This window comes from Cellulomonas chitinilytica (assembly GCF_016862675.1).
Lineage (GTDB): Bacteria > Actinomycetota > Actinomycetes > Actinomycetales > Cellulomonadaceae > Cellulomonas > Cellulomonas chitinilytica.
On sequence record NZ_BONK01000008.1, the window covers coordinates 57,672 to 114,674 of the forward strand.

Genomic DNA, 57,003 nt, shown 5'->3' on the forward strand with positions numbered 1-57,003 from the left:
CGCGGTCGGCGTGTACTGCGTTCTGGTCGGCTCAAGCGTCGCCACGCCCGACGCGTGGCCTCACGACGTCGACCGCAGCGATTTCCTCACCGCCGCCGCCGCTCTGACGGCTGAGGTGGCTGCGGCTGCCACGTCCATCCACGGACTGGAAGCGAAGACCAGAACCGGTGGCCGCGCGACCAAACCACCGCGCAATCGGTCGCCGTCGCTCGTTCGCGGTTCGTCACTTGTTGAGAACGACGATGTCCGAACGGAGTACGTCGACATCGAGGATCGCTTCGCGCTTCTCACACTCACGTTCGAGGCCTACGTCCGTCGAGTGAAGGCATCACCTGAGATCACGACGCTGCCAGCAGATGGCACTCCGCTTCACGCGTTCCTCACGTACGGCGCTGCACTCTCAAATCTGGAGACGGTCTTCTCCACCTACGTTCAGCCTGGCGCTGGCGTCTTGAGTGTCTTCGCCGCCAGGGCACTGCTCGAAGAAGCGGCGCGCCTCCACTGGCGATACTCGGTTCAGGGAGACGAGGCGCTCATGGCGCGAGCCAAGCAGTACTTCGATGAGCACCGGTACAGACAACGCAAGACGATCCGAACGCTCGCCGGCCACGGCATCAAATCGGCCGACGCTGCGAGGCTGTTCAACCTGCCCTCTCACGTGGTCACGCCGCCTGGCGTAAACGACATCGCCAAGAACCGCTTGCCGGTCCCGAGCCTCGCCTCGATGCTGAGGTCCTTCAGCGCTGACGCAGAAAAGCCGGGCTGGCTTGAGGCTGCGTACGCGCTTCTGAGCCAGGTCACCCATGCGACGCCGCTCGGACACCTCCACTGTCTGCGCTACCGGGACGAGTGGGAGCCCAATGAGCTCAGTAGCGAGATGTTCGCTCTGGCACTCGATGTCACAGCTCTCGGTAGCGCCCACTTGGTCAGCACGATGGGCCTGATGCTCAACGACGTATCGCCCGCGGCCCAAGCGAATGTCGTCCCGCTCAGGGCAGGGGCCGTCGCAGTCCACCTTGCCGCACGACGAATCCACGGACTCGACATAGCCGACCGATGACCTTCACGTCTACAGGCGTAATCGCCGCCGGGGCACCGATCGCGCCGCCCTCTCCACGCCCCGAGAAGTTGGTGCACCAAGGCGCTCGTGCAACTTGGGCTGGCGCCGACGAAGCGGCGGCCGGCAACTGATCTACTGGTTCAGTTCGCGTCTTCGAGCAGTCTCTGGACGCATGTGTCTACAGGTGGGCGATCTGGAACTTCGCGTGGGGAGTTCCGATCGGCCAGAGGGACTCGTAGTAGACCTGGGCCATCGCGAATGACTCCTCGGCGCGGGCCAGCGTGGACTTCCCGCGACGTGTTGAGGAAAGCAATGCGGCATAGAAGGACATGTCGAACGCAACCAAGTTCGCGGGCGTCACCTCCTGAGGCGAGGCGATCAGGATCTTGACGCCGCACGCCTGGAGGGCGGCCTTCCAGTGTTCGTTGTAGAAAGTGCACGCCGTGCTGACAACTATCTGGGGAAGGATGCCCCCTTTCTGGCCCAACAGCGTGAAATCCGCTGACGTTGTGTTCGACTTCCCGTTTCCGGTCTGGATTCGGTCGCCCTGTCCATGAGCGATGACGTGGAGGACGTGTGCCGTCTGGGTCGTCATACCGAGAAGCTCTGTCTTGGTGAACGCACGGCTCACCGAGACGTTGGCCCTCGGCATCGCTCGTCCCTGCTGTGGGCTGTTTCGGTACAACCCGAGCGAACTGGCGAGGAACGACGCCTCCTGATCGCTCATCAAATCCCGCATGCCGCCGCAGGACACGACGTGAATCCTCAGCGTTTGAATTGACGGTTCGGACGTTGCGGACGCTGCCATGGGGTGACCGTACTCGGACGCCGAGCTCGCGGCGTACCTCCGATCGGCGCCCACCTGAACCCTCGGTGGGTGGCGGGTCCACTGCGCGAAGGCTGCTGCTACGCCCTGTCGTTCAGAACGGCGCGCCACCTGGCCGGCCACCACCCCGGCTAAACCGATCCCTCCGGGCTTCGGGCTCACTACTACCCGATGCCTCCACTCGAGGTGGTGGTCGTGCTGACGTATTGCTGCTGACCGTCGATGTAGACCGGGAGGCCGTCCTCGTCGACGGCGGGCACGTACTCGGTCTCCGTCACTTCGGGGTTCGCTGCGGACGCCGCGTTGTAGTCGTTCATGTAGTCCGTGACTTCGGCGTCCGTCGGGGCGCGCCCGAGGTTCTGTCGCCAGATGTCCCACATCTGGGCGCGCGCGACCGACTCACTGATCTCCGTGTGGGATTCATGACGTTCGGTGTGCGGCTGGACGAGGTGCGCGATGGAGGCGAGGTACTCGACCTGCCGTTCCTTGATGAACTGCGCGAGCGTCGCCGGTGCTGCGGCTCCGTCGGCCGTGCTGAATGCCCGAAGCGGCGCCTCGATGGCGTCGAGGGTGTTCTGGTCGGGGATGCCGTCGTTTCGGATTGTCTCGAGCATTCCGGCGCGCCGTAGGGCGTGCTGCAGCGTGGACAGCTTGGCGGGGTCTGTCGCGTACAGGGTCGCGAGTGCGGCGTTGGCGTGGTCGTCGGCGGTCGCGGCCGGCGGCTCTGCTTGCGCGACGTGACGGACGGTGTGCGGTGTGGCGTCGTAAGCCTGTTCGTATGCGGCTTCGCGGGTGTACGACGCGCCCCAGGCCGTTCCGGCCGCGAGGAAGCCGAGCATCAGGATGATCACGGCCGCGGCCCGCCATGGGTGGCGGCGGGCGTCGGGTGCAGGTGGGACCTGGACCGTGGCGACGGTCATGGCGCGGCTACCTCGTCGGCGACCTGGCTGAAGTACTCCGCGTAGTCGGGCAGTACCGGTTCGGTGGGGTCGGGGTGTGCTTGGTGCCATTGTTGTTCGGCGATCTGGGCTCGTTCGAGCTCGTGGTCGGCGTCCTCCTGGCCGGCTGCCCACCCGTTGGTCCAGGAGTTGAGGATGACGAACGCGCAGACGCCGAGGGCCGCAAGTCCCAGGACTGCGGCACCGACGAACAGCGCCCAGCGCGGCGTGCCGGTTCCGGCGGGCTCGTCGGCGGTGGTCATGGACCGAATCCTGCACTCGCCGCCCACCAAATAGGGTCAAAAGGGACAAACTTCGCCCAAGTGGGTCACGCGCATGCCCTCGCCGCGTGCGATGGCTCAGCCCAGCGCCGCGAGCGATGCGGGTGCCATCGCGGTGTACCACCGGGCGCACGGGTCGCTGGACTGTCGCGTCCACCGCGACGCGCGGGGGAGCAGGTGGGGCTCGAGCAGTGCGACGTACCCCGCGATCTCGTCACGCTCTCCCTCATACCGCTCCGGCTCGTCGAAGTCGCTCACCTCGGCGTAGCGGCGGAAGATCGTCGCGTAGAGGTCCGCGACCTGCACCAGGCCAACGTGGTGCGAGCGGACGGCGAACGGCGTGTCGACGATCTGGTCCATCTGCCGCTGCTTCCGCGCCCGCTCGTAGTAGCCGTCGGTCCACGCCGGCGGTGCGAACATGGACTCGACGAGCGCGGCGAGCTGGCGCTGGTTGTCGTCGAAGACCAGCACGGTCCGACCCTTGCCGCCCGGCTTCTTCTGGTGGGAGCGCTGAACCTGCAAGGCAATGTGCCACGCCGCGGCCTGCCAGGCGTCGCGGAGCTCGGCCGTGCCCGGTGGCGTGCCGAGGATGGCCGCGTGAGGAATCGCGGCCAGCGCGAGCTTGTGTCGACGCTCCCCGAGCCACTCACAGAGGGCCTGGGTCACGGCGATCCGCTCCGACGCCGGCACCCTGTTCCACGCGCCGTTGCCGCGCAGCAGGTCGTTGGCCTTGAGTTCCCTGAACGCTCCCGAAGCCGTTGCAGTCAGGTTCTTCGCGATCTCGCCGAACTCCTCTTGGGTGAGGCGAAGGCGCGTCGCGTCCACGACGATCCCGACCATCACGAGGACCGGGCTCTTGCCATCGATGCCAGTCTCGTCGACGTAGGTGAAGTACATGTGTCCGGCTTTCTGCTGCGGTGGTCACCGGCGCACCCACTGCATGCGACGGCGCAAAACGCGACTCGCTACTAAATTTTCCGCCACAACTTGCGACCATCCGCTACTGTAGCGGCATGGACCTGGCTCCCGGCTACACCATCGAGGACTCGCTCGCGGACGCTCTTCTGCACGCCGGCGACGTCGCGCACAGCATCGCCGTCGACAACCACGCGCTGCGGGGCTCGAACGGCTTCACGTTCGGCGCGGAGCGGTACCACCGCGCCCGGCAACTCGCACGCGGCCCTCTCGAGGACCACGGCTTCGACCTGATCCAGAACGGTGCCGGGCTCATGGGCCGACGCGGCAACCTCACCCTCGCCTTCGCGACTGCCCGGGGTCGCGTCTCCGACGGGCCCGTCACCTTCGACACCGAGAGCTCGCAGGTGCGTCGGGACGCATCGGTCGTCAACTCAATCGCGTTCCAGGACGGTCTCGACCTCGGTCTGAAGCTGCCGAGGGTGTTCCACTACGTCTGGTGCGGCACGCCGACGCAGGGCCTGACCGGTGTGTTCACGGGCTGCCTCGTCAAGCTCACCGGGGGGCGGGCGGAGTGGGCCGAGGTTCGAGTCGTCTACGACGCCGAGCCGGTGGGTCTCGGTGACGACCAGGACATCGTGGAGACGACGTACGCGTCGCAGCCCGAGCCGGAGCTCGACGTCAAGCCACGCCGTACTGCTACGGAGCGGTCTGAGGATGGCAAGTAGGGGAGTCGGCCCGTTCTCCGGCCAGCGTCTCCGGCTCGCGCGTTTCCGTGCGAGCCTGACGGCGCGCGAGCTGGCGGAGCGGGTCGGTGTCACGCCTTCGGCGATCTCTCAGTTCGAGACCGGTAGGGCAAAGCCCACCGCCGCCGTCGCTGCCGCACTCGCGTTGGCATGTGGAGTTCCGGTTGCCTACTTCGACGCCCTGGGCCGGCAGATCTCGCCCAACGGGATGGATGGCACCCACTTCCGAAGCCTGCGGTCCACAACGAAGCAGGCGCGCGGGCGCGCGTTCTACTGGGCCGAGGCCGCGCTTGATCTGTCGGAGGCTCTTGACGGTCACGTCGAGCTGCCGCGCCCGGACGTTCCGTCCTACCCGGTCTCCGGTGATGCGCGCACGTCCGAGATCGAGCGATCAGCACAGGCTCTGCGTGAGCATTGGAGTCTGCCCGAGGGGCCCGTGTCGAACGTGATCCGGTTGCTGGAGAGCCGCGGGGTCGTTGTCACGTTGCTCCCACTGGACGACCGGACGATCGACGGCTACTCCCACTTTCAGGGGTCGCGCCCAGTCGTCGTACTCACCTCGACAAAGGGTGATGCTGGCCGCGCCCGGTTCGATGCTGCACACGAGGTGGGTCACCTGGTGTGCCACCCCGATGCGGACCCCGGCGGCGCACAAGAGAAGCAAGCGAACACGTTTGCTGCTGAGTTCTTGATGCCCCGCGTGCTAATCGCCCGCGAACTGCCACGACGCTTCGACCTCGACGCCTACGCGCGGCTGAAGCACAAGTGGGGCGTCAGCATCCAAGCGCTGCTCTACCGCGCCCGCGAACTCGAAGTCATCACCGAGGCTGCATACCGGCGTTCGGTGATGACGATCAGTCGTGACTTCGGGCGAAGCGCCGAGCCATACCCGTTGCCAGGTCGGGAGCATCCTCGTCTTCTCGCGCTCGCGGTCGAGGTGGCTGCACAGTCGGGTGTCGAGCGCGAGACGTTGGCCAACGAGGCCGGACTCACCCTCGACGACCTGGACTCGCTCACAGCGGAGCTCGAACGTCGTCCCGTTGTCGACGCGTACGCAACCGATCAAGGTCGCTAAGCGACCGGCCCAGCGCCGGCAACGCGAGAGAGGCGGCCAATCAGGCCCAGCGTGGGAACTTACGGCGAGTAATCGGAGGCGACGGTGACGCTGTCGGGAGGGCACTGTCACAGAGCTTGAGTCGGACACCTTGCACGCGTGATGACCACGCAGACAGAGCCAGGCGACACGTCCGAGCCTCCCAAGGACAGTGTTGATGAACTGCATGCCAACGCGACGGGTGTGTGGGCCGTGCGCAGCACCTCAACCACGGTCTACTACTTGGACCTCGACCGACGCCGCCTGCTGCGGCTGCGGGGCGTGGGGAGCCCCGCCGGACCGTACGACGGGTGCTGGGTTCCACTCGTAAGCTTCGCGACCCTGGGTGGCGAACACGAGGTGGTCAGGGTCGGGGCGCGCAATGAGTTCTTGACCGACCCGGACGGGTGGGCAGCGTCCTACAGGTTCTGGATCCCGAGGATGTGCAGCCGCATCGACCGCGTCGACCGGGACGTCGCGGACGCGCTCTCGGAATCGGATTGAGGGCAGAGCCGACGCGCCCTGTGGCCAGTCTGGGGCTGCACACATCGAGGTCGGCGCTCGGTGTTGCAACCCTCCGGGCTGTCGCGCCTCCCAGGTGCTCGCCGCGCTCGAATGGCCTTCTTGGGCCTGACGACGAGCCGTTCCGACCCTTCGGGACGGTCGATCGTCGGACGCTGGCACTCCCCGTTGGTCCGGTGGGCATGGGTCGAACATCCGATGCAGAACTGGCAGTTCATCCGATGTGCTGCTCGCGCCGTCTCGCGCAGCCTTGAGTCGCGGCCCGCCGCCCGGCGGAACGAAATCCAGCACACATGGAGAACCAAGGGATGTCCACCATCCGCACATCGCGCCCCAAGCCCGTTAGCCGACGGACGCACGCCGACCGCCTCCTCGACCGGCCCACCGAAACCGGACCGGCAACCGCCTCCGAGGCCTCCCGCTCCGTGGCGGCCGAGAACGTACGCGGCGTCTCACTCATCGTGGGTGACGAGAGGGTTCAAGAGGACCTCTGCGTCCTCATCAATGCGCTCTTGGCCAGCTCGGTCCCGGCCCATGTGCGCACGAACCGGTCGCTCGCGGTGGATGGCACGGCCTGGGAAGTCTGCGGGGGGCTTGTGGCGCCGAACTGCCATGACGACGCGTCGCACGCCGCCGGCAAGGACGTTGGAGGGCGCCAGAAGAAGGAGGCGACGCTTCCCGAGTGGCGCGAGCGCCGGGAGCCGTGGCCGCCCGACAGCCGGCCCGTCTTTGCCACCGACCCGGACGTCCGGTCGGACCATCGCGGCTCGAACAGCCGCAGGGCGCCCGTGTACGTCGGCTACGAGTTGCACCTCGCCGTGCCGCGGCCGGACGCGCCAAGGAGCTGCGGCCTCGACCTCGAGGCCGCTGACGCACGGCCGGACACGATCATGTGGGACCGCGGCTTCTCGCGACGCTCGATCGTTCCGATGATCGACGGGTTGCCGTTCGGACTGTTCTACGACGCGCGCTCGCGCGTCGAGAGTTTCAGCGAGCCGTCCCGTGGGAAGTCCGTGTAGCTGTCACTACGCGGGTACGTTCCCGGAAGTGGGTTGATCGCAAGGTGGGTCGGGCGTGTTCGCCCGGCCCACCTCTCGTTCATTCTCTGTCTTGCAGGTGGCGTCGGACGGCACGGATGAGCGTCGTCGTCTCGAGCCATTCTGATGCGGAAAGGTCGACGATGGTCGGCAGTCCGAGGTCCGCCAGGAGTTCTTCGCGGCTTGCGTGGCCCTGCTCGTGGGCGATGCGCAGCCCGATGTAGGTGTCGATGAGCTCGCACCCGTACAACCACACCGCCTGCTTGCCGAGCCCGTCCACGATGCAGAGCAGGTCGGAGGTCGAGAGTTCGTCGAGCGCCTGCACCTCGCCGCGCACGCTGAGCCAGAACGTGTGCTGAAGGACGCGGCGGTCGAACGTCCCCGGCACGATGCGTCGGGCCCAGTCCGGGACGGTCTGCGGGGGCGGCGTGCCCTGTTCTTCGTTACTCATGAACGGAACGTGTTCGACGCAATCCAGGTGGCATTCGCACCCGGAGAACGTCCGGCCTTGTGACACCGACTGCCGCCGCGAGTGGTGATGTGTGAGCGCGTTCGCGCGCTTCGCACGACCGGCGGCAAGACCGCCGTCGGGGTGCCAAGCCCCTCGGAGGGCGCATGTCCACAACCAATCCCATCGTCGGCGACCCGGTCGCCGCCAAGCAGCTTCGACTGGCGGCGCTGCTCGACTGGCGTCAGATGGTCGGCTCGGCCTGGGCGGAGCGGATCTCGCACGACCTGTCCGGCGTCGAGGACCTGACCACCGAGCTCCTGCTGGTGGAGCTGGCAATCGCCGAGCAGTGGCCCGGCGACATCGAGGTGTGGATGCGTGAGTGGATCGTGGCTGACGCCACGAAGCTGCACGACCCGGCCCAGTGGCGCGGGGACTGCAGCGTCTGTGTCGCATTGGGTGGGCCGTTCGAGGCTGCCTAACCGTGACGCACGAGGAGGGCGGGATCGATGATCCCGCCCTCCTTCACGTCTCTCCAACGGCGCGACGCGTGCAACGCCGGGCGGCCGCTTGGTGCCCGCCGGGGGACGTCGCGGGCGGTCCGGCATCCCCCGAATGTCCGATGGCGTGGGTCGAACATCCCATGCCGAACTGGACGAACCTCCGATGTGCCGCGGCCGGTGCCTCACGCAGTCTGGTGTCAACGGCCCGCCGCCCGGCGGCCCACGAGAACCCCAGGAGAACGAGCAACATGACCATCACCCTCGACCCGCGCCGCCACCCCGTCACCCGCCCCAGCAACGGAACGGTGGATCACACCCGGGGCGCGTGGACTCTTCGCGTGTCAACCGAGCATGAGGAGGACGCTCTGCTGCCCTTCCCTGAGAACGACTTCATGCTCGAAGTCCTGACCGCCGAGCGAACCAATGGAGGTTGGATCGTGCGGGGCTGGACAGACTCTGACGAGGACCGGCCAGTCGGCGAACCCGAGTTCGCGCTCGCGCTGCCGGGCACTGACCGCGACTGGCGCGATGCCTGCGAGGCGGTCGTCGATGCTCTGGGGATGACCATCCCCATCGGCGGTATCGAGTTCGAGGATGGCACGCAGGTCTACGTCGTGACACACATCGCGTGGGTCCCGAGTGCGAGGTTCCACGAGCCCAAGTGGGCGTACGGACGACCGGCCAACTTCGACTGGTCCGACGACTATCTCAAGTGGTAGTTCCCGCTTCGGGCGCAGCGTTTGTGCTGCTCGGGCGGGCCGCCTGGGCCGGCCGTGATGGATGAGGAGGACGGGATCACGCAAATGATCCCATCCTTCGCTACGTCGGTCAGCCGGCCGGGGTGAACCCCGCGGGTCCCGGCCGTGCCGGCCCGCTGCCGTCACTACGATCGGACGGACGCGCGGCACGGCTTGCGTGGGGTCAGCGCCGCAGGCGCTGAGGTGCTTGACCAGCAAAGGAGCAGCATGTCGCAGCCGCAGGGCTTCCAGGACAAGGTCGCGTTCATCTGGAAGGTCGCCGACAAGCTGCGCGGCTCGTTCAAGCAGCACGAGTACGGCTCGATCATGCTGCCGCTGCTCGTCCTGCGACGCCTGGACGCCGTCCTGGAGCCGACCAAGTCAGCGGTGCTGCGCCAGGCGCAGTCCTACGGCGACAAGTCGCTCGGCCCGGGGGAGGACTTCGTCCTAAAGGGCATCGCCGGCGTGCCGTTCTACAACCTGTCGCCGCTGACGTTCCGCACGATGCTGGCCGACGACAAGAACGTCGCAGAGAACCTGCACGCCTACATCGGTGGGCTGTCCCCGGCCGCGTTCGAGATCATCGAGCGCTACGACTTCACCGGCAAGGTCGCCCGCATGGACGCCGCCGGGATCCTCTACGGGGTGCTGTCGGACTTCGCCGACCTGCACGTCGGCCCCGGTGAGGTCTCAAACGAGGCGATGGGGCACATCTTCGAGGAACTCCTGCGGAAGTTCTCCGAGATGAGCAACGAGACCGCAGGAGAGCACTACACCCCGCGAGAGGTCATCCGCCTGGTCGTCGATCTGCTGCTCTCCGGGCAGACGGCGCACGCGATCGAGGGAGCCACCGTGCCCGTTCGCACGGTGTACGACCCGGCTGCCGGCACCGGCGGCATGCTCACCGCAGCGCTGGAACGCATCCAAGACCTCAACAGCACCGCGAAGGTGCAGGTCTACGGGCAGGAGCTCAACCCTGAGACCTGGGCCATCGCCCGCTCGGACCTGCTCATCCAGGACGTCGGCGCGGACAACATGGCGTTCGGTAACTCCCTGACCCAGGACGCCTACCCGCACACCAAGTTCGACTACATGCTTGCAAACCCCCCGTATGGGGTGGACTGGAAGAGCTATGCCAAGCCCATCCAGGACGAGGCCGACACCCACGGGTTCGCCGGCCGGTTCGGCGCCGGCCTGCCCCGAGTCTCCGATGGATCGTTCCTGTTCCTTCAACACATGCTCTCGAAGATGAAGTCAGGCTCGCGGGTTGGGATCGTGCTGTCCGGGTCCCCGCTGTTCTCCGGTGCGGCCGGGTCGGGAGAGTCGGAGATCCGCCGCTGGATCATCGAGAACGATTGGCTGGAGGGCATCGTCGCCCTGCCCGACCAGATGTTCTACAACACCGGCATCTCCACCTACGTGTGGATCCTGACCAACACCAAACCTACCCACCGTGCAGGGCACGTCGCACTGGTCGACGGACGCGAGCTGTTCACCAAGATGCGGAAGTCCCTGGGAGACAAGCGCAAGTACGTCACCGACGACGCCATCGACCAGATCGTGCGACTGTACGACGACCTGCCCGACGACCCTCGGGTCAAGTTGCTGCCAAACGAGACGTTTGGGTTCCAGCGCATCACGGTCGAACGTCCCCTGCGTCGGCGGTGGGAGTTCACCGACGAGGTCCTCGACTTCCTGCCCGAGAAGGCGCGTGCCGTGTTCGCGCCTTCGGCGGGGACTGCCGTCGCGACCGAGCGTGAGTTCAAGGTGCTGGTGGACGGCATGGCCGCTGTCGCCGGCGGTCTGGACGCCAAGACCCAGCGAGCGATCCTGAAGGCCGCCGCGGTGTACGACGAGAACGCAGCCCCGGTCCTCAAAAAGGGAGCGCCCGAGCCCGACGCGGACCTGCGTGACTTCGAGAACATCCCACTGCCCGCGGGGTACATCGCCATGTCCGACGAGCAGCGTGCCAAGGCCCTGCACGAAGCGGCCGAGACCCACCTGCACGACGAGATCCATCCGTACGTCCCCGACGCCTGGATCGACCACGGCAAGGCGAAGATCGGCTACGAGGTCCCGTTAACGCGCCAGTTCTACGTCTACATGCCGCCCCGGCACGTAGAAGAGATCGCCAATGAGATTCGCGACCTCGAGGCTCAGATCCAGGAGTGGATGAAGGGACTCGGGTTGTGATCCATGAGCCGACAGCCCCGCTCGGGTGGCGTCGAGTTCCACTCTGGACATTTGCCCGCCGCGTCGAGCGATCAGGGTTTCCTGATGAGCAACTGCTTAGCGTCTACCGCGACTGGGGCGTCGTCAGGCGCGCCGACCGTGACGACAACTTCAATGTGGCGAGCGACGACCTCAGTTCGTACAAACTGGTCCGTCGAGGCGATCTTGTTCTCAACAAGATGAAGACGTGGCAAGGTTCTCTCGGTGTATCTGAGTACGACGGCATTGTGAGCCCGGCGTACTTCGTGTGTGAACTTTCGCCAGCCGTGCACGGCCGGTTTGTGCACCATCTCCTGCGCTCGAGCTACACGACCGCGAGATTCGCGGCCGCATCGAAGGGGATTCGCCCAAACCAATGGGATTTGCCGTTCGACGAACTCCGAGCAATGAACGTCGCGATTCCGCCGATTGACGAGCAGCGGCGGATCGCTGATTTCCTCGATGGCCAGGTCGCCGGCCTCGACGGCGCGATAGCAGCTCGTTCACGGCAACTTGCACTAATCACGGACTTGGAACTCGAGTACCGGCGGGTGATGACAACCACAGGCGGGTTCGGTGCGGCGACGCGACCCACTGGGATCGCGTGGATGCCGGAGATTCAGTCGAAGTGGGCCGTGCGGCGACTCGCCGGACTCTTTGCAACGGGGAGTGGGACAACCCCCCGCTCAGACCGACTGGAATACTACGGCGGCGGTCGCCGATGGGTAACGTCCGGAGATCTTCGCGACGGCCCCATCGCCATTGAAGGGGCGCAGGTGACAGCGGCCGCCCTCCGGGATCACTCGGCGCTGAAGTTGTACCCGGCCGGGACGCTCGTAGTGGCGATGTACGGGGCGACTGTTGGCCGCGCGGGCATTCTGCAGGCCGAGGCATGCACGAATCAGGCGTGCTGCGCGTTGAGACCGACTGGCGAACTGGACCCAGTGTTCGCATTCCACTGGCTGGTCGCGCATCGGTCCGAGATCTTGGGTCTGGCCGCTGGTGGCGGTCAGCCAAACATCAGCCAGCAGGTCGTAAGGTCGTTACTCCTCCCTGTCCCGCCCGTAGATGCGCAGGAGCGGATCGTGCGCGAGATCGAACTGCGAGCTGCTGACGCGAACCGATGGTCAGAACAGCTGCTGGCTCAATCGCGCGCGCTGGCGGAGTACAAGCAGGCACTGATCACCGCGACAGTCACGGGGGAGTTCGACGTAGCGACGGCGTCCTCGAGGAGTCTCCCCGCGTGAGCGTGCACACCGAGAATGCGTTCGAATCGAGCATCGAGACGCACCTGCTGAGCAATGGTTGGGACACGCTCGCGCCCTCCGGATACGACCGAGCCCTCGGTTTGTTCCCTGACGAGCTGATCACGTTCATCGAACAGTCCCAGCCGGACCAGTGGAAGCAGCTCGTCAATCGCCTCGGTGGCGACGGGATCGCGCGGGCGAAGGTGGCGCAGCACGTTGCGTCGCAGATCGACCACCGTGGGACGATCGGCGTGCTGCGCGACGCGATCAAGCTGAACGGTGTCACCTTTCACGCGTGCTTCTTCAAGCCGGCGAACACATTGACCGAGGCGCTGACGACGCGGTACGACGCGAATCGCACGGCGGTCGTGCGGCAGTTGCATCACAGCGAGTCGGTGACGGCGCAATCGGTCGACATGACGCTCGTGGTGAACGGAATCCCCACGGCGACAGCGGAGCTGAAGAACACTCTCACGCATCAGGGTGTGCAGCATGCGATGCAGCAGTACCGCACGGACCGCAATCCGTCGGACCTCATATTCCGGGCGCGAGCGTTCGTGCACTTCGCGGTCGACCCGCACCGCGCGTACATGACGACGAAATTGGAGCGGGACAAGACCCGGTTCCTGCCGTTCAATCAGGGCACCGGTGGCCCGGGCGCCCGGGGAGGCGACGGGAACCCATCGAACCCAGACGGGTACGCCACGGCGTACCTGTGGGAGCAGGTTTGGCAGCGTGATGCGTGGCTGGACCTGATCGGGTCGTTCGTGCACGCCGAGGACGGACGGTTCCTCTTCCCACGGTTCCACCAGTGGCACGCGGTCCGCTCGATCATCGCCGCCACGCTTCAGGACGGGGCCGGCGTCAACCGGCTGGTTCAGCATTCGGCGGGGTCGGGTAAGTCGAACACCATCGCGTGGACTGCGCACGCCTTGTCGCGCCTGCACAACGCTCAGAACCGGCCGGTGTTTGACAAGGTCGTGGTGATCACTGACCGGGTCGTGCTGGATCGGCAGTTGCAGGACACGGTGGCCGGGTTGGAGCACACACCGGGCACGATTGTGCGGATCGACAAGAACTCGGCACAGCTGAAGGACGCCCTGTCCGGGCATGCGGCGCGGGTCATCATCACGACGTTGCAGAAGTTCCCAGTCGTGGCCGAGCTGGCCGCCGATGTGGTCGGGCGCAATTTCGCGGTGCTGGTGGACGAGGCGCACTCCTCGACGTCGGGGGAGTCCATCAAGCAGCTGCAGCAGGTGCTTTCGTCGAACGAGATCGACGAGCTGCAGGCTGAGGAGTCCGCTGCGGACGAGGGTGTGGACCTGGGCACGGACGTGATCGCGCACTCCGCGGCTGCGCGGCGGGCGCAGAAGAACCTGACCTACATCGCCTTCACCGCGACCCCCAAGCCCAAGACGCTGAACCTGTTCGGGCAGAAGGTCCCCGGCGTGGGTGGGGAGAAGGACACGTTCGAACCGTTCCACCTGTACTCGATGCGGCAGGCCATCGAGGAGGGCTTCATCCTGGACGTGTTGGCCAGCTACACGACGTACTCCACGTACTTCAAGCTCGCGACCACGGCCCCGGACGACCCCGAGGTCCCGGTGGACAGGGCGCGCGCCGAGCTTGCCCGATTCGTTTCGTTGCACCCGACGAACCTGGGCGCGAAGGCCGAGATCATCGTCGAGCACTTCCGGGCCAAGACTCGCGGCAAGATCAACGGCCAGGCCAAGGCCATGGTCGTAACCCGATCCCGTCAGCACGCGGTCCGGTACAAGCTCGCGGTCGACGCGTACATCAAGGCCAAGGGCTACGACACGGGTTCGCGCCCGCTGCACGCCCTGGTCGCGTTCTCCGGGTCCCTGGAAGACGAGGGCGTCACCTACACCGAGGCGATGATGAACGGCTTCGGGGAGGGCGAGCTGCCGAAGAAGTTCGGCGGGGATGAGTACCACCTGCTGGTGGTGGCGGAGAAGTACCAGACCGGATTCGACCAGCCGCTGCTTCACACGATGTACGTGGACAAGAAGCTCGCCGGGGTCAGAGCCGTGCAGACGCTGTCCCGGTTGAACCGCATCCACCCCTGCAAGACCGACACGTTCGTCCTCGACTTCGCCAATACGGTCGAGGAGATCCAGGACGCGTTCGCCCCGTTCTATGAGTCCACCGGCGCGTTGGCGGCCGAACCGAACGACATCTACAACCTGCAGCACACCTTGATGGCCGCCCACGTGCTCGACGAGCACGAGATGGACGTCGCAGTGCGGGCGCTGCTGTCCGGTCAGCAGTCCCAGCAGAAGTACGTCTACGCGGAGCTGACCAAGGCGGTCGACCGGTTCGTCGCGCTGGAAGAGGACGGGCAGGAGGGGTTCCGGGGCACGCTGACCGCCTACGTGCGGGCGTACGCGTTCATGGCGCAGATCATGACCTGGACCGACCGCGAGCTCGAACGGCTCTACCTGTTCGGCAAGGCCTTGGCCACCCAGCTCCCCAGGGGCGAGGACGAGCCGATCCCGCTGGTCTCTGACCAGGTCGAGCTCACGCACCTGCGTACCGCCCTGACCGCCGAGGAAGAGAACGCCGCTCTGACAGAGGGTGATGACACTCCCGGCGAGGTCCTTCCTGGGGAGGGCAAGGGTGGGCAGGACCCGTTGGTCGACAAGCTCTCCGCCCTGGTCGAACGGCTCAACGACAAGTTCGGCATCGGCACCACCGACGCCGACAAGGTCTGGTTCGAGCAGCAGCGTCTGGAGGTCATGGCTGACGACGAGCTACGGGTCGTCGCGCTGCACAACACCCGAGACGCCTTCGATCTCATCCTGCGCGAACGTCTTCCGCACCACGTCGCTGCCCGGCACGGGGAGAACACCAAGATGTTCGACCTGTTCTTCAACAAGCCTGGCTTCCAGCAACTCGTCGTGGAGTACCTCGGCGAGATGTACGAGGAGTTCCGCCGGCCAGCGGCGGACGGGGCACACGCCTGACACACCGAGCTTCGCGCGGAGCGCGGTCTGCCACGGGCAGGCGAAGAGCGCGTCGACGTCGCGAGCGTGCCATTGCACGACTTGCCCTGATGGGCACGGTGCCGGTCGCCTGGGACGAGGGTTCCCAGCGCCGGAGGTGACTCCCGATCTACGTACCCACGCGGTTCGCGCTCACCGCGCGCTGGGTTCTGCGAGGCGATTGCCGCCGATCGCCGGTGGCTGACTGTCCAGCCACATGCCGACAGCAAACCGAACGAGCAAGGCCCGCCGCAGCACTGCCCCCCGTGTCCCGAGCACGCAGCTTCCTGGGCGGACGGCGATGAACGCCGAGCCCGAAGGCGCCTTTGACTGGGCACCGTGGCTTGAGGGCTACAAGCCTAAGCAGGTCCAAGACTGGGCTGGCATCGAGTCGTTCGTCCGAGACGCCGCGTCCGCGTACTTCGCAGCCAAGCCGTCGAAGACCAAGAGCGCCGCCCTTGCGGTCGTACGGCCGATCGTGGACATCGCCGCCTTCCAGCACGGCAGGGCCAAGCTCACCATCCGGACCGTATTCACGACCGTCACGCTGCAGCAGTTCGACAAGGAGCGCGGTCGGGCAGCCCGACAGGCCGCCGACGCCGGGCCGAAGGCAGCGCGCACCGGGACGCTCGGTAAGCGCGAGGCCAGCAGCGGCACGAAGCACAGCCACCTGGTGAGGATCGGTCGAGTCGTGAACCCGGGAGGTGGGTGGGGACCGGAGCCTGCCACCCACCGTCGCTTCGTGACGCAGCCTTACGCGCCGCACGAAATCGCGTGGCTCGAGGACTCCGTGACGCGCAACGAGGGCCTGGCGCGCGTCAACGGTGAGGCACTCCTCGTGCTGGGCCTCGGCGCTGGACTCGCCGGACGAGACGCCCTCGTTCGCGCGCGCGATTGCCAGCTGAGCGCGCTGGGTATCGAGATCACGGTCGACGGCCGCCACGTTCCGGTGCTCGCTCGGTACGAGGGGCGCCTGCTCAACCTGCTCGAGCACGCCGAGCCCGACGACATCCTGCTCGGCTCTCAGGCACGGAACAAGAACGCGGTGAACGCGGCCGCGGCACGGGTGAAGATCGCTGAGGGCGGGCCTGCGCTGGAGCCCGGGCGAATGCGGAACACGTGGATCCTGGAGCACCTGGCTGCGGGCGTCGACGTCAAGGTGCTGATGCGTGCGGCCGGCCTCAAGACGCTCACGCCCATCAGTGACCTCGCGGCGTTCCTCCCCGACCTCCCCCACAATGACGCGTTCGCGATGCTGCGCCGTGGCGGTGAGTCGCGATGAGCGCCCGCATCCTCAAGCACGCTCCGCGCTTGCGTGCCCCGCGCGACCTGACGGGCGTGCGGACGCCGACCACCGCCGAGCTCGACTGGGCCATCGGCATCGTTGACTCTCTCGGCGAGGCGTTTCACGAGGCGCTCGTCGCGAAGATCCGCGAGAACCGCGGCCGTCACGCGTCCGTGCGGGCTCGTAACGTCCTGATCGGTTGGCTGCTGACAACCTACGAGCCAGCCGCCACGGCCGCCCATACCCGGGTCGCCGAGAACCTCCTGGCCTTGAGCGCCGAGCAGCGTGAGCGCATCGGCCTGCCGGCGATTCCCGCGAATCGTGCCTACGCCCGGGTGTGGGACAAGACCAACGAGATCATCAAGGCACTCGACGAGGGCTTCACCATCGGCAGTGGCGCACTTGTAGCCCCAGTGGATCTCGACTGGTTCGTCGACGCACTCGCCCGTTGCGCCATCCCCGTGCACCTGCCCACCAGCCGCACACGCGCCGTCGATGGAACCGACTGGGAGACGTGTGGCACTTTCGTCTCTTCAAACCGGCAGTACGAGGGATACGTCCCGACGGACACCGACGGTGATGTCGACGACCACCTCAAGGAGATTTCCAAGGTCCGCAAGGAACTCCGCAAGGGCAAGCTCGTCAGTTTCGGCGCCGACGACCGGCCGATCTACACGAGAGATTGCGACGCGCGCGCGGGGCACCGCAGCGCGAACAACCGGCACAGCTCCGGGCTCTACATCGGCTACGAACTGCACCTGAGCGTCCAGATTCCCGACGCCTCGTACGGTGGCAAGCCAGACCAGGTCGTTCTCGGTCAGGAAGTCCCCGGCTTCATCACGATGGCGCGTCTCACACCTGCAGGCGCACATCGTCTCGACGCGGTGGTACCCGGCCTCATCGCCGAGCAGGTGCCATCACCCGGCACTCCCTGGACGCCGGGAGCAAGTGGCACGTCGCTGGAAACGGTGGTGTGGGACCGCGGCTACTCGATCCTCGACTACACCCGAGGCAAGGGTGCGCTCCGTGCGGCCGGCGTGGGGATCGTGTTCGACCTGGCCACTCGTCAGCGCACGCTCCAGGCGATCTATCCCAGTATCGACTTCATTGACGGTGTCCCGTTCTCCAAGCACATGCCGCAGGAACTTCGTGACCTGCCGCGCCCCGAGCGAGACGACACCCCCGAAGAGCGTGCGGCGAAGACCGCGGCCTTCGACCGACGGGCCATCTGGCGGTTCACCCCGCACGGCACCGCGCGTGACGGTGCGCGTCGTCGCTGGATCTGCCCATTCTGTGCAGGCCGCCTCGCAATCGCCGACCGGGTGGCGCGTAAGGCCAACGTCACGATCGCCGTCAACGCAACGCTGGTTGAGCTTCCCGAGGGCGAGACCTGCTGCGACGGGATCGTCACCCTCCCCGACGACGCGGTCCACATGGAGCAGGCATTCGGGATGCTGTGGGGAACCACCGCGCACACGGTTGTCTACGGTCAGCGGGCGCTCGTCGAGAACGCGAACAACCTCCTGCACGACAAGTACGCCAGGCTCGACCGCGGCTACACAAAGCTCATGGGCCTGGCCAAGCGCAAGTTCGTCCTCGCCTTCCTGCTCGCAGGAGTGAACCGCAAGATCGCACAGGCCTGGGAAGCGAAGGAATCAGCGCGCGAGGAGTGGCAGCGCAAGACGACCGCCTACGAGGCCCAGCTTCGAGGCGAGCCTGCGGCCGCGCCACCTTCGGCCGACGTGCTTCGACAGCGCCGCTACCGCGAAGCGAAGCGCGCCCGGAAGGCCACCGCCGCGCCCACTGCGCCGACGGGGCGATCTCGGACCGCCGCACGGGTCGCAGCGTCACGGCAATAGACGCCGCGCGAATCCGAACCTGAACAGCCACTCGACAAGCCCCGCACCGCCACCGGTGACGGGGCTGGTTGGCGTGTCCGGCCAGCCCCAATCTCGGGCAACGGCCGCGCGATGCCTGCCCGTCCGAGCGGTCGCAGCCGCATGATGACGACCACAGGTCGAAACGGGTCCGCAGCGAGGTGCAGTGACCCCATTTCCGAAACCAGTGTCCGGTTCAAACCGGAACCACCCCCGGAGCGGACGACGGGAATCGAACCCGCGTAGCCAGTTTGGAAGACTCGTTCTGCACCGTTTTACGGGTGTCTGTGACCAGGGATTTAGCGCCCTGACCTGCGCAGATACTAGCGGACGTTTTCGCGGCAACCGCGCTAAGACGCGCTAATCGCGCTGACTTAGGGTGCATGAGGGTGCAGACATGAGCCTCCGGCGGTGGTCGAGGGGTGCTCTCGTAGGCATGACAGACCTGCCACCTACGGTGCGTGTCATGGCCTCGACACTGACACCAGCCGCCTACGCCGAACACGTCGGCGCGTCCGAGCGCAGCGTGCGCCGCTGGCTGGCCGACGGTGAGCTGCCGGCCGCCGAGCTCGTGGCCCGGCGCTGGGAGATCCCCGCCGACGCGGTCCGCGTGCAGCGGCTTCCCGAGGCGGTCGCCGACGTGTCGAGAGACGCCGTCGCGCCCCGGGCACCACGGCCCGCGACGACGCTCGTCGGCGCGCTCGAGACGCTGCCGATCTACGTCGACGTCGACACCGCGGCCCAGCTCCTCGGCATCAGCCCGTACGCGGTCCGCCGGCACGCGGACGAGCTCGGTGGGCGCCGCTGGGGCCTGAACGGCGCGCTCGTCATCCCGCAGTCAGCTCTGCGCGAGCTCGCTGGCCTGTGACCCCTGACAGGCCATGACAACGGCATGCCAGTCATGGCGTGTCAGGTCGCCTGTCCGCGTGAGGTCCCTACGAGCTGACCAGCTGGTGCGCGCGCTGGTGGGAGACGCCGAGGATCGCGCCGACGTCGCGGAGCGTGACGTCAGCCGCGGCGAGGTCGCGCGCGAGACGCTGGGCCCGCTGCGACGCGTCGCGCTCGAGCGCAGCAGCCTGCTCGCGTTCCGCGCGGATCGCGTCGAGCTCGGCACCGACGTCGAGCCCGTCGACGCGCGCGACCGCGAGTGCGACCTCGACCGTGTCGAGCGGGACGGCAAGCGTGACCGCGACGAGCTCGCGTGCCATGGTCGGTGCGTCCGCGAGGCGACGCGCCTGAGTGACCCCGTCGACGTCGGGGACCGTGATCGTCCACCAACGGCCCTCACGGACCGCTGTCGCGGTGTAGGTCGTGGTGGTACTCACTGCGCCTCCTTGATGGCCTTGGCGATCTTCCGATACACGCCCGGACTGATCGTGCGGTGTCCGTCTGGAACCGCGACGCCGATCCCGCTTGAGTGTTCCCACCACGTGTGTGAGCCCACGGTCCGGACGGGCGCGAACCCGGCGTCACGCAGTTCGCGCTGGACCTTGCGCGTCGGTTGCTCTGCAATCACGAGGATAGTCAAGCGCGGCTAGACACCGCTAGGCAAGTCGGCCTAGACGCTTTCGGGACTCGGGCCCGGGCCGCGCCGGCTGGCGACCGACGACGACGACCTCGAAACCCCAGAACGATCCTGACGGCGCCGTGATGATCGGCTGAGGGCGCCGGGTCGTGGGCCCCGTTCATGCGCTCATGACGGAGCCGGGCGCGTCGGGTCGAACAGGGCGCACGAGAGACGAATCGGGCCCGTTCCGGCTCGTTCGTCCTGGTCAGGGGGTTGCGAGAGGGAAAGTGAAGCGGACGGCTCGCGTGGGTTTCCAGCCCTGTCAAAGAACCGCTCGCGCTGGCCCTCGTCGTCGTGCGTGGTCGAGGCCCTCGCGTCGCAGTCTCGCCGCGGTCGTCGGGTCGTCGTTCAGCTGTTCGCGTCGAGCCAGGCGGCAGCGGCCTCGGCGCGGGTCCTGCCGTCGGGCAGGGCGTGTGCTGCTGCACGGTGCTGGGCTTCGAGCTGGACGGCGGCGGCGCACGGGTGGCACAGGCGGGCCGCGACGCCCATCCCCATGCCGCCCGGACCGATCGGCACGTTGCTCCGGCCGAACGCGATGAGACCGGCGTCGAGCACGAGCCACGTCTCCTGGGTCGTGGTCGTCGACTCGTGGCACGCCTGGCACACGGTCTGCTGGTGCCGGGCATCCTGCGCTGCCTGGCGGTCCTGCGCGTGCTTGAGCGCCCGGCGGGCGGCAGCGAGCCGGGCGGGGTGGAAGTACGCCTCTCGGTCGGTGTCGTCCAGGGTGGCGGCGATCTGCTCGACCCCGGCGCGGAACGCTGTGCCGTCCCCCAGGCCGCCAGTCTCAGGAGCCCGGTCCCTACCGTCCCGCTCGGCGATGGTGGCGCGGTAGATGTCGACGGCGGCGGCGTACCGGTAGGGGGTGCCGTTCGAGGTGCCGTGCTTGGGCCCGGACTCCCAGAGCTGCATCTCCGTGGCCCGGTCGGCGGAGTAGTAGGGACGCAGCTCGTCGGGGACGAACAGCGGATCGTCCGGGTCGTCGGGCCACTGCGAGTGAGGGGACTGCGGCAGCGTGTCGCCGCCCGGGCGGGCGCCGTCGGCGGCGGGGCGGGTCAGGCGGGGGAAGTTGGGGGACACGGGGCAGGCTCCTTCGTGGCGGTGGCGGTGGCGGTGGCGGTGGGCTCGAGCGGCAGGGGGTCAGGTGTGGTGATCGCGTCGTACAGGGCCAGGGCCCACAGAGCGTCCCCTCGGGCCGTGTGCCGGGTCTCGGTGGGCACGTCGACCCCGACGGCGGCGCTGAGGTCGTCGGAGCGCCACGGGGGCGGGGCGGGGTGCCCGCGGCCGGCGAGGAACCCCGCTGCCAGGGCCAGGACGTCGACGAGGTGGTGCGACCACGGCAGCGGGTGGCTGTGCGCGAGCAGTAGTCGGCCGAGCACGGCCGCGTCGTACGCGGGGTTCACCCCGACCAGGTGCGGGGCGGGTGCGTCCGGGCCGGTGTGCAGGAACCGTGCGAGCAGCCCGGCGGCGTCCGGACGCGGCACGGCGTCGGCGGGCGTGTACCGGGCGGCGTAGTCCTCCCGGAAGCGGGCCGGGAGGCGGGCCGCGCGCTCGGGGTCGTGCCGCACGAACAGGTGCAGCTCACGGTCGGTGCCGTCGGGGTCGCGGCGCAGCGCGTACACCTCCCACGGCTGGGCATCGGGGTCGAGCCCGGTCGTCTCGCAATCGACGAACACGAGCGGGGCGCGCTGCTCGCCGTTCACGGCAGCGCACCCTGCTCGGCCACCGGAGGGGACGCCGGCGGTTCAGGGATCGGCGGTCGCCCGGCTCGCACCGACGCGGCCCACCGTTCGTGGGCGGACTGCTTGGTCATGCCGAGCCCGGCGCCGATGACCCCCCACGGCACACCAAGGCGCCGGTAGCGGGCCACGGCCTCGAACTCACGCACCGCAAGGCGCCGCTCAACCGTGGCCCGCCGCTCGGCCAGCGCGCGCAGCTCCGTGCGCGCTGCCTCGTTGTCCGTCACCACCTCGGCCACGCTAGGACCGCCCGCCCACACGACCGACCGGAGCGCCCCGGGTCAGGGGCCCCTGACCAGGAACGGGACACGCGGCGGCGCCCGTCGCCGGCGTCCACCTGCGCGGGCCGCGAGGCGCCTGCGGGCGGTTCGAGGGTGCCGGGACGAGCGTGGTGTCGAGGGCGGCGCGAGGCGCCTGCGGGCGGTTCGAGGGTGCCGGGACGAGCGAGTTCTCGAGGGCGGCGCTCGGTGCACCGGAGGCGAGCGAGGGCGGGCCGAGACCCACACCGGGTGGCGCGTCGGTCACGGGTCGTCCGCCGGGTCGGCGGTGGGGAACAGGTCGGGCTGCTCGGGCGGGTTGGACGGGGGGTTGAGGTGCCGACCCGCGAGCTCGGCCAGGTCGACGCGCACGTGGCAGGGCACGCACCGGGGGACGTACTGCCAGGGGTCGAGCGAGTAGGGCTTGCCGTCCTGGATGAGCTCTTCGGGGTCGGCGTGCGCGTAGGACCACTGCCGGGCCGGTAGTCCGCAGTCGACGCACGGGTGCGCCTGCGCTGGGCCGCGGTCGGTGCGCACACGGCGGTGCGCCGCGCCATAGCCCGCGACGGCTCGGCGACGGTGGCGTCGCCGGTCTCCACACGAACGGGACTTGCCCGCGTTGAGGTTGCCGACCGTGACCGAGACGCTGCGGCCGCAGTCGCACTCGACGCGCCATCGGTGCCCATCGCGCTCGACAACTACGAGTTGACCGAACCGGCGCCCGGTCAGGTCGACCCACCGAGGCGGCGGCACGCCGAACGGGTCGCCGTACCGCAGCCGACGCATGTAGTGCGACCCGCAAAGGCCCCCCGTGAGCACCGCGCGCGTGCAGCCCTCGGCGCCGCACTCGCCCGACCGTGCTGCCACGGCTCCGGGATACCACTGCGCGCCGACACTCCGATGCACGCCGAGTGCAGCGTGACCGAGCGTGGTGCACCGGGCCGGGTCGCACGCTGCGGCGAGCGGTGTTCGTCGCACCGCTCGCCGCAGCGTCCAGGTCAGCGCGCGCCGCTCGCTCGACGTCGCGCGTCGAGCGGCACGACGGCTGCCTCGGAGGCCGTCGACGGGCGACCTGCCGGCTCGGGCGCGGCGCGCATCGCTGCGACGAACTTGGCGACCTCGACGGACTCCTCGGCGGTCAGGGACATGGTGAGCGAGCCGCCTCGGGGCGGGTCGGTGGTGGCGCTCATGCGGGCTTCTCCTTGGTCGGTGGGGTGTGACATAGGTGGGTGTGACATAGGTGGGGGTGTGACATAGGGGGCTTTAGCCCCCCCATATGTCACGGCGAGGCGCGGTGCGACGGCGTACAGGTTCGCCCTGCGTGGCTCATAGCTCCCGCGCCTGACCAGCTGCAACCACTCGCCCTCGGCCGCGAGCCTGTTCAGCGTCTCGTTGGCTGCGCGGTGCGAGATCCCCACGCGCTCCCCGACGTCCCGACAGGTGGCTGCCGGTCTCGACGTGCCCCTCTCGAGCGCGATGTCGACGACGGCTCGCAGGACCTGCCGCCTGCGCTCGTCCATCGTCGCGCCGTCCAGTTCCTTGCGCACGAAGTCGAGGAACTCGAGCACGTCGTCTCGGTCCCAAGGTCCGCGCTCCGCGACGACCTGAGCTGTCTCGTTCCAGTGTCGGAGCACGAAGTCGCTGCACCGCTGACGAGGCATCGGCCGACCGCCCCGGCCCGTCGACACCTGGCGCCCGAGCGCGCTCCCGGGCTGCGTGAGCAGCTCGTGGAAGTCGGCGAACGTCCAGCCGAGACGGTGGGCCGAGAGCATCACTCGGCGCAGCGCCCTGACGACGGCGTTGCGCCCGCCAGCCAGGTCGGCGCCGTCCCGAACGAGGTCGACCATCACCCCCGGGAGCGGCTTCCCCCTACCCATGACGGCCCGGCCGATGGTCCGTCTGCCACACTCGCGCTGTCGCTGGGAGCACCTCGACACGGGTGGCGCGCTCCGCGCCCTGGAGCGCGCCACCGTCCCATCCGGTCACGACGACTCGACCGCGTGGCCGGCGGCCCGGTACGCCGCGAGCTGCTCGGGGGTCGGGTGCGGGTGTACGAGCCAGACGCGCACGCCGGTGTCGCGCAGCCGCTTCGCACGCTCGAGCCCGCTCGACAGCGCGACGAGCGCGACGAGACGCACGTGCGGCTGGTCCGCGCCGCCGAGAACGTCGCAGAGCGTGTCCAGGTCGAGCGTGACGTCGCCGCGACGCGCGGCCGTCCGCACGTGTCGGGCGGCGCCGGTCCCGGTGACGACCACGACGGGCGGCCCGTCGTGGTGCGTGGTCAGGGCGCTCATGCGCCGGGCGCCCGGGTGGCCGCGACGGACGAGGCGTTGATGAACGCCTCGAGGTCGCTGCGGCGCAGCCGGATGCGCCGGGGGCTGTACCGCACGGACGGCAGTCGTCCGTCGGCGATCATCCGGTAGACGGTGTCCGGGCTCGTGCCCAGTACCGCGGCGCCGAGCGGGACGGTCAGCATCTCCTCGGGTGCGGCGGCGGGGCGCGCCGGGGTGCGCTTGGTCGTGCTCATGGTGGTGCCCTTCGGTTCGGGTGAACCGGCCCAGGGGCGGGGGGCGAACGGCGACGGGCCGCGGTTGCGAGGCCGGGGGTCGTCAGGCGGCGTGCGTCGCTCGCGCCCGCGGGTGCGGGGGAGCGGCGGTCAGCACGGCGTCCGTCAGGGTCAGTAGTTGCACGGGTGGATCGGGGTCGTCGAACCGCTCCCGGTCGGCCCTCACCGTCACGAGCGGGTCCGGGGCGAGTTGGCCCTCCCGGACGAGGTCGAGGGCGTTGCGCTCGTCGGCCGTCGTGAGCATCTCGACGATGTGCGCCATCTCGCGCAGCGGAATGAGCAGCTCGCCGTACATTGCCTCGAGCAGCTCGTCGCCGCTCCCGTGGAGGCGACGTGTCCGAAGCGAGTGCGAGGCGATGGTCGACCTCACGGCAGGTGCGGCGGTCCTCGCTCGCGTCGTCCTGCGTGCCTGGGGGTGCCGAGCGAGGTCCAGGTCCGCGAACCGCAGGGTCGCCGTGCCGCGCTCACGGCGGACACCGTCGGCGCCGATCACGACCCGGACTCGGCTGACGCGGCGCAGCTCGCCCGTGGGGCGTCCCTCTGGGCTGACCGAGTGCCAGTCTCCGCTCCTCGACCACTGCCGGCGCTCCACGACCGGCACGGAGGCCAGGAACGCGCCGCAGCGCTCGGTGGCTGCGTCGGCCCGCTGCTGCTCGCGCGCCGCTGCACGATGTCGTCGCGCGCGCCGTCGCTGCTGGCGGCGATGCGTCGTCGCTGCTCGCATGTGCGGAATCCTATTTGTCGGAAGTGGTGTGGCCGCGGTGGGTGCGGGGGCCTGGGAGAGACGGTCGGCGACGCGCCGCCGTGGTGCTCGACGACGCGTCGCTCGTAGTGGTCAGCGGCGGGCCGACAGGTGCACGACGTTCTCGGCGCGGTGGGCGTCCTCGAGCGCGGCCATGCGCTGCGCGAGACGCTGGTCGCCGTCGTCGCTCGCGTGCTGGTAGATCATCGCCGCGACGACTGTCGAGTGACCGAGGCGCCGCTTGAGCTCGGCGAGGGTCGCCCCGGCCTCGGCGGCGCGCGTGGCGCCGAGGTGGCGCAGGTCGTGCCAGCGCACGCCCTCGCACGAGACGCCCTCGAGCGCGGCCGCGCGTCGGGCGCGGGCGAACATCGCCGTCCGCGGACCGCGGCGCAGCGGTCGGCCCGAGCTCGTCGAGAACACCAGAGCTCCGGGGGAGTGCACGTCGAACCGCTCGAGGTGCTCGAGCAACGCCTGCCCGGCGGCGGGCGGCAGGTGCACCGTCCGGCGTCCGGCGTCCGACTTCGGGGGGCCGTAGGTCACGGGCTTGCCCGGCAGCTCGACAAGCGCCTGCTCGACGCGCAGCCGCACCGAGCCGTTCGGGGACACCTGGACGTGTCGGCGCTCGAGCGCGAACAGCTCGCCGGCGCGCAGCCCGGACCAGGCCGCGACGACGACGGCCGCGGCGTACCGGTCGGCGGCCCCCATGTGGCGGGCGAGCGCGTCGACCTGCTCAGGGGTCGGCAGCACCCGCTCGTGCGGACGGACGTGCCCGGCCCGGCGCACCTGGCAGGGGTTGGCGTCGATGAGCTGCTCACGCACCGCGTCGCCGAGGATCGTGCGCAGCAGCCGGTACGCCTGCGCCGCGACGGTCTGCCCGGCGTCGTGCGCCGCTGGGGCCGTGGTCGCGGCCCGCGGGCGCCCGGCGGCGCGCCAGGCCGCGAGAGCCTCGGCGGGCAGTCGCCCGGTCGCCTTGACCGGCACGCCCTGCTCGCCCGAGCGCTGCGTGCGCACCCGCAGACCGCGCGCAAGGCACCACGCCCGGGCGTGCTCGGCGTCCGTCGCAGCGGTCGCGGTCTGCTCGGCGCGCTCGAGAGCGGCGTCGTGCGCCGCGTGCACGAGCGCGTCGTGCCACTCGGCGACGACGCCGACCGACAGGGCCCGCAGCTCGTAGGAGCCGAGGTCGAGCGCACGGCGCCCCGGGCCCGGCAGCGGCAGGGGACGCAGCAGCCAGCGCTCGAGGAGCCGCCCGTACAGCTCGCGGGTGCGCGGCGCGAGCTCGTGGCGCCGGACGAGCCAGCCGCGGGCGTAGTCGGACAGGGCGCGGGCGCCGCGCTCGGGGGCGTGGTAGGTCCCGCGGTAGACGTCCGACAGGACGACCGCGAGAGCCGAGTCGGCCTCGGTGCGGGTGGGGAACGTGCCCACGGTCCGGCGCTTGCCGTCAGGGCCGGTGTAGCGGGCGAGGAAGGTCCCCGAGCGGTTCTCACGGACGTTGCCGTAGATGCGTCGGGCGGTGGCGGTGGGGCTCACGTCGTGTCTCCTGCGCACCCTGAGGGTGCATGAGGGTGCAGGGTGAGACCTCCTGCACCCGGCCAGGGGGGCGACACGTGCCCGATACGCACCTGACCTGCGGCGTTAGTGCGAGCGGACGACGGGAATCGAACCCGCGTAGCCAGTTTGGAAGACTGGGGCTCTACCATTGAGCTACGTCCGCACAGGTCGAGCCGCGTATGCAGTGCATGCGCAGCCCGGACCGCGGCACCCAGGGTACCGGGTGCGAGCGGGCGCTTCGTTCACCAAGGGCGGCCCGAGGGTCGTCGTGAGGTGTGCACGGGATGTGGCGCAGGTTGGTAGCGCGTCCGCTTTGGGAGCGGAAGGTCGTGGGTTCGAATCCCGCCATCCCGACCTGGTGACGGTGCACGTCAGGGGCGTGCGTTCACTCGTCCGGGGGACATGGGTGGCTTTCCGCCGAAACGGTGCGGAACCTCGCGATACGGTCGCGCCGCGATCCGGCCGTCCGACCCCGTGAGGTGCGTGGCACATGTCAGCGAAGAGCAGGCTGCAGAAGGTCCTGTCGACGATCCTGGAGCACGACGAGACGGTCGTCGTCCAGACGGGGATGCAGGTCAAGAAGCTGAAGACGCGCGACGAGGCGAAGCGGACCCTGGCCCGCACGGCCGGCTCGCTCGCGCTCGGGATCGCCACGGCGGGCTCGTTCACGGTGGTCACGTCGACCGCGCCGTCCTGGCTGGTTGTCACGAGCCGGCGGGTCTTCGTCCTGTCGCGGCCGGACTTCGCCGACCCCGAGCTGCTGATGCAGGTGCCGCTCGCGGAGGTCACCGCGAGCCGCAAGCAGCGCATCCTCGCCGAGGTCAGCATCGGGATGCGGTCGGACGGCGAGCCGCTGCTGCGCATGAACCTCGGGTGGCGGCCGGGCACGGCCCGGCGGGTCGTCGCGGCGGTCGAGGGCGTGCCGGTCGGGTAGCCGTTCCGGACGCCTGTCCGACGCGGACGTATCAGGAGGAACCGCCGGGTGTCCTGATCGGGGACTGTCCCGACGCACCCCTGGAGAGACGTTCCGATGAGCAGGATCCTGTTCACCCTCAGCCCCATCACCGGTCATGTGCGACCCGCGCTGCCGCTGGTCCGCCGGCTCGTCGACGACGGCCACGACGTCGTCGTCTACACCGGCTCGAAGTTCCGTGACGCCGTCGTCGCGGCGGGCGCGAAGGCGGCGCCGATGGTCGTGGGCCGCGACCTGGACGATGCCGAGATCGACGCCTGGTCGCTCGCGCACGGCGCGCCCGCTCCGGGCGTGAAGCGGCTGCAGTGGGACGTGCTGCACCACTTCGTCGGCACCGTCCCCGGGTTCCTCACCGACCTCGACGCGCTCGTCGAGGACGAGCGGCCCGACGTGGTCGTCCTGGACAACGGCTTCGTCGCGGGCGGCATCGTCGCGCGTCGGCACGGCATCCCGTCGGTCCTGATCTCGGTGACGCCGCTGCCGATCTCGAGCAAGGACACGGCGCCGTTCGGGCTGGGCCTGCAGCCGCCGCGCACCGGGATGCAGGCGCTGCGCTACGCGGTGCTCGGGTGGTTCACGCAGAAGGTGCTGTTCCGCGAGGCGCAGCGCGCCGCCCGCCAGGTCGTGCTGGACGCCGGGCTGCCGGTGCCGGACGGGTTCTTCATGGACTGGATCCACAGCCTCACGACGCGGGTCCTGCACCCGTCCGTGCCGTCGTTCGAGTACCCGCGCAGCGACCTGCCCGAGAACGTCGAGCTGGTCGGCCCGCTCCTGCCCGCCGGCATCGACCTGTTCGTCCCGCCCGCGTGGTGGGGCGACGTCCTCGCCGCCCGTGCCGCGGGCACGCCCGTCGTCCTCGTCACGCAGGGCACGATCGCGACGGATCCCGAGCGGCTGCTGTGGCCGGCGATCGAGGCCCTCGCGGGCGAGGACGTGCTCGTGGTGGCGACGACGGCGACCGCCGAGCCGCAGGACGTGCTGCCCGAGCAGCCGCCGGCGAACCTGCGGGCCGCGCGCTTCGTGCCGTTCGACCGGCTCCTGCCGCTCGTCGACGTCATGGTGACGAACGGCGGCTTCGGCGGCGTGCAGCAGGCGCTGGCCGCGGGCGTCCCGCTCGTCATCGCCGGGCGCTCGGAGGACAAGGCCGAGGTGGGGGCCCGGGTGGTGTGGTCCGGCGCGGGCGTCGCGCTGCCGACGGACCGGCTGACGGACGTCACCACGTCGGCCGCGGTGCGCGCCGGGGTCCGCGAGGTGCTCGGGCAGCCGTCATACGGGGGCGTGGCCCGGATGCTCGCCGAGGAGTACGCGCGGTACGACGGAGTCACCCGGACCGTCGAGGTGATCGAGGAGCTCGTGGCGGCTGCCGCCACGTCGCCCGCCGAGCAGGAGCACGCCGAGGCGGCATGACGCGTCTTCCCGGTGGGGCCTTCGCGCGGCGGTGGCCCCACCGGCGGCTTTGGCGGGAGATCCTCGCGGTGGCGTAGCATCGAGGGTCGCGTGTGCGCGCCCGGATCGGTTGCGCGCAGCCCTCAGAGCGTGCCATCAGCCGGAAGTCGCCGGCGCCGGCCCCAATCAGTTGGAGAGCATCGAAGTGAAGAGCGCCGTCGAGACCGTGGAGCCCACCAAGGTCAAGCTGACCGTCGAGGTGACGTACGACGAGCTCAAGCCGAGCATCGAGCACGCCTACCAGCACATCGCCGAGCAGGTGACGGTGCCGGGCTTCCGCAAGGGCAAGGTCCCGCCGCGCATCATCGACCAGCGCGTCGGCCGCCCCGCGGTCATCGAGCACGCCGTCAACGAGGGCCTGTCCGGCTTCTACGCCGAGGCCGTCCGCGAGAACAAGCTGCGCCCGCTCGGCCAGCCCGAGGTCGAGGTCACGAAGGTCCCCGGGCTCGTCCCCGGCGAGGACCAGGGTGAGCTGCACTTCACCGCCGAGGTCGAGGTCCGCCCGGAGATCACGGTCCCGGCGCTCGACGGCCTCGCGATCACGGTCGACGACGTCGAGGTCTCCGACGAGGACGTGCAGGGTCGCCTGGACGCGCTGCGCGAGCGGTTCGGCACGCTCGTGGGTGTGGACCGCCCGGCCGTCGAGGGCGACTTCGTGGTCCTCGACCTCGTCGCCGCGATCGACGGCGAGCAGGTCGACTCGGTCAGCGGCGTCAGCTACCAGATCGGTGCGGGCAACATGCTCGAGGGTCTCGACGAGGCGCTCACGGGCCTGTCGGGCGGCGAGTCGACGACGTTCGAGACCGCCCTCGCGGGTGGCGAGCACGCCGGCGAGACCGCCCAGGTCACCGTCTCCGCGAGCACGGTCAAGGAGCGCCAGCTCCCCGACGCGGACGACGACTTCGCGCAGCTGGCCAGCGAGTTCGACACGCTCGACGAGCTGACGGCGGACCTGCGCGAGCAGGCCGGCCGCATCAAGGCCTCGAACCAGGCCGTCCAGGCCCGCGACCTCCTGCTCGAGCAGCTGCTCGCCGGCACCGAGATCCCCGTGCCGAGCGGCGTCGTCGAGGCCGAGGTGCACCGTCACCTCGAGGGCGAGGGCCGCCTGGAGGACGACGAGCACCGCGCCGAGGTCGGCGAGCAGGCCACGACGGCGCTGCGCAACCAGATCCTGCTCGACACGCTCGCCGAGCAGCTCGAGATCAAGATCAGCCAGCAGGAGCTGCTCGACTACCTCGTGAGCGCGTCCCGCCAGTACGGCATGGACCCGAACACGTTCATCCAGACCGTCGACCAGCAGGGCCAGATCCCCGCGATGGTCGCCGAGGTCGCCCGCTCGAAGGCGCTCGCCGTCGCGCTGCGCCACGTCGCCGTCACCGACGGCAAGGGCGGGGCGGTGGACCTGTCCGAGTTCATCGGCTCGGACGAGGAGGACGCGGCCGAGGCCGCCGCCGAGCAGGAGTCGGCCCCGGTGGCGGGCTCCGACGCGGCGACCGCCATCCCGGCGGTCTGACCTCTCCGGCACGAGACGCAGGGCCCCGCACCGCGACCGGTGCGGGGCCCTCGTCGTCGGTGCTGCGCCGACAGCGAAAACCCCGGGCGGCGCGCCATGGGCGGGCGTGCCCGGGCGTTAGTGTCACTGCAGCGCGCGGCGGGGAGACCCGGTGGCGCGGTGCAGGACCAGCAGCGGACGTCAGACGAAGGAGCCTTCGTGAACGAGCAGATGCCGGCGATCGCCCGGGCGGACTCCCCGGGCCTCGGCCTCAACGACCACATCTACAACCGGCTGCTGCGCGAGCGCATCATCTGGCTCGGCTCCGAGGTGCGTGACGAGAACTCGAACGCCATCTGCGCGCAGATGATGCTGCTCGCGGCCGAGGACCCCGACAAGGACATCTGGCTGTACATCAACTCGCCCGGCGGCTCGATCACGGCCGGCATGGCGATCTACGACACGATGCAGTTCATCCAGCCGGCCGTGGCGACGATCGCGATGGGCATGGCCGCCTCGATGGGCCAGTTCCTGCTCTCGTCGGGTGCGAAGGGCAAGCGCTACGCCCTGCCGCACGCCCGCGTGATGATGCACCAGCCGTCGGGCGGCATCGGCGGCACGGCGACCGACGTGCGCATCAACGCGCAGCTGATCCTGCACATGAAGAGCGTGCTGGCGGAGCTGACCGCGGAGCAGACCGGCAAGAGCGTCGACCAGATCAACGCCGACGCGGACCGCGACCGTTGGTTCACGGCGCCCGAGGCGCTCGAGTACGGCTTCGTCGACCACGTCGTGGAGCGCGCCGGGTCGGTCGCCGGCGGCGGTGGCACCGCCTGAGCGGCGCCCGCCCCACCCGACCCCATCTGAACCCAAGGAGAATCCCGTGAGCATGGAGTCCCAGTTCATGGCCCGGGCCGGCGCTCTCGCCGGTCCCGGTGGCCTGGCCCCGTCGTCGCCGTCCGGCCGGTACGTGCTGCCGCAGTTCGAGGAGCGCACGGCCTACGGCTTCAAGCGCCAGGACCCGTACACCAAGCTGTTCGAGGACCGCATCATCTTCCTCGGCGTGCAGGTCGACGACGCGTCGGCGGACGACGTCATGGCCCAGCTGCTCGTGCTCGAGAGCACGGACCCGGACCGTGACATCACGCTGTACATCAACTCGCCCGGCGGCTCGTTCACGGCGCTGACGGCGATCTACGACACGATGCAGTACATCAAGCCGCAGATCGTCACGGTGTGCCTGGGTCAGGCCGCGTCGGCCGCCGCCGTCCTGCTGGCGGCGGGCTCGCCCGGCAAGCGCCTCGCGCTGCCGAACGCGCGCGTGCTCATCCACCAGCCCGCGATGGAGGGTGGCGGCTACGCGCAGGCGTCCGACATCGAGATCCACGCGAACGAGCTCATCCGGATGCGCGAGTGGCTCGAGGAGACGCTGTCCCACCACACGGGCCGCGACCTCGAGCTGGTCCGCAAGGACATCGAGCGCGACAAGATCCTCACGGCCCAGCAGGCGGCCGAGTACGGGATCGTCGACCAGGTGCTGGCCAGCCGCAAGGGGGTCGTCCCCACGGTGGTCCAGCCCACCTGACGCGGCGCCGCCGCCGGGTCCCCACGGACCCGGCGGCGGCCCCCGTTCGGGCCGCCGGCGGCCGCAAAACGCGACACGCCGAGGTCCGGACGGGGGACACGCCGTCGCCACGCGGGCCGGTTCGGCTGACACGGCGGCTGGCGTGGTGTGCAATGGGGGAGACGTCACCCCCTCGGGGGGTGAGGACGGACGACGCACCGCCCGCCGGGCGGAGGGCGACACAGGAAGGGGACGCGCGTGGCTCGTATCGGGGACGGAGCCGATCTCCTCAAGTGCTCGTTCTGCGGCAAGTCCCAGAAGCAGGTCAAGAAGCTGATCGCGGGCCCCGGCGTCTACATCTGCGACGAGTGCATCGAGCTGTGCAACGAGATCATCGAGGAGGAGCTCGCCGAGGCCACCGAGGTCGGGATGGTCGAGCTGCCGAAGCCGAAGGAGATCTTCGAGTTCCTCGAGCAGTACATCATCGGCCAGGAGTCGGCGAAGCGGGCCCTCGCGGTGTCCGTCTACAACCACTACAAGCGGGTGCAGGCCGGCGAGGCCGGTCGCGCGTCGGCCGAGGACCACGTCGAGATCGCGAAGTCGAACATCCTGCTGGTCGGCCCCACGGGCACCGGCAAGACGTACCTCGCGCAGACCCTGGCCCGCATGCTGAACGTCCCCTTCGCGATCGCGGACGCGACGGCCCTCACCGAGGCGGGCTACGTCGGCGAGGACGTCGAGAACATCCTGCTCAAGCTCATCCAGGCCGCCGACTACGACGTCAAGAAGGCCGAGACGGGCATCATCTACATCGACGAGATCGACAAGATCGCCCGCAAGAGCGAGAACCCGTCGATCACGCGCGACGTCTCCGGCGAGGGCGTGCAGCAGGCGCTGCTGAAGATCATCGAGGGCACCACCGCCTCGGTCCCGCCGCAGGGCGGCCGCAAGCACCCGCACCAGGAGTTCATCCAGATCGACACGACGAACGTGCTGTTCATCGTGGCCGGTGCGTTCTCGGGCCTGGACGACATCATCGCGGCCCGTGCCCGCAAGCGTGTCGTCGGCTTCGGCGCCCCGCTGCTCGAGGCGCACGACGAGGGCGACCTGTTCTCCGAGGTCCGCCCCGAGGACCTGCAGAAGTACGGCCTGATCCCCGAGTTCATCGGTCGCCTGCCGGTCGTCGCGGCGGTCGCCCGCCTCGACCAGGACGCGCTCGTGCGGATCCTCACCGAGCCGCGCAACGCGCTCGTCAAGCAGTACCAGCGCATGTTCCAGATCGACGGCGTCGAGCTCGAGTTCGACGACGAGTCCGTCGCCGCCATCGCCGACCAGGCGCTGCTGCGGGGGACGGGCGCACGCGGTCTGCGGGCGATCATGGAGGAGGTCCTCCAGCAGGTGATGTTCGAGGTGCCGAGCCGCGACGACGTGGCCCGCGTGGTCATCACCCGCGACGTGGTGCTGGACAACGTCAACCCGACGCTCGTGCCGCGCGAGACCCCGCAGGACAAGCGGACGCCGCGCGAGAAGAGCGCCTGACGGTCGGTCCCCGGACGGTTCGTCGGCCCACGCGCCGCTGCGCCTAGGATCACGCACGTGAGCGACCTGCCGGCCCCGATCCCCGCCGAGCTCGCGCGCCTGCGGGGGAGCATCGACAACATCGACGCGGCGCTCGTGTACCTGCTCGCCGAGCGGTTCAAGGCGACCCAGCAGGTCGGTGTCCTCAAGGCGTCGCGCGGGCTGCCGGCGTCCGACCCGGGGCGTGAGGCGCAGCAGGTGGCCCGTCTCCGGGACCTCGCGCACCAGGCGGACCTCGACCCCGTGTTCGCGGAGAAGTTCCTCGCGTTCATCGTCGAGGAGGTCATCCGGCACCACGAGGAGATCGCGCAGGACCACGCCGCGCGAGGCTGACGGTCGGGCTGACCGGCGGCTCTGGCGCAGGAGTGGCGCCCGCTCGCCCGGTGGGCGACTGTAGGGGGGTCAGCCCCGGCAGGACGCGCGGGGGCGGAGCGTGCTCAGCGGTCGCCCGGGGACCTGTCGACCCGGAGGGTGCTGCCCATGGATCTTCGTTGGCTCAAGCCGCTGCTCGGACGCCCGGCTCCGTTCACCACCGTGTACCTCGACGCGACCCGCGCCGAGTCGGCGGGTGAGACGGAGACCGTCGACCGTTGGCGTGCACTGCGGCGGACGCTCGAGCGCGACGGCGCGCCGAGCGGTGTGCTGGACGAGATCGGCGACCTGGTCGCCACGCCCACCGGGGTGCGCGGACCGCACGGCCGGGTCGTCGTCGCGGACGCCCACGGCGTGGTCGTGGACCGGGTGCTGGCCGAGCCGCCCGCGCAGTCGAGCGCGGTGCACGGTCCCGCGCCGGCGTTGCTGCCTGCGGTGCGGGCGGCGGACGAGACGGTCGACCTGGTCGTGGTCCGGGTGGACCGCAACGGCGCGGACCTCGTGCGCACGAGCCACGGGTCACGGCCTGCCGGCGCCGTGGACGTCGAGCACGTCGAGGGTGGGCACGACGACGTGCACAAGACGCGTGAGGGCGGCCTCGACCGGCGCAGCCAGACGCGCGCGGAGGACTCGTGGCAGCGCAACGCCGAGGCCGTCGCGGAGGCGCTGGACCGCCGGGTCGCCGAGCAGGCGCCCGACGTCGTCGTGCTCACGGGGGACGTGCGGGCGGTCGCGCTCGTCAAGGAGGCCCTGGGGCGTCCCGCCGCGGAGCTGGTCGTCGAGGTGCTCGGCGGCACGCGAGGCGAGGGGGTGCACCAGGACGCGTTCGACGGGAAGGTCGCAGAGGTCGTCGCCGAGTTCCGGCGGCGCCGGCGGGAGACGGTGCTCGACCGCTTCCGGCAGCAGCTCGGCCGCGGCGAGGGCGCCGTGACCGCGCTCGACGACGTCATCGACGTGCTGCGACGGGGGCAGGTCGACGAGCTGGTCCTGCACACCTCGGCGATCACGGGGCTCGGCGAGCGCGAGCTGTGGGTGGGGCCGGAGCCGCTGCAGGTCGCGCTCGACGCGGACGAGCTGTCGTCGCTCGGGGTCGGTGACGACCGGCGACGGATGCCGGCGGGGGTCGCGCTGCTGCGGGCCGCGCTCGGGCAGGACGCCGGGGTCACGTTCGCCGACGACGGCACGGTGGAGCTCGTCGACGGGGTGGGCGCGGTGCTGCGCTGGTCGGACGGGTCGACGCCGAGCGAGTCGGTGCCGAGCCAGTCCGCCGACCAGCGGCGGCTGCGGTCGGTGGTCTGAGGGGCTCAGCAGTCGTCGGGCGGGTCGGGCTCGCCGGGCACGACGACCGCGACGAGCCACCCGGCGAGCGCCACGACGTTCATCCGGAGGATCTGCCGCGCGAACGACGGGTCGACGTGGGTCGCGACGTCCGCGGCGGAGTGGATGTGGCCGTTCGCGCTGTCGCCGCCCTCGATGGTGAGCACCGCGGGGATGCGGCGGTTGATGAAGGGCACGTGGTCGCTCGCGAACGGGGACAGCGAGGTCTCGACCGCGAGGTCCGTCACGGCCGCCGCTGCCGCGGACAGCTCGGCGATCTGCGACGACGACAGCTCGGCACCCTCCAGCAGCACGGTCGCGGTGGCGGTGTTCCGGGTGCCGATCATGTCCATGTTGAGCACGGCCCGGATCCGGAGCCGGTCGGCCCGGGGGAGGGCCGCGACGTGCTGGGTGCTGCCGAACAGCCCCTCCTCCTCGCCGCCGAACAGGACGAGGCGCAGGTCGTGCTGCCACGTGCGGGTCGCGAGGAGGCGCGCGAGCTCGAGGAGCCCGGCGGACCCGCTGCCGTTGTCGTCCGCGCCCGGGGCGGGGGCGGACGGGCCGCCCGCCAGGTTGACGGAGTCCAGGTGCGCGGTGACGACGACGAGCCCGCCGCCGCCGTCACCGCTGCGGTCGGCCACGAGGTTCTCGCAGCCGCCCGCCCCGACCGTGACCGGTTCGCGCCTGGTCGCGTAGCCCAGGGCGTCGAGCCGGGACTGCGACTCGTCGAGCGCCTGCGCGAAGCCGTCGCTGAGCGAGTGCCGGGTCGGCAGGCCGGCCAGCCAGGCGACGTCGGACCGGAACGCCTCGGCGTCGACGGCGTCCGCGAGGGCGCGTGCGGAGTCGTCGAGCCGGGCGGGTGCCGCGGTCGACGGCTCCGCGATCGCGATGCCGTTCGGCAGCGGCATGACCCGCCAGTGGTCGGTGCTGCCGAGGTCCACCGACCCGTCGACGACGAGGTGCCGGCCGTGCGCGACGATCGGCCGCACCCCCGGGTGCGCGTCCTCGAACGCACGACCGACCTGCGTGACGAGCCGCAGGGCGGCGGTGCGGGTGGTGCCCGGTGCGCGTGCGCCGGCGTCGCCGTCGGGCGCCACGTCCCACCGGATCTCCCGGCCCCCGACGCGAGCCCGGAAGGCCGGGCCGCGCTCGCCACGCCCGGCGGCCGAGAGGTCCGCGGTGTCCGGGGAGTCGACGACCACGTAGCTGACCCCGCTCACAGCTCCTCCACGACCTCGAGCCGGTCCTCCTCGAGCCGCACCACCCGCAGCGTCCGACCGGGCGCCTCACCCTCCCCGGTCAGCACCAGACGGCCCGGCGACGGGGCGCTCCACCGCCCGGTGCGCCGGGTCTCGGTGTCGTCGCGCCCGATGCCGAGCTCGGTCATGGTGCCGTCGTCGGCCAGCTCGAGGCCGCGGCGCAGCCGGGAGGGCGGCAGGTTGCTGCCGCGGGCCCGGTACACCGCCACCCCGTCGTGGTCCTCCTCGGGCGTGCGGATCCAGCTGCCGGTCACCCGGGCGTCGTCGCCCATGTCGTCGACCTTCCTCGAGCGTGTCGTCGGTGCTCCCAGCGTGCCTCACCGGCACGCGCCGAGCGTGCCTCACCGGCGCCGGCTCGACCTCCGGCCGGCGGGGGCGTCGGACTTGACCTTCTCGAGGTCGGCGGGGGAGTGCGGGACCTGTGCCGTGCGGATGTTGCTGATGACCCCGCCCAGCGACTCGTAGCCGTCGACGCTGGGACCCCACGCCGAGCCGTCCCACCACTTGTGGTACAGCGCGCCGTCGGTCCCTTCGACGAAGACGTCGAGCCGGTTCGGGCCCCACGACGTGACGCGCGGCGGCGACACGCACGCCCCGCCCATGAACTCCCAGTCCGTCACGGACGGCCCCCAGCCCCCGGCCCGGTCGTACCACTTGTGGTAAAGCGCGCTGTCGGTGCCGATGACGAACACGTCGACCCGTCCGTCGCCCCACGAGACCACCGTCGGCGGGCTCGTGCAGACGCCGCCCATGTACTCGTAGTCCGTCACGCCGGGTCCCCACGCGGAGCCGTCCCACCACTTGTGGTAAAGCGCACTGTCGGTCCCGACGACGAAGACGTCGAGCCGGTTCGCGCCCCACGCGACGGCCGCGGGCGCGCTGCTGCAGATGCCCCCCATGTACTCGTAGCCGGTGACGCTCGGCCCCCACGCCGAGCCGTTCCACCACTTGTGGTAGAGCGCGCTGTCGGTCCCGACGACGAAGACGTCGAGCCGGTTCGAGCCCCAGGCGACGGCCTCGGGGCGGCCCACGACCGTGCCGCCCATCGACTCGTAGCCGTCGACGCTCGGCCCCCACGCCGTGCCGTCCCACCACTTGTGGTAGAGCGCCCGGTCCGTGCCGACGACGAACGCGTCGAGCCGGTTCGGTCCCCACGTGACGACCTTCGGGGTCTCGAGGCACGTGCCGCCGAGCGACTCCCAGTCGGTGACGCCCGGACCCCACGCCGTCCCGTCCCACCACTTGTGGTACATCGCCCGGTCCGTGCCGAGGACGAACGCGTCGAGACGTCCGGGCGCCCACGCGGCCACCTCGGGCGGGCTCAGGCACACGCCGCCCATGTACTCGTACCCCTGGGTCGACGGCCCCCACTGCGTGCCGTCCCACCACTTGTGGTACGTCGCCCGGTCCGTGCCGATGACGAACGCGTCGATGCGGTCGGCGTCCCACGAGACCACGGGACCGGCCGGCTCGGGCATCACCGTGACGGGTGCCCCCAGGTCGAGGAACGACGCGCGGGCACCCTCGAGCGTCGCGGCCATCCGGGCGGCCTGGCCGTGCGTGAACATGAACATCGCGGCGTCGTCCGTGTAGTCCATGTAGTCCATGAACAGGTCGCCGTTGGGCCCGTTGCTGCAGCTCACGTGCGGGAACGCCGGCGTGCCGTAGTTCTCGCTCGCCTGGTTCGGGGTGTCGTCCACCTCGTCGGAGCCGGCGCAGCCCGTGCCGTCGTCGCCCCAGATGTGGAACAGGTTCAGCCAGTGCCCGACCTCGTGCGTGGCCGTGCGGCCGAGGTCGAACGGGGCCGCGGCCGTGCCCGTGTCGCCGAACGCGGTGTCCGCGATGACGACGCCGTCGGTCTCCGCCGGGCCGCCCGGGAACTGGGCGTACCCGAGCAGGCCGCCCTGGCTGCTGTGGATCGTGCTGACCCAGATGTTGAGGTACCGGTCCGACGGCCAGGCGTCGTGCCCGCCGTGGGCCGTGAACTTGATCGGGTTCCCGTCCTGCGGGAACGACGCGGTCGTCGTCGACGTGCGGGTGATGCCCGTCGTCGGGTTCCCGTCGGGGTCGGACGTCGCGAGGTGGAACTCGACGCGGGAGTCGGCGACGAGCGGCGCGAACACCGGCGGGACGTGCGCGACGTCCGGGTTGGTCGCACGGTAGTCCCGGTTCAGCACCGCGATCTGGGACTGCACCTGGGCGTCCGAGATGTTCTGCGCCTCCGTGCTGTACACCACGTGCACGACGACCGGGATGTGCACGACGCCCGTGAACCGGGCGGTCCGCCGGGCCCGGGCGTTGTTCTCGATGGACGACCGGGCGCGGGCGTACATCTCGGACGTCGACAGCAGCTTGCGGTGCTCGTCCATGGTGCCGCACCAGCCGCGCGACAGCGGCGCCGGCGGTGGTGCGGCGGCGGGGTGCTCCGGTTCGTTGGGCATGTGGCCGCCGCCGTCGTTCTTCTTGGGCATGACTCCCCCTCGCTGGTGGGGGCGGGCGCGGGCTCGTCGTCGCCGAGGCCCCGACGGGCGGCGACGCGTCGGAACCGGTCACGAGGGCGGCGGCTGGACGGGCAGGTGGCCCCCGACAGCCCGCCCGGTGTCCAGAATGCGCCGGTTCGTCCTGGTCTCACAAGACGGACGCCGGGTGAGGTCAGCCGGCGGCGTGCTCCGGGCGGGTGTCCACGTAGAGCGCGTCGATCTCGGCGGCGAAGTCCCGCAGCACCAGGGACCGCTTCACCTTGAGCGACGGCGTCAGGTACCCGTTCGCCTCGGTGAGGTCCTCCGGGAGCACCCGGATCTTGCGGATCGACTCCGCACGGGACACGGCCTCGTTCGCGCGGTCGACGGCACGGTCCAGCGCGGCCAGGACCCGCTCGTCGGCCCCGGCGGCGGCCACGTCCATCGACGGCAGGCCGTGGTTCGCGAGCCAGCCGGGGAGCATCTCCGCGTCCAGGGTGACGAGGGCGCCGATGAACGGCTTCTGGTCGCCGACCACGACGACCTGGCTGACCAGCGGGTGCCCGCGCAGCCGGTCCTCGAGCGCGGCGGGGGCGACGTTCTTGCCGCCGGCGGTGACGATGATCTCCTTGGTGCGGCCCGTGATGCGCAGGTAGCCGTCGTCGTCGAGGGTGCCGAGGTCGCCTGTGCGGAACCAGCCGTCGACGAGCGCCGCCTTCGTCGCCTCCTCGTCGTGCCGGTACCCGCGGAACACGTGCGGGCCCTGCACCCAGATCTGCCCGTCGTCGTCGACCCGCAGCGCGGTGCCGGGGAACGCCGGACCGACCGAGCCGACCTTCGTCAGGCCCGGACGGTTCACCGCGGTGGGGGCGGTCGTCTCGGTGAGCCCGTAGCCCTCGAGGACGTGCACGCCGATGCCGCGGTAGAAGTGGCCGAGCCGCTCCCCGAGCGGGGCGCCGCCGGAGATCGCGAACTCGGCGCGCCCGCCGAGCGCGTCCCGCAGGCGGTGGTGCACCAGCGCACCCGCGGCCCGGTGACGCGCACGCAGGGCCGCGCCCGGTCCGCGCTCGGTGTCGAGGGCCTGCGAGAACTCGACCGCGGCCTTCGCGGCCCAACGGAACAGCCGCAGCTTCGTGCCGGCGCCCGCCTTCTGCTCCGCGGAGTTGTACACCTTCTCGAACACCCGCGGCACGGCCAGGATGAACGTCGGCTGGAACGCGGCGAGGTCCGGCAGGAGGTTGCGGGTGTCGGGCGTGTGGCCGAGCACCGCGCCCGACGGGACGCAGAGCACCTGGATGAAGCGTGCGAACACGTGCGCGAGCGGCATGAACAGCAGCGTGCGGGAGTGCGGCTGCGCGCACACCTCGCCGAGGCCGTCGACGCCGTTGAGCGTGAGCGCGACGAAGTTGCCGTGCGTGAGCTCGACACCCTTCGGCCGGCCCGTGGTGCCCGACGTGTAGATGACCGTCGCGAGGTCGTCCATGCCCGCGAGCGCCGAGCGACGGTCGATCTCCTCGTCGGGGACGTCCGCGCCGTCGGCGGCCATCGTGTCGAGGCCGCCCCCGTCGATGACCTCGACGTGGGCGAGCCCCGGGAGGTCGTCCCGGACCTGCGTGACCACCGCGGCGTGCGTCGCCGTCTCGACGACCGCGAGCCGCACGCCGGCGTCCGCGCAGATCCACCGCACCTGCTCGGCGGACGACGTCTCGTAGACGGGCACGCCCACGGCGCCCGCCGCCCACACCGCGAAGTCGACGAGCGTCCACTCGTACCGGGTGCGCGACATGATCGCGACCCGGTCGCCCGGCTCGATGCCGCGCGCCACGAAGCCCTTCGCCAGGGCCCGGACCTCGGCGACGAACGTCGCGACGCTCACCGGGGTCCACGGCGCGCCCGGCCCGGCGGAGCGCTCGATGAGCACGCCGTCCGGGTCGCGCGCGAGCCGCTCGGCGAGCAGCCCGGGGATGCTGGACCGCGGGTCCGGGTCCACCAGGCTCTCCGAGCGGAACTCGCGCATCGTCAGACCGCCGCCGCCGGGACGAGCTCGGCGTCGTGCGCGACGACCTGCTCGCCGTCGTCGTCGGCGAGCGTCAGGGTGCCGACCACGCGCCCGGCGGCCCGGACGTCCTCGAGCGCCGCGTCGACACCCGCACGCAGCGCCGTCGGGACGGCCAGGCGGACCGCGCTGATCTCGGTGCGCATCGAGACCTTCGCCTCGGACTTCACCTTGCGCAGCGCCGCCAGGGCGGCACCCGCGGCGGCGACGACGGACGGGTCCGCGTCGCCCGCGGCCGCACGCAGGGGAGCGGCGTCCGGCCACGGCGCGCGGTGCACCGAGCCCTCCCGCCACCACGACCAGACCTCCTCGGTCGCGAACGGGAGCACCGGGGCGAACAGGCGCAGCAGCACGTCGAGCGCGATGCCCAGGGCGGCACGGGCGGACGCCGTCTCGGCGCTCACCTCCGTCGCGCCCGCACCGTAGGCGCGGTCCTTGACGAGCTCGAGGTAGTCGTCGCAGAACGTCCAGAAGAACGTCTCCGACAGCTCCAGCGCGCGCGTGTGGTCGTAGGACTCCAGCGCCGCGGTGGCCTTCTCGACGACGTCCACCAGCCCGGCGAGCATGGCGCGGTCCAGCGGGTTCGTGACGAGCGCCGGGTCGAGCAGCACGGGCTCGGTCGGCGAGCCGAACGACAGCGCGAACTTCGACGCGTTGAGCACCTTGATCGCGAGGCGGCGGCCGATCTTCATCTGGCCGATCTCGAACGCCGCGTCGGTGCCGAGCCGGGCGGAGGCCGCCCAGTAGCGGACCGCGTCCGAGCCGTGCTCCTCGAGCAGACCCATGGGCGTGACGACGTTGCCCTTGGACTTCGACATCTTCTTGCGGTCCGGGTCGAGGATCCAGCCGCTGATCGCCGCCTGCGTCCACGGCAGCGAGCCGTGCTCCAGGTGGCTGCGGACCACCGTGGAGAACAGCCAGGTGCGGATGATGTCCTGGCCCTGGGGGCGCAGGTCCATCGGGAAGACGCGCGCGAACAGGTCGGGGTCGGAGCGCCAGCCGCCGACGATCTGCGGGGTCAGCGAGCTCGTCGCCCAGGTGTCCATGATGTCGGGGTCGCCCACGAAGCCCCCCGGCACGCCGCGCTGGTCGGCCGTGTACCCCGCGGGGACGTCGGACGACGGGTCGATCGGCAGCAGGTCCTCGGACGGCAGGATCGGGGAGTCGTGGTCGACCTCGCCCTGCTCGTCGAGCGGGTACCAGACCGGGAACGGCACGCCGAAGAACCGCTGCCGCGACACCAGCCAGTCGCCGTTGAGGCCGCCGACCCAGTTCTCGTAGCGCACCCGCATGAAGTCGGGGGCGAAGCCGAGCTCGGCGCCGCGGGCGAGCAGGGCCTCGCGCAGCTGCTCGTCGCGGCCGCCGTTGCGGATGTACCACTGGCGGCTCGTGACGATCTCGAGGGGCTTGTCGCCCTTCTCGTAGAAGTTCGCCTTGCGCTGCGTGGGCGTCGGCTCGCCGTCCAGGTCGCCCGACTCGCGCAGGCCCGCGACGACGGCCTCGCGCGCCGAGAACGTCGTCTTGCCGGCGAGCTCGCCGAACAGGGCCCGGCCCGCCTCCGACCCGATCCAGTCCGGGGTGTCGCGGACGATCCGGCCGTCACGGCCGACCACCGACCGGGTCGGCAGCTGCAGCTCGCGCCACCACTGCACGTCGGTGAGGTCGCCGAACGTGCAGCACATCGCGATGCCCGCGCCCTTGTCCGGCTCGGCGGCCGGGTGCGCGAGGACGGGGAGCTCGACGCCGAACAGCGGCGACGTGACCGTGGTGCCGAACAGGTGCTGGTAGCGCTCGTCGTCGGGGTGCGCGATGAGCGCGACGCACGCGGGCAGCAGCTCGGGACGCGTCGTCTCGATGTAGACAGGAGCGCCGTCCTCGCGGTGGAAGGCGACCTTGTGGAACGCCCCCGGGTAGTCGCGCGCCTCGAGCTCGGCCTGCGCCACGGCCGTCTGGAACGTCACGTCCCACAGCCCCGGGGCCTCGGCCTGGTACGCCTCGCCGCGTGCGAGGTTGCGCAGGAACGCCTGCTGCGCGACGGCCCGGGACTCGGCGGACACCGTCTGGTACGTCATGGACCAGTCGACCGACAGGCCGAGCCGGCGCCACAGCGCCTCGAACTGGCGCTCGTCCTCGACGGTGAGCACCTCGCACAGCTCGACGAAGTTGCGGCGGCTCACCGGCACCTGGTCACCGGGCTTGACGACCTTGCCGTCGGTGCCGTTGTGCGGCGGCACGAAGTCGGGCACGTACGGCAGCGTCGGGTCGCAGCGCACACCGTAGTAGTTCTGCACGCGCCGCTCGGTCGGCAGGCCGTTGTCGTCCCAGCCCATCGGGTAGAAGACCTCGCGCCCGCGCATGCGCTGGAACCGCGCGACGACGTCGGTGTGCGTGTACGAGAACACGTGGCCGACGTGCAGGGATCCGGAGACCGTGGGCGGCGGCGTGTCGATGGAGTAGACCTCGTCGCGCGTCTTCGAGCGGTCGAACCCGTAAAGGTCCTGCGCGGACCACGCGGCGTCCCAGCGCTCCTCGACGCCGTCGAGCGAGACGCGGTCCGGTACCTCGCGCGCGCCGGTGGTGCTCGGCGTGGACAGGGCAGGATCCGGGCGCAGGTCGCTCATGGTCACACATCTTCCCAGATCGCGCGGGGCTCCCCGGTGCACCGTCCGGCGGCCGGTCCGACGTCGCGTCGCCGGGACGCCCCCGGGTCCCCGCCCGGCGCCGGGGCCGCCTACGGGCGAACATTGGGTGACGTCGCGATGAACAGGTGATCAGCCCTGCGTGTCGGGCTGCGGCGTGGTGCCAGGCTCGCAGGTCGCACACGTCGTCGACGACGCGTGCGCAGGACGACGACGGGAGGCCGGCGACGCCGGCACGGGGAGGTCCCGGGCCCGGCGGACCGGATGGCACGTGACTCAAGCAGACGGTTTCCGCAGGTCAGGGCTCGCGGCGCAGCCGCGGACCCTCGTGGACGTCCTCGACGCCACGGTCGCCGCGCACGGCGACGCTCCCGCGATCGACGACGGCACGACGGTGCTCACCTACGTTGAGCTCGCCGACGCGGTGCGTGCGGGGGCGGCCGGCCTGGTGCGGGCCGGTGTCGGACCGGGCGACCGGGTCGGCGTGCGGATCCCGTCCGGGACCGCCGAGCTCTACACCGCGATCCTCGCCGTGCTCGCGGCGGGGGCGGCCTACGTCCCCGTGGACGTCGACGACCCCGACGAGCGCGCCCGGACCGTGTTCCGGGAGGCCGCCGTCGCCCGCGTGCTCACCGAGGGCGACCTGCCCGCGCTGGCCGCCCGCGCAGGCACCGCGAAGCCGCGACGACCGGGGCTCGACGACGACGCGTGGATCATCTTCACGTCCGGCTCGACCGGTGCGCCGAAGGGCGTCGCGGTCGCGCACCGCTCCGCCGCGGCGTTCGTCGACGCCGAGACCCGGCTGTTCCTGCGGGACGCGCCCCTCGGCCCCGGCGACCGCGTGCTCGCCGGGCTGTCCGTCGCGTTCGACGCGAGCTGCGAGGAGATGTGGCTCGCGTGGGCGCACGGCGCATGCCTCGTCCCCGCGCCGCGGGCCCTCGTCCGCACCGGCATGGACCTCGGCCCCTGGCTCGTCGCGCAGGGCGTCACCGTGATCTCCACCGTCCCGACCCTCGCCGGGCTGTGGCGGCCCGACGAGCTCGCGGGTGTGCGGCTGCTGATCTTCGGCGGCGAGGCGGTGCCGCCCGAGCTCGCGGCTCGGCTGGTGGCCGACGGCCGGGAGGTCTGGAACACGTACGGGCCGACCGAGACGACCGTGGTGGCGTGCGCGAGCCGGATGACCGGTGACGGGCCTGTCCGGATCGGGCACGCGCTCGACGGGTGGGACCTGGCTGTCGTCGCCGCGGACGGGTCGCCCGTCGGCGAGGGGGAGGTCGGCGAGCTCGTCATCGGCGGCGTCGGGCTGGCGCGGTACCTCGACCCCGTCAAGGACGCCGAGAAGTTCGCGCCGGCCCCCGCGCTGGGGTGGGACCGGGCGTACCGCAGCGGCGACCTCGTGCGGAACGAGAGCGACGGGCTGGTGTTCCTCGGCCGGGCCGACGACCAGGTCAAGGTCGGCGGGCGGCGCATCGAGCTCGGCGAGGTGGACAGCGCGCTCGCCGGGCTGCCCGGCGTCGCCGGGGCGGCCGCCGCCGTGCGCCGCACACCGGCCGGGACCGCGGTGCTCGTCGGGTACCTCATGGCGGCGCCCGGCGCCGAGCTGGACCTCGACGCCGCGAGGACCGCGCTGCGCGACGTGCTGCCTCCCGCGCTCGTCCCGCTGCTCGCCGTCGTCGAGTCGCTGCCGACCCGGGGCTCCGGGAAGGTCGACCGCGACGCGCTGCCGTGGCCCCTCGAGCGGGTCGGCGCGGACGACGCGCCCGCGGTGACGCTCACCGGCACCGCCGCCTGGGTCGCGACCCGGTGGACCGCGGCGCTCGGCGCGGCCGTGACCGGCCCCGACCAGGACTTCTTCGCCGACAGCGGCGGCAGCCTCGTCGCCGCCCAGCTCGTGTCCGCGCTGCGCGAGCGGTTCCCGACCGTCACCGTCGCCGACCTGTACGACAACCCCCGGCTGGGTGCTCTCGTGCAGCGCCTCGACGAGTTCGACGCGCCCGAGCCGGCCGACGCCCGGACGGTCCTGCCGACCCCCCGCCGCGCCCAGGTGATCCAGACCGTGCTGGCCGTCCCGCTCGCCCTGCTCGTGGGCCTGCGCTGGCTGACGTGGCTCCTCGCCGCCGACGCGGTGCTGCGGTGGACCGGCACCGTCACCTGGGCGCCGCAGGTCGACGGTGCGTGGTGGTGGGTCCTCGCCGGGTGGCTCGTGCTCATCAGCCCGATGGGTCGGATGGGGACCACGGTGCTCGTCGCCCGGTGGCTCCTGCACGGGGTGCGCCCCGGCCGGTACCCGCGCGGCGGGTCGGTGCACCTGCGCCTCTGGTTCGCCGAGAGCTGGGCGGCCGCGGCCGGCGCCGGCAACCTCTCGTGCGCGCCGTGGACCGTCGTCTACGCGAGGGCGCTCGGCGCCGACGTCGGCAAGGACGTCGACCTGCACGCGTTCCCGCCGGTCACGGGCATGCTCACGCTCCGCAACGGGTGCAGCGTCGAGCCCGAGGTGGACCTGTCCGGGCACTGGGTGGACGGCGACGTGCTGCACGTCGGGCGCATCCGGATCGACAAGCGGGCCACCGTCGGCACCCGCAGCACGCTCGCGCCCGGCACGCGCGTCGGGCAGGGGGCGCAGGTCGCGCCCGGCTCCGCGGTGCTGTCGTCGGTGCCGCCCGGTGAGCTGTGGGCGGGCTCCCCGGCGCAGTTCGACGGGCCCGCGGGTGAGGGGTGGCCGCGGCCCCGGGCGCCCCGGGGGCGGGCCTGGGTCGGCGTCTACGCGGCGACGGCCGCGGTGCTCGCGGCGACGCCCGTCGTGGCCGTCGGGTGCGGGCTCGTCGTCGTCGCGCTCGGGATGCGCGGGTCCGGCTCCTGGGGCGAGGGGGTCGTCGACGCGCTGCGCGCCGTGCCGCTCGGGGCGGTGACCGCGTTCGTCGTCCTCGCGCTCTCCACCCTCGTCGGGGTCCGGCTCCTGTCGATCGGCGTCGGCGAGGGGTACCACCCGGTGCGCAGCCGTTCCGGGTGGCAGGTCTGGGCCACGCAGCGGCTCATGGACGACGCCCGCACGACGCTGTTCCCGCTGTACGCGAGCACCGCGACGCCGTGGTGGCTGCGCGCCCTCGGGGCCGACGTGGGCCGTGACGTCGAGGCGTCGACCGTGCTCATGCTCCCGTCCATGACGACCGTCGGGGACGGGGCGTTCCTCGCCGACGACACCCTCATCGGGTCCTACGAGCTGGGCCGCGGGTGGATGCGGGTCGAGGGGGCCAAGGTCGGCAAACGGGCGTTCCTCGGCAACTCGGGGATGATCGCGCCCGGCCGCGCCGTGCCGAAGCGCGGGCTCGTCGCGGTGCTGTCCGCGACGCCCGAGCGTGCGAAGTCGGGCACCTCATGGCTCGGGTCGCCACCGGTCAAGCTGCGTCGGGCCGCGGCCGAGGTCGACGAGGAGCGCACGTTCGAGCCGCCGGTGCGCCCGCGTGTGGCACGGGCGCTCGTCGAGGTGTGCCGGGTGGTCCCGGTGATCTGCACGTTCGGGCTCGGCGTGCTCGTCCTGCTCGTCCTGCAGCGAGTCGTCCACGAGGCCGGGCCGCTGGTCGCCGCGGCCGCCTCACCGCTGGTCGTGCTCGCCGCCGCGACCGTGGCCTGCGCCCTGGCCACCGCGGCGAAGTGGCTCCTCGTCGGTCGGCTGACCCCGGGGGAGCACCCGCTGTGGAGCTCGTTCATCTGGCGCAACGAGCTCGCCGACACGTTCCTCGAGTCGGTCGCCGTGCCGTGGATCGGGCCCGCGACGGTCGGCTCGCCGGCGCTCAACGTGTGGCTGCGCACCCTCGGCGCCCGGATCGGCCGCGGCGTGTGGTGCGAGACGTACTGGCTCCCGGAGGCGGACCTCGTCGAGCTCGGCGACGGCGCGAGCGTGAACCGTGGCTGCGTGCTGCAGACGCACCTGTTCCATGATCGGGTGATGAGCATGGACACGGTGACCCTCGGGGCGGGCGCGAGCCTCGGCCCGCACGGCGTGGTGCTGCCCGCGGCGAGCCTCGGCGACGGCTCGGCCGTCGGACCTGCCTCGCTCGTGCTGCGCGGCGAGGCCATCCCTGCGGGCTCCGCGTGGACCGGCAACCCGGTGGTGCCCGTGGGCGCCGCATGACGGCAGCCGGGCCCGACCCGTACCTGCCGGCCTGGGTCGACGGCGGCCTCGACGTCTCCCGCTACGAGCTCGACCTCGACTACCGCGTCGCGACCAACCGGCTCAGCGGCGAGGCCCGGGTGCACGGGACCGCGCAGCGCCCGCTCGACCGGATCACCCTCGCCCTCGACCACCTGCGCGTGTCCAAGGTGCTCGTCGACGGGCGGCGCCCCGTGCGCTGGACGCATCGCGAGGGCCGGCTCGTCGTGCGTCCCGAGCGGCCCGTGCCCGTGGGGGCGAGCCTCGTCGTCGAGGTGCACTACGCCGGGCACCCGCGGCCGCGCAACGGGACGTGGGGCGACGTCGGCTGGGAGGAGCTGAGCGACGGCGTCATCGTCGCCGGCCAGCCCGACGGGGCGGCGTCGTGGTTCCCCTGCCACGACCACCCGTCGGACAAGGCCGCGTTCCACGTCGAGATCACCACGGAGGCGGGGTACGACGTCGTGTGCAACGGCGTCCTGCGGTCCCGCACCGCCAGGTCCAGCCGGGTGCGCTGGGTGTTCGACCAGCCGGAGCCCACCGCGGCCTACCTCGCGACCGTGCAGATCGGCCGGTACGAGCGGCTGACGAGCGGCACGGACCCGGTGCCGCAGCGTGCGTCCGTGCCGCCTCGGCTGCGCGAGGCGTTCTGGCGCGACTTCGGCCGCCAGCAGCAGATGCTCGCGCTGTTCGTCGACCGGTTCGGGCCCTACCCGTTCCCCGAGTACACCGTGGTGGTCACCGACGACCCGCTGGAGATCCCGCTCGAGGCGCACGGCCTGTCGGTGTTCGGCGCCAACCACGTCGACGGCGTCCGGGGCTCCGAGCGGCTCGTCGCGCACGAGCTCGCGCACCAGTGGTTCGGCAACAGCCTCACCGTCGCGAGCTGGCGGGACATCTGGCTGCACGAGGGCTTCGCCTGCTACGCCGAGTGGCTGTGGTCCGAGGCGTCGGGCGGGCGCACCGCCGACGCGCAGGCGCGGGCCGCGCACGCCCGGCTCGCCGGTCTGCCGCAGGACCTCCTGGTCGGCGACCCCGGCCGGGACCACATGTTCGACGACCGTGTCTACAAGCGCGGCGCGCTCGCGCTGCACGCCGTCCGGCTCGTCGTGGGCGACGACGCCTTCTTCGCGGCCCTGCGGGCGTGGACACGGCGGTACGCGCACGGGTCGGTCAGCACCGCGATGTTCGTCGAGACGGCGTCGCACGTGACCGGCATGACGCTCGACGGCCTGATCACGACCTGGTTGTTCACACGCGCGCTGCCCCCGCTCCCCGCCGCGGCGGACTAGCGTTCGGCCATGGCCCGCACGTACGTGGAGCTCGTCGAGGACGACGAGCACCTGCGACCCGACGAGGAGCACCGCTCCGGGCTCGTCGACGTCGTGCGCCGCCACCCCGCACGCGCGCTCACCGCCGCCGTCGTCGCGGTCGTCGTCGTCGGTGGCGCGGTGGTCGCGCAGCTGGTCGTCGACGCCCGCGAGCGGGCACAGCTCGCCGCGCTCGCCGACGAGCCGGGCTTCCTGGCACCGGTCGAGCTGCCGATGCGATCCGTCTTCGTCGCCGACGGCGACGCCGCCTCCGCCGTGCAGAACGGCGTCCGCGTCGGTGACCTGCTCGTCGGCGGGACGTACGAGCCGGTCGCCGTCGGTCCGCACGTGCTCGCGGTCGACCCGGCGACCGGCGCGGTGGTCTGGGACGTCACCGTCGACCTGCCTCCGGCGGCCGAGCCGGAGCCGGAGGTCCAGGCGGGGAGCGAGCCCTCGGGGACCACCTGGTGCACGGCGCCCGAGGGCGAGCCGTCGCGCGTCGCGTGCGTCGTCAGCCGCAGCTACGGCTGGCAGTCCGACGACGGCCGGTTCGGGCACGAGGTCGCCGTACGTGCGCTCGTCGTGCTCGACGCGAGCGACGGGTCGGTCGTCGAGCGGCGGGACGAGCCGCTGGGTGCCGAGCTGTTCGTGGGCGACGACGCGTACTGGGTGGCGAGCATCGACCCCGACCGCCGGGGCGTCCAGGTCGTGGAGCGCGGGTACGACGACGCGGAGCACTGGTCGACGCACGTCGACGCGCCCGCCGAGCTCGACCAGGACACCACGCCGGCTGTGATGGCCGACGACACACGTACGGTGCTCAGCCTCGGGACGACGGCGTGGCTCCTCGGCGCGGACGGCACCCCCGGGCATCGGCTCGGCGGCGGGACCGGACCGGGGTGGGTCTCGCTCGTGCCGGACGGGGTGCTCATCATGCGGTACGACCAGGACGGCGCCCAGGAGGGCGGGGGCGTGCTCTGGCACGCCGACGGCACCAGCAGGGACATGACCGGCTTCGACCCCGCCCCGATCTACGTCGACGACGGCAGCCGGCCCGGGGCGACGTTCACGACCGACAGCAGCATCGGTCCGCTCGTCCGGCGGGACCGGGCCGGGGCGGTGCTGTGGAAGGCCGACGTGACGCTCGGGTCGTGGTCGTTCCTGGTGCGCGGCACGGTCGTCGTCGCGGGCGGCAGCGAGCTGGCCGCCGTCGACGCGGACGACGGCGACGTGCTGTGGAAGACGACACTGCCGGCACCCGCCGACCAGCTGTTCACCGACGGCCGGGTCGTGCTGGTGCCGAACGGCAGGGTCGTCCGCGCGTACGGGATCGACGACGGGGAGCGGCGGTGGTCCGCACAGCTCGTCGAACGTGACGGCGAGTACACGCTGCAGCGCATGGCGACCGACGACCCCACCGCGGACGTCTCGGCGCCCTACAGCGACGGGTGGTGGAACGTGACTCCCGCCGGGCAGCTCGCGTACAGCCTGCCGACGGCGGACAGCACCGTCGTCGTGCTCGGCTGAGGCCTGTGCCGCCGGGAACACCGCCGGCACCCGTGCAGGTTAGGGTCGCGGAAGGCTGCCGGTGCCGGTGGCCTGGTGAGCAGGGACGACGAAGGGGTGCGACGCGGTGAGCGGTGTGAGTGCGAGCGGACTGACGGTCGGGTACGCGGCGATGCTCGAGCAGTTCCACCCCACCGAGGCGGTCGCGCTGTCCGTGCACGCGGAGCAGCACGGCTTCTCGGGAGTGATGGCGGCCGACCACTACCAGCCGTGGGTGCCGGCTCAGGGGCAGGCGGCGTTCGTGTGGAACGTGCTCTCGGCGCTGGGTGAGCGGACCGTCGGCGACATCGGCCCCGGCGTCACGGCGCCGACCTTCCGGTGGCACCCGGCGATGGTCGCCCAGGCGTCCGCGACGCTCGCGGCGATGTACCCCGGGCGGCACTGGCTCGGCCTGGGCTCGGGGGAGGCGCTCAACGAGCACATCGTCGCGGGCTACTGGCCCGAGGCCCCCGAGCGCATCAACCGGATGTTCGAAGCGATCGAGCTCATCAAGAAGCTCTTCACCTCGTCCCTCGCGGGCAAGGACGTCAAGCACGCGGGCCAGTTCTACAAGCTCGAGTCGACCCGGCTGTGGACCATGCCGGAGGTCGCCCCCGAGATCCTCGTGGCCACCGCCGGCCCGGTGACCGCCAAGCGTGCCGGCCGGCACGCCGACGGCCTCATCACGGTCGGCGCGCCGCTGGAGAAGATCTCCGGGCTGTTCGGCAAGTTCGACGAGGGCGTGCGGGAGTCCGGCCGCTCGCCGGAGGACCTGCCGAAGGTGCTGCAGCTGCACATGTCGTGGGCGGCCACCGACGAGGAGGCCCTCGCCAACGCGATGCACGAGTGGCCCAACGGCGGCATGAAGTTCCCGAAGGCCGACATCCGGTCGCCGTTCGACTTCGAGCAGATGGCCAAGCTCGTGCGTCCCGAGGACTTCGAGGGCCGGATGGTCATCTCGTCCGACCCCGACGTGCACCGCGCCGAGATCCAGAAGTACGTGGACCTCGGGTTCGACCGGATCTACCTGCACAACGTCGGGCGCAACCAGCGCGAGTGGATCGAGACGTTCGGCGAGCAGGTGCTGCCGAAGCTGGTCCGATGACGGCGACCGAGGTGCGGGTGTGGGCGCCGACCGGCCTGCCCGAGGTGGCGCCCGGCGACGACCTCGCCGGGCTGCTCGTCGCCCTGCTGCGGGACGACGCCGACGCCGCGCCCGAGCACGCGCTGCGTGACGGCGACGTCCTGGTGCTCACCAGCAAGGTCGTGTCCAAGGCCGAGGGCAGGGTGGTCGCCGCCGACGACCGCGAGCAGGCGATCACCGACGAGACGGTCCGCGTCGTCGCGACGCGCGAGCACGCCACGGGCGTCACACGGATCGTGGAGAACCGGCTCGGGCTCGTCATGGCCGCGGCCGGCGTCGACGCCAGCAACACCCCTGCGGGCACGGTGCTCCTGCTGCCGCTCGACCCCGACGGCACGGCCCGCCACCTGCGCGCCGCGCTGCAGGCCGCGTTCGGGGTGCGGCTCGGTCTGGTCCTCACGGACACCGCCGGGCGGCCGTGGCGGCAGGGCGTCACGGACCTCGCGATCGGTGCCGCCGGCGTCGAGGTGCTCGACGACCTGCGCGGGCAGGTCGACTCGTTCGGCCGGCCGCTCGTCATGACGGTCGCGGCGGTCGCCGACGAGATCGCGTCCGCCGCCGAGCTCGTCAAGGGCAAGGCCGCCGGGCGGCCCCTCGCGGTGGTCCGCGGTCTGGCGCACCTCGTCACGGTCGACGACGGACCCGGTGCCCGGGTGCTCGTGCGGACGGGTGACGACGACATGTTCCACCTGGGCAGCGCCGAGGCGTACGCGCAGGGCTGGAAGGACGCGCTCGAACGGCCCGACGAGGCGCCCCGGGAGTGAGCGTGACGCCCGAGCACGCACGGGGTGGCCGGCGGTCGGCGACCGGGTGGGTGGTGGTCACGGGCATTCTCGTCCTGCTCGGCGCCTCCGCCGTCGCCGTGTGGTTCGCGCTGCGCCCCGTGGAGGGCGGCGGCCCGGCGCCGGTGGTCCCCGGTGCGCCGACCCCGGAGCCCACGCCGTCCCCGTCCGACGACGCGTGGGCCGGGTGGTCGCTTGAGGAGCAGGTCGGCCAGGTGTTCATGGTCGGCGTCGACGTCGCGTCGCCGCAGCAGGTGAGCACCGACGCGATCCGGCAGGACCACGTCGGGAACCTGTTCCTGCAGAACCGCACGCACGCCGGCGCGGCGCCCACCCGCACCCTCGTCGACTCGTTCACCGCCCTCGTCTCGGACGCGACCACGCACGGCACCCCGCTCCTCGTGGCCACCGACCAGGAAGGCGGGCAGGTGCAGGTGCTCCAGGGCCCGGGCTTCTCGACGATCCCGGCGGCCGTCGACCAGGCGCAGCTGGACCCGGCGGACCTGCGCGCCCAGGCCACGACGTGGGGCGGCGAGCTGGCCGGCGTCGGGGTGGACCTGAACCTCGCCCCCGTGATGGACCTCGTGCCCGACCAGGCGACGGCGGGCTCGAACCCGCCCGTCGGCGCCCTCGGCCGGAGCTACGGCTTCACCCCGGGCACGGTGACGAGCCACGCGAACGCGTTCGCCGACGGGATGCGGGCCGCCGGCGTCGACGTCGCGATCAAGCACTTCCCGGGCCTCGGCCGGGTCACCGAGGACACCGACTCGGCGGACGGGGTGACCGACACGGTGACGACGCGCGACGACGCGTCGGTCGACGTGTTCAGGTCCGGGATCGAGGCGGGTGCGGAGTGCGTGATGGTGTCGACGGCGGTCTACAGCCGGATCGACCCGGGCACGCCCGCGGCGTTCTCGTCGACCGTCGTCGGCGGGATGCTGCGCGGCGACCTGGGCTTCGACGGTCTCGTCGTCACCGACGACCTGTCCGGCGCCGAGCAGGTCGCCGCGTGGTCTCCCGGCGACCGGGCGGTGCTGGCCCTCGACGCGGGGGTCGACCTGGTGCTCGTGTCCAAGGACCCGACGGTCGCGCACGCGATGGTCACGGCGGTGCTGGGCCGTGCCCGTGCCGACGCGGCGTTCCGCGCGAAGGTGGAGGCCGCCGCGCGGCGCGTGCTCGAGACGAAGGGGCAGTGGCCGCCCGGCCCCTGACCGGCCGCGCTCAGGCGGGCGGCGGTGTCGCGGCGACGCTCGCCGACTGCGGCGTGGCACCCGGCTCGCCGGCCGGGATCGGCTCGACGACCACGGCCGTGCCGTACGCGCACACCTCGGAGAACTGCTGCAGCGAGTCGGTGTCGAACCGCATCGCGACGACCGCGTTCGCGCCGCGCTGCTGCGCCTCGGCGACCATCCGTCGCATCACCTCGTGGCGGCTCTCGTACATGATCTTCGTGAACTCCGGCAGCTCGCCGCCGCCGATGGCGCGCAGGCCCGCCGTGAACGACTGGCCGATGTTCGTCGCGCGCACGGTCAGGCCCATCACCTCGCCGAGCACGGCCTGGATGCGGTAGCCCGGGACCTCGTTCGTCGTCACCACGATCACGCGGCCGATGCTTCCACACGACGGCCCGGGCAGAGGCGGACGTCACCCGGGCGGGTGCGCTCAGCCGCGCGCCGCCTTCGCCGCCGCCTTCGCCGCCTGCTTCGTCGCCCGCACCTCGGCGAGCGACTGCGGGTCCGTGACGTCGGCGATGGACCTGCGGGCGTCCACGTCGCCGTAGGCCCCGGCGGCCTCGCGCCACCCGTCGGGCGTGACCCCGGCCTGCTTGCCGAGCAGCGCCAGGAAGATGCGCGCCTTCTGGTCGCCGAACCCGGGCAGCGCCTTGAGCCGGCGCAGCACCGTCGCGCCGTCCGGCACGCCGTCGGTCCACAGCCGCGTCACGTCACCGCCGTACGTGCCCACGACCTCCGCGGCGACCGCCTGGATGCGGCCCGCCATCGAGCCGGGGTAGCGGTGCACCGCGGGCGGCGTCGAGCAGAGGGCGACGAACTCGTCGGGGTCGGCCGCCGCGATGCGGCCCGGGTCGAGGCCGCCCATCCGGTCGGCGATCTTCGACGGGCCGGCGAACGCGCTCTCCATCGTCACCTGCTGGTCGAGGAGCATCCCGACGAGGAGCGCGAAGGGGTCCTCCGACAGGAGGCGGTCGGCGGAGGGGTCACCCGTGAGCCACAGCGTCATGGGGGTCATCCTCTCGCGTCGTCGGACGGCTCGTCCTGCGGTCGGCGGGCGGTGGGTAGGGTCGCGGCATGTCGACGTGCCCGCCGGTCCTGCGCCTCGCCGGCGGCCCCGGGCCCCGCGGTCCGCAGCACTCGTGGCGCCGCGTGGCGACGTGCCGGTGACCCGCTGGGTCGTCGTCGTGCCCGTGAAGACGGCGACGGCCGGCAAGACGCGGCTCGCGGGCGTCCTGCCGGAGAGCCACCGTCAGGCGCTCGTGCGGGCCATGGCGCTCGACACGGTCGCCGCCGCCGTGGCGACGCGTGGCGTGGTGCGCGTGCTCGTCGTGACGGCCGACGAGCCCGTGCGGCTCGGTCTGCCTACCGGTGCGGAGGCGGTCGACGAGCCGTCGCCGACCACGCGACCCGCGGGCGCGGTCGAGCCGGGCCTCGACGCGGCCGTGCTCGCCGGTGCCGACCGCGCGGCCGCGCTGGACCCCGGGGCGGGGGTCGCGGTGCTGCTCGGCGACCTGCCCGCCCTGCGCCCGGACGACCTCGCGGCGGCGCTCGACCTCGCCGCCCACCGTCCGCGCACGGTCGTCGCCGACCTGGGCGGCACGGGGACGACGCTGCTCACGGTCGCGCCCGGGCTCGACCTGCGACCGCGGTTCGGTGCCGGTTCGGCCGCCGCGCACGAGGCCCTCGGCCACGTGCGGCTCGACGTGCCGGGGACGTCGAGCCTGCGGCGGGACGTGGACGTGCCGGTGGACCTCGCGAGGGCGGCCCACGACGCGGGGCCGCGGACGCGGGCGGTGCTCGGCGACGTCGCGCCGCGTGGCTGACCGGTGCCGCGTGGCTGACCGGATCAGGGCAGCCGGTCGACGAGCCCGAGAGCGGCCGCGGCGATGGCGGCCGTCGTCGGGACGTCCGTCATGAGCGTCGGCGCGGCGCGCACCGTCCACCCCTGCGCCCTCAGGACGTCCGCGGCCGCGGCGTCGGCGTCGTCCACGAGCCAGCCGTCCAGCACGCCGCCCTCGGCCCGACGGCCGTAGTGACGGGCGACGGCGGCGGCGTCCGTCGCGACCCCGATCGCGGTGAGGCAGGCGTCCGCCATGCCCCGCACGGGTGCCCCGCCCACCACGGGGCTGACCCCGACCACCGGGGCTGCGGTCGTGGCGAGGGCGTCCCGGATCCCCGGGACCGCGAGGATCGTCCCGACCGAGACGACGGGGTTGGACGGCGGCAGCACGACGACGTCCGCGTCGCGCAGCGCCTCGACGACCCCGGGACCGGCCGTCGCGGACGCGAGCCCCACCTGCTCGAACCCCACGGCGGGGAGCGCCGCACGGTGCCGGACCCACCACTCCTCGAAGTGGATCAGGCGGCCGTCGGCGAGGCGGACGTGCGTCTCGACCTCCTGGTCGGACATCGGCAGCAGCGTCACGCCGGGCGCCCACCGCTCGCACAGGCGGGCCGTGACCTGGGACAACGGCAGGCCGGACCGCAGCAGCTCCGTGCGGGCCAGGTGCGTGGCGAGGTCGAGGTCGCCGAGCGTGAACC

Annotated in this window: 52 protein-coding genes and 2 tRNA genes (2 of these 54 running past the window's edge); 29 read left to right on the top strand and 25 right to left on the bottom strand. The window is 71.5% G+C overall.

The genetic code is table 11. From position 1 onward, the window contains the following. Window positions 1–1,060, top strand: partial view of a hypothetical protein gene (locus Cch01nite_RS12400; protein ID WP_203754608.1) — the 3' portion only. It extends 716 nt beyond the left edge of the window; the window shows 1,060 of its 1,776 coding nt (coding positions 717–1,776); its start codon lies off the left edge, out of view; it ends in the stop codon at window positions 1,058–1,060. Window positions 1,061–1,238: 178 nt separating this feature from the next. On the opposite strand, the gene Cch01nite_RS12405 is transcribed toward Cch01nite_RS12400, so the two are convergent. From Cch01nite_RS12405 to Cch01nite_RS12420, 4 genes are all read right to left on the bottom strand, one after another. Further along, complete coding sequence (locus tag Cch01nite_RS12405) at window positions 1,239–1,868, bottom strand: hypothetical protein (RefSeq protein ID WP_203754622.1); 630 nt, start codon at window positions 1,866–1,868, stop codon at window positions 1,239–1,241. 182 nt (window positions 1,869–2,050) lie between these two features. After that, window positions 2,051–2,806 carry a dehydroquinate synthase/iron-containing alcohol dehydrogenase family protein gene (locus tag Cch01nite_RS12410; protein WP_203754625.1) on the bottom strand — a complete coding sequence of 252 codons (756 nt, stop codon included), beginning with the start codon at window positions 2,804–2,806 and terminating at the stop codon, window positions 2,051–2,053. Continuing rightward, window positions 2,803–3,087, bottom strand: a complete 285-nt coding sequence (locus Cch01nite_RS12415) for a hypothetical protein (RefSeq protein ID WP_203754626.1) — start codon at window positions 3,085–3,087, stop codon at window positions 2,803–2,805. Before Cch01nite_RS12415 ends, Cch01nite_RS12410 begins: the two co-directional genes overlap by 4 nt. Before the next feature lie 96 nt (window positions 3,088–3,183). Next, complete coding sequence (locus Cch01nite_RS12420) at window positions 3,184–4,002, bottom strand: DUF3800 domain-containing protein (protein ID WP_203754628.1); 819 nt, start codon at window positions 4,000–4,002, stop codon at window positions 3,184–3,186. A gap of 116 nt (window positions 4,003–4,118) precedes the next feature. Between Cch01nite_RS12420 and Cch01nite_RS12425 the strand changes: the two genes are divergently transcribed. From Cch01nite_RS12425 to Cch01nite_RS12440, 4 genes are all read left to right on the top strand, one after another. Beyond that, window positions 4,119–4,748 carry a hypothetical protein gene (locus Cch01nite_RS12425; protein WP_203754630.1) on the top strand — a complete coding sequence of 210 codons (630 nt, stop codon included), beginning with the start codon at window positions 4,119–4,121 and terminating at the stop codon, window positions 4,746–4,748. Continuing rightward, entirely contained in the window at window positions 4,738–5,841 is a 1,104-nt protein-coding gene (locus tag Cch01nite_RS12430) for a helix-turn-helix domain-containing protein (RefSeq protein ID WP_203754633.1), read from the top strand. Before Cch01nite_RS12425 ends, Cch01nite_RS12430 begins: the two co-directional genes overlap by 11 nt. A 138-nt stretch (window positions 5,842–5,979) precedes the next feature. Beyond that, the gene (locus Cch01nite_RS12435; protein ID WP_203754636.1) at window positions 5,980–6,363 is read left to right on the top strand and encodes a hypothetical protein; all 384 of its coding nucleotides are present in this window, start codon (window positions 5,980–5,982) and stop codon (window positions 6,361–6,363) included. A gap of 326 nt (window positions 6,364–6,689) precedes the next feature. Next, on the top strand, window positions 6,690–7,400 hold the full coding sequence (locus tag Cch01nite_RS12440) for a hypothetical protein (RefSeq protein ID WP_203754639.1): 711 nt from the start codon (window positions 6,690–6,692) through the stop codon (window positions 7,398–7,400). Between the two features lie 79 nt (window positions 7,401–7,479). Here the strand turns inward: Cch01nite_RS12440 and Cch01nite_RS12445 are convergent, their stop codons facing one another. Continuing rightward, window positions 7,480–7,869 (bottom strand): hypothetical protein, encoded by a 390-nt coding sequence (locus Cch01nite_RS12445; RefSeq protein WP_203754642.1) that lies wholly within the window; start codon window positions 7,867–7,869, stop codon window positions 7,480–7,482. 164 nt (window positions 7,870–8,033) lie between these two features. Between Cch01nite_RS12445 and Cch01nite_RS12450 the strand changes: the two genes are divergently transcribed. From Cch01nite_RS12450 to Cch01nite_RS12485, 8 genes are all read left to right on the top strand, one after another. Next, complete coding sequence (locus tag Cch01nite_RS12450; RefSeq protein ID WP_203754645.1) at window positions 8,034–8,348, top strand: hypothetical protein; 315 nt, start codon at window positions 8,034–8,036, stop codon at window positions 8,346–8,348. A 269-nt stretch (window positions 8,349–8,617) separates the two neighbouring features. Next, complete coding sequence (locus tag Cch01nite_RS12455; RefSeq protein WP_203754649.1) at window positions 8,618–9,088, top strand: hypothetical protein; 471 nt, start codon at window positions 8,618–8,620, stop codon at window positions 9,086–9,088. A gap of 246 nt (window positions 9,089–9,334) precedes the next feature. Further along, window positions 9,335–11,299, top strand: a complete 1,965-nt coding sequence (locus Cch01nite_RS12460; protein ID WP_203754652.1) for a type I restriction-modification system subunit M — start codon at window positions 9,335–9,337, stop codon at window positions 11,297–11,299. Beyond that, window positions 11,296–12,564 carry a restriction endonuclease subunit S gene (locus Cch01nite_RS12465; protein ID WP_203754666.1) on the top strand — a complete coding sequence of 423 codons (1,269 nt, stop codon included), beginning with the start codon at window positions 11,296–11,298 and terminating at the stop codon, window positions 12,562–12,564. Before Cch01nite_RS12460 ends, Cch01nite_RS12465 begins: the two co-directional genes overlap by 4 nt. Then, entirely contained in the window at window positions 12,561–15,548 is a 2,988-nt protein-coding gene (locus Cch01nite_RS12470; RefSeq protein ID WP_203754682.1) for a type I restriction endonuclease subunit R, read from the top strand. The genes Cch01nite_RS12465 and Cch01nite_RS12470 overlap by 4 nt, the downstream gene beginning before the upstream one ends. A gap of 319 nt (window positions 15,549–15,867) precedes the next feature. Continuing rightward, a complete protein-coding gene (locus Cch01nite_RS12475; protein WP_203754698.1) occupies window positions 15,868–16,848 on the top strand; it encodes a hypothetical protein in 981 nt (326 codons plus the stop codon). Beyond that, complete coding sequence (locus Cch01nite_RS12480; protein ID WP_203754701.1) at window positions 16,845–18,710, top strand: hypothetical protein; 1,866 nt, start codon at window positions 16,845–16,847, stop codon at window positions 18,708–18,710. Before Cch01nite_RS12475 ends, Cch01nite_RS12480 begins: the two co-directional genes overlap by 4 nt. A gap of 484 nt (window positions 18,711–19,194) precedes the next feature. Then, window positions 19,195–19,596, top strand: coding sequence for a MerR family transcriptional regulator (locus tag Cch01nite_RS12485; RefSeq protein ID WP_203754704.1), 402 nt, complete (start codon window positions 19,195–19,197; stop codon window positions 19,594–19,596). A 67-nt stretch (window positions 19,597–19,663) separates the two neighbouring features. On the opposite strand, the gene Cch01nite_RS12490 is transcribed toward Cch01nite_RS12485, so the two are convergent. From Cch01nite_RS12490 to Cch01nite_RS12545, 12 genes are all read right to left on the bottom strand, one after another. Further along, window positions 19,664–20,053, bottom strand: coding sequence for a hypothetical protein (locus Cch01nite_RS12490; protein ID WP_203754707.1), 390 nt, complete (start codon window positions 20,051–20,053; stop codon window positions 19,664–19,666). Next, the gene (locus Cch01nite_RS12495; protein ID WP_203754710.1) at window positions 20,050–20,244 is read right to left on the bottom strand and encodes a type II toxin-antitoxin system HicA family toxin; all 195 of its coding nucleotides are present in this window, start codon (window positions 20,242–20,244) and stop codon (window positions 20,050–20,052) included. Before Cch01nite_RS12495 ends, Cch01nite_RS12490 begins: the two co-directional genes overlap by 4 nt. 399 nt (window positions 20,245–20,643) lie before the next feature. After that, entirely contained in the window at window positions 20,644–21,372 is a 729-nt protein-coding gene (locus Cch01nite_RS12500) for a hypothetical protein (RefSeq protein WP_203754713.1), read from the bottom strand. Then, on the bottom strand, window positions 21,348–21,995 hold the full coding sequence (locus Cch01nite_RS12505) for a 3'-5' exonuclease (protein ID WP_203754716.1): 648 nt from the start codon (window positions 21,993–21,995) through the stop codon (window positions 21,348–21,350). The genes Cch01nite_RS12500 and Cch01nite_RS12505 overlap by 25 nt, the downstream gene beginning before the upstream one ends. Then, the gene (locus Cch01nite_RS12510) at window positions 21,992–22,270 is read right to left on the bottom strand and encodes a hypothetical protein (protein ID WP_203754719.1); all 279 of its coding nucleotides are present in this window, start codon (window positions 22,268–22,270) and stop codon (window positions 21,992–21,994) included. Before Cch01nite_RS12510 ends, Cch01nite_RS12505 begins: the two co-directional genes overlap by 4 nt. Before the next feature lie 282 nt (window positions 22,271–22,552). Then, window positions 22,553–22,825 carry a hypothetical protein gene (locus Cch01nite_RS12515; protein WP_203754723.1) on the bottom strand — a complete coding sequence of 91 codons (273 nt, stop codon included), beginning with the start codon at window positions 22,823–22,825 and terminating at the stop codon, window positions 22,553–22,555. Window positions 22,826–23,286: 461 nt separating this feature from the next. Then, on the bottom strand, window positions 23,287–23,478 hold the full coding sequence (locus Cch01nite_RS12520; protein WP_203754725.1) for a hypothetical protein: 192 nt from the start codon (window positions 23,476–23,478) through the stop codon (window positions 23,287–23,289). A gap of 792 nt (window positions 23,479–24,270) precedes the next feature. Beyond that, window positions 24,271–24,582 carry a hypothetical protein gene (locus Cch01nite_RS12525; protein ID WP_203754728.1) on the bottom strand — a complete coding sequence of 104 codons (312 nt, stop codon included), beginning with the start codon at window positions 24,580–24,582 and terminating at the stop codon, window positions 24,271–24,273. Further along, window positions 24,579–24,815, bottom strand: a complete 237-nt coding sequence (locus tag Cch01nite_RS12530; RefSeq protein ID WP_203754730.1) for a helix-turn-helix domain-containing protein — start codon at window positions 24,813–24,815, stop codon at window positions 24,579–24,581. The genes Cch01nite_RS12525 and Cch01nite_RS12530 overlap by 4 nt, the downstream gene beginning before the upstream one ends. 82 nt (window positions 24,816–24,897) lie before the next feature. After that, entirely contained in the window at window positions 24,898–25,224 is a 327-nt protein-coding gene (locus tag Cch01nite_RS12535; protein ID WP_203754732.1) for a hypothetical protein, read from the bottom strand. 465 nt (window positions 25,225–25,689) lie between these two features. Further along, window positions 25,690–27,123 (bottom strand): tyrosine-type recombinase/integrase, encoded by a 1,434-nt coding sequence (locus Cch01nite_RS12540; RefSeq protein ID WP_203754743.1) that lies wholly within the window; start codon window positions 27,121–27,123, stop codon window positions 25,690–25,692. 113 nt (window positions 27,124–27,236) lie between these two features. Further along, a tRNA-Gly gene (locus tag Cch01nite_RS12545) sits at window positions 27,237–27,307 on the bottom strand. 117 nt (window positions 27,308–27,424) lie between these two features. Between Cch01nite_RS12545 and Cch01nite_RS12550 the strand changes: the two genes are divergently transcribed. The 9 genes from Cch01nite_RS12550 to Cch01nite_RS12590 all read left to right on the top strand — a co-directional run bounded on the left by Cch01nite_RS12550 (window position 27,425) and on the right by Cch01nite_RS12590 (window position 35,868). Further along, window positions 27,425–27,498: transfer RNA gene (locus Cch01nite_RS12550), tRNA-Pro, on the top strand. A 136-nt stretch (window positions 27,499–27,634) separates the two neighbouring features. Beyond that, window positions 27,635–28,078, top strand: coding sequence for a hypothetical protein (locus Cch01nite_RS12555; protein WP_203754745.1), 444 nt, complete (start codon window positions 27,635–27,637; stop codon window positions 28,076–28,078). A gap of 96 nt (window positions 28,079–28,174) precedes the next feature. Continuing rightward, window positions 28,175–29,524 carry a glycosyltransferase gene (locus Cch01nite_RS12560; RefSeq protein WP_203754747.1) on the top strand — a complete coding sequence of 450 codons (1,350 nt, stop codon included), beginning with the start codon at window positions 28,175–28,177 and terminating at the stop codon, window positions 29,522–29,524. A 184-nt stretch (window positions 29,525–29,708) separates the two neighbouring features. Continuing rightward, window positions 29,709–31,076, top strand: coding sequence for a trigger factor (tig, locus tag Cch01nite_RS12565; RefSeq protein ID WP_203754749.1), 1,368 nt, complete (start codon window positions 29,709–29,711; stop codon window positions 31,074–31,076). 198 nt (window positions 31,077–31,274) lie between these two features. Next, window positions 31,275–31,892: an ATP-dependent Clp protease proteolytic subunit gene (locus tag Cch01nite_RS12570; RefSeq protein WP_275407204.1), complete on the top strand. Its 618-nt coding sequence runs from the start codon at window positions 31,275–31,277 to the stop codon at window positions 31,890–31,892. Between the two features lie 46 nt (window positions 31,893–31,938). Further along, entirely contained in the window at window positions 31,939–32,640 is a 702-nt protein-coding gene (locus Cch01nite_RS12575; protein WP_275407205.1) for an ATP-dependent Clp protease proteolytic subunit, read from the top strand. A 237-nt stretch (window positions 32,641–32,877) separates the two neighbouring features. After that, complete coding sequence (gene clpX, locus Cch01nite_RS12580; RefSeq protein WP_203754751.1) at window positions 32,878–34,158, top strand: ATP-dependent Clp protease ATP-binding subunit ClpX; 1,281 nt, start codon at window positions 32,878–32,880, stop codon at window positions 34,156–34,158. Between the two features lie 57 nt (window positions 34,159–34,215). Further along, window positions 34,216–34,530: a chorismate mutase gene (locus Cch01nite_RS12585; protein ID WP_203754753.1), complete on the top strand. Its 315-nt coding sequence runs from the start codon at window positions 34,216–34,218 to the stop codon at window positions 34,528–34,530. Window positions 34,531–34,677: 147 nt separating this feature from the next. After that, entirely contained in the window at window positions 34,678–35,868 is a 1,191-nt protein-coding gene (locus tag Cch01nite_RS12590) for a baeRF2 domain-containing protein (protein WP_203754755.1), read from the top strand. 5 nt (window positions 35,869–35,873) lie between these two features. On the opposite strand, the gene Cch01nite_RS12595 is transcribed toward Cch01nite_RS12590, so the two are convergent. From Cch01nite_RS12595 to valS, 5 genes are all read right to left on the bottom strand, one after another. Further along, window positions 35,874–37,106 (bottom strand): M28 family metallopeptidase, encoded by a 1,233-nt coding sequence (locus Cch01nite_RS12595; protein WP_203754757.1) that lies wholly within the window; start codon window positions 37,104–37,106, stop codon window positions 35,874–35,876. After that, the gene (locus Cch01nite_RS12600; RefSeq protein ID WP_203754759.1) at window positions 37,103–37,417 is read right to left on the bottom strand and encodes a hypothetical protein; all 315 of its coding nucleotides are present in this window, start codon (window positions 37,415–37,417) and stop codon (window positions 37,103–37,105) included. Before Cch01nite_RS12600 ends, Cch01nite_RS12595 begins: the two co-directional genes overlap by 4 nt. A gap of 69 nt (window positions 37,418–37,486) precedes the next feature. Further along, window positions 37,487–39,616 carry a DUF8189 domain-containing protein gene (locus Cch01nite_RS12605; RefSeq protein ID WP_203754761.1) on the bottom strand — a complete coding sequence of 710 codons (2,130 nt, stop codon included), beginning with the start codon at window positions 39,614–39,616 and terminating at the stop codon, window positions 37,487–37,489. A 181-nt stretch (window positions 39,617–39,797) separates the two neighbouring features. After that, complete coding sequence (locus Cch01nite_RS12610; RefSeq protein WP_203754763.1) at window positions 39,798–41,621, bottom strand: AMP-dependent synthetase/ligase; 1,824 nt, start codon at window positions 41,619–41,621, stop codon at window positions 39,798–39,800. Window positions 41,622–41,623: 2 nt separating this feature from the next. Next, window positions 41,624–44,281 carry a valine--tRNA ligase gene (gene valS, locus Cch01nite_RS12615; RefSeq protein ID WP_203754765.1) on the bottom strand — a complete coding sequence of 886 codons (2,658 nt, stop codon included), beginning with the start codon at window positions 44,279–44,281 and terminating at the stop codon, window positions 41,624–41,626. A gap of 289 nt (window positions 44,282–44,570) precedes the next feature. Between valS and Cch01nite_RS12620 the strand changes: the two genes are divergently transcribed. From Cch01nite_RS12620 to Cch01nite_RS12645, 6 genes are all read left to right on the top strand, one after another. Continuing rightward, window positions 44,571–48,431 (top strand): Pls/PosA family non-ribosomal peptide synthetase, encoded by a 3,861-nt coding sequence (locus Cch01nite_RS12620; RefSeq protein ID WP_203754767.1) that lies wholly within the window; start codon window positions 44,571–44,573, stop codon window positions 48,429–48,431. Beyond that, window positions 48,428–49,741 carry a M1 family metallopeptidase gene (locus Cch01nite_RS12625; protein WP_203754770.1) on the top strand — a complete coding sequence of 438 codons (1,314 nt, stop codon included), beginning with the start codon at window positions 48,428–48,430 and terminating at the stop codon, window positions 49,739–49,741. The genes Cch01nite_RS12620 and Cch01nite_RS12625 overlap by 4 nt, the downstream gene beginning before the upstream one ends. Window positions 49,742–49,750: 9 nt before the next feature. Next, on the top strand, window positions 49,751–51,286 hold the full coding sequence (locus Cch01nite_RS12630; RefSeq protein WP_203754773.1) for an outer membrane protein assembly factor BamB family protein: 1,536 nt from the start codon (window positions 49,751–49,753) through the stop codon (window positions 51,284–51,286). Between the two features lie 151 nt (window positions 51,287–51,437). Beyond that, window positions 51,438–52,409 (top strand): TIGR03557 family F420-dependent LLM class oxidoreductase, encoded by a 972-nt coding sequence (locus Cch01nite_RS12635; RefSeq protein ID WP_203755310.1) that lies wholly within the window; start codon window positions 51,438–51,440, stop codon window positions 52,407–52,409. Then, window positions 52,406–53,212, top strand: a complete 807-nt coding sequence (locus Cch01nite_RS12640; protein ID WP_203754776.1) for a coenzyme F420-0:L-glutamate ligase — start codon at window positions 52,406–52,408, stop codon at window positions 53,210–53,212. Before Cch01nite_RS12635 ends, Cch01nite_RS12640 begins: the two co-directional genes overlap by 4 nt. Window positions 53,213–53,214: 2 nt before the next feature. After that, the gene (locus tag Cch01nite_RS12645) at window positions 53,215–54,441 is read left to right on the top strand and encodes a glycoside hydrolase family 3 N-terminal domain-containing protein (protein WP_239070418.1); all 1,227 of its coding nucleotides are present in this window, start codon (window positions 53,215–53,217) and stop codon (window positions 54,439–54,441) included. A 10-nt stretch (window positions 54,442–54,451) separates the two neighbouring features. On the opposite strand, the gene Cch01nite_RS12650 is transcribed toward Cch01nite_RS12645, so the two are convergent. Beyond that, a complete protein-coding gene (locus Cch01nite_RS12650; protein WP_203754779.1) occupies window positions 54,452–54,832 on the bottom strand; it encodes a YbjQ family protein in 381 nt (126 codons plus the stop codon). A gap of 60 nt (window positions 54,833–54,892) precedes the next feature. Further along, complete coding sequence (locus tag Cch01nite_RS12655; RefSeq protein ID WP_203754782.1) at window positions 54,893–55,468, bottom strand: HhH-GPD-type base excision DNA repair protein; 576 nt, start codon at window positions 55,466–55,468, stop codon at window positions 54,893–54,895. Between the two features lie 151 nt (window positions 55,469–55,619). Here Cch01nite_RS12655 and cofC point away from each other — a divergent pair, with 151 nt between their 5' ends. Next, the gene (cofC, locus tag Cch01nite_RS12660) at window positions 55,620–56,285 is read left to right on the top strand and encodes a 2-phospho-L-lactate guanylyltransferase (protein ID WP_239070424.1); all 666 of its coding nucleotides are present in this window, start codon (window positions 55,620–55,622) and stop codon (window positions 56,283–56,285) included. A gap of 23 nt (window positions 56,286–56,308) precedes the next feature. On the opposite strand, the gene cofD is transcribed toward cofC, so the two are convergent. Then, a protein-coding gene (cofD, locus tag Cch01nite_RS12665) for a 2-phospho-L-lactate transferase (protein ID WP_203754785.1) crosses the window boundary here: on the bottom strand, window positions 56,309–57,003 show its 3' portion. The gene runs 265 nt beyond the window's last position; only the last 695 of its 960 coding nucleotides appear in the window; its start codon lies off the right edge, out of view; its stop codon occupies window positions 56,309–56,311.

Bases quoted from the DNA above. Each gene is read 5' to 3' on its own strand.
- Cch01nite_RS12530 (WP_203754730.1), bottom strand. From the start codon at position 24,815: ATGAGCACGACCAAGCGCACCCCGGCGCGCCCCGCCGCCGCACCCGAG.
- Cch01nite_RS12440 (WP_203754639.1), top strand. From the start codon at position 6,690: ATGTCCACCATCCGCACATCGCGCCCCAAGCCCGTTAGCCGACGGACG.
- Cch01nite_RS12420 (WP_203754628.1), bottom strand. From the start codon at position 4,002: ATGTACTTCACCTACGTCGACGAGACTGGCATCGATGGCAAGAGCCCG.
- Cch01nite_RS12480 (WP_203754701.1), top strand. From the start codon at position 16,845: ATGAGCGCCCGCATCCTCAAGCACGCTCCGCGCTTGCGTGCCCCGCGC.
- Cch01nite_RS12525 (WP_203754728.1), bottom strand. From the start codon at position 24,582: ATGAGCGCCCTGACCACGCACCACGACGGGCCGCCCGTCGTGGTCGTC.
- Cch01nite_RS12635 (WP_203755310.1), top strand. From the start codon at position 51,438: ATGCTCGAGCAGTTCCACCCCACCGAGGCGGTCGCGCTGTCCGTGCAC.
- Cch01nite_RS12425 (WP_203754630.1), top strand. From the start codon at position 4,119: ATGGACCTGGCTCCCGGCTACACCATCGAGGACTCGCTCGCGGACGCT.
- Cch01nite_RS12475 (WP_203754698.1), top strand. From the start codon at position 15,868: ATGAACGCCGAGCCCGAAGGCGCCTTTGACTGGGCACCGTGGCTTGAG.
- Cch01nite_RS12405 (WP_203754622.1), bottom strand. From the start codon at position 1,868: ATGGCAGCGTCCGCAACGTCCGAACCGTCAATTCAAACGCTGAGGATT.
- Cch01nite_RS12410 (WP_203754625.1), bottom strand. From the start codon at position 2,806: ATGACCGTCGCCACGGTCCAGGTCCCACCTGCACCCGACGCCCGCCGC.
- Cch01nite_RS12610 (WP_203754763.1), bottom strand. From the start codon at position 41,621: ATGCGCGAGTTCCGCTCGGAGAGCCTGGTGGACCCGGACCCGCGGTCC.
- Cch01nite_RS12485 (WP_203754704.1), top strand. From the start codon at position 19,195: ATGGCCTCGACACTGACACCAGCCGCCTACGCCGAACACGTCGGCGCG.
- Cch01nite_RS12415 (WP_203754626.1), bottom strand. From the start codon at position 3,087: ATGACCACCGCCGACGAGCCCGCCGGAACCGGCACGCCGCGCTGGGCG.
- Cch01nite_RS12460 (WP_203754652.1), top strand. From the start codon at position 9,335: ATGTCGCAGCCGCAGGGCTTCCAGGACAAGGTCGCGTTCATCTGGAAG.
- Cch01nite_RS12560 (WP_203754747.1), top strand. From the start codon at position 28,175: ATGAGCAGGATCCTGTTCACCCTCAGCCCCATCACCGGTCATGTGCGA.
- Cch01nite_RS12590 (WP_203754755.1), top strand. From the start codon at position 34,678: ATGGATCTTCGTTGGCTCAAGCCGCTGCTCGGACGCCCGGCTCCGTTC.
- valS (WP_203754765.1), bottom strand. From the start codon at position 44,281: ATGAGCGACCTGCGCCCGGATCCTGCCCTGTCCACGCCGAGCACCACC.
- Cch01nite_RS12640 (WP_203754776.1), top strand. From the start codon at position 52,406: ATGACGGCGACCGAGGTGCGGGTGTGGGCGCCGACCGGCCTGCCCGAG.
- Cch01nite_RS12445 (WP_203754642.1), bottom strand. From the start codon at position 7,869: ATGAGTAACGAAGAACAGGGCACGCCGCCCCCGCAGACCGTCCCGGAC.
- Cch01nite_RS12450 (WP_203754645.1), top strand. From the start codon at position 8,034: ATGTCCACAACCAATCCCATCGTCGGCGACCCGGTCGCCGCCAAGCAG.
- Cch01nite_RS12430 (WP_203754633.1), top strand. From the start codon at position 4,738: ATGGCAAGTAGGGGAGTCGGCCCGTTCTCCGGCCAGCGTCTCCGGCTC.
- Cch01nite_RS12455 (WP_203754649.1), top strand. From the start codon at position 8,618: ATGACCATCACCCTCGACCCGCGCCGCCACCCCGTCACCCGCCCCAGC.
- Cch01nite_RS12625 (WP_203754770.1), top strand. From the start codon at position 48,428: ATGACGGCAGCCGGGCCCGACCCGTACCTGCCGGCCTGGGTCGACGGC.
- Cch01nite_RS12630 (WP_203754773.1), top strand. From the start codon at position 49,751: ATGGCCCGCACGTACGTGGAGCTCGTCGAGGACGACGAGCACCTGCGA.
- Cch01nite_RS12655 (WP_203754782.1), bottom strand. From the start codon at position 55,468: ATGACGCTGTGGCTCACGGGTGACCCCTCCGCCGACCGCCTCCTGTCG.
- Cch01nite_RS12555 (WP_203754745.1), top strand. From the start codon at position 27,635: ATGTCAGCGAAGAGCAGGCTGCAGAAGGTCCTGTCGACGATCCTGGAG.
- Cch01nite_RS12605 (WP_203754761.1), bottom strand. From the start codon at position 39,616: ATGCCCAAGAAGAACGACGGCGGCGGCCACATGCCCAACGAACCGGAG.
- Cch01nite_RS12520 (WP_203754725.1), bottom strand. From the start codon at position 23,478: ATGAGCGCCACCACCGACCCGCCCCGAGGCGGCTCGCTCACCATGTCC.
- Cch01nite_RS12600 (WP_203754759.1), bottom strand. From the start codon at position 37,417: ATGGGCGACGACGCCCGGGTGACCGGCAGCTGGATCCGCACGCCCGAG.